The following is a 56,279-nucleotide window of genomic DNA, read 5'->3' as shown; positions in this document are numbered from 1 at the left end:
CCTGGTGCTGGCGGTCCTGCTGGTGCAGGTCGCCTCGGGCGTGGCGGTGGCGATCGGCTACCGCTGGGGCTCGAGCTGGTACGCCTCCGCCCTGGTGCCTTATCTGCGGGGCCTCTTCACGCTCAACCCCAACGTCGAGTTCGTCGCGGGGATGCCGACCCTGGTCAAGGTCCACGTCTTCACCGCCTTTTTGATCGTCGCCATTTTGCCCTTCACCCGCCTGATCCACTTCCTGGTCGTGCCGGTCTCGTACCTGTGGCGTTCCTACCAGATCGTGGTTTGGAACTACGACCGGAAGAAGATTCGGCGGGCGGGCTAGGGGACAAATTTTTGGATGGAAATGGAGAGAGGATATGGAACGGTTTAAAGAATTTTGGAAATCCGGCCATCCCGGCACCTTGCTCACCGCCTTGTTGTATTTCGACTTCTGCTTCGCCGTGTGGGTGCTGAACGGCGCCATGGCTCCTTTTATCAGCGAAGAGTTCGGCCTTTCGCCCGCGCAGAAGGGCTTCATGGTCTCCGTGCCCGTCATGGCCGGCGCCCTGATGCGCTTTCCGATGGGCCTGCTTTCCCAATACATCGGGCGCAAGACCGCGGCGCAGATCGAGATGGGCCTGATCATCGTGGGCCTAGGCATCGGATATTTTTTCACCGGCAGCTACGGTTCCGTGCTGGCCATGGGCGTCGTGTTGGGCGTGGCGGGGGCCAGCTTCGGCGTCGCCCTCTCGCTGGGCTCGGGCTGGTATCCGCCCAAGTTCAAGGGCCTCGCCATGGGTATCGCCGGCGCCGGCAACAGCGGTGCGGTGCTGGCGGTGCTCTTCGCTCCCCCTCTGGCCAAGGCCTTCGGCTGGCGGGCGGTCTACGGCCTGTCCATTTTTCCGATTTTGCTTGCGATGATCCTATTGGCCGTCTTCGCCAAGGAACCGCCGGATCAAAAACGGGAAAACCTGAAGGACTACCTGAAAATCCTCGTCGATCGCGATGCCTGGGTCTTCAACCTGCTCTACATCGTCACCTTCGGCGGCTACATCGGCCTGACCAGTTTCTTGCCGACTCTGTTCCACGACCAATACGGCATCGCCAAACAGAGCATCGGGAAATACAGCGCCGCCATCATCGTCGCGGCCAGCGTCCTGCGCATCGCGGGCGGCTGGATGGCCGACCATATGGGCGGGATCCGGATGTTGCGCACCGTCTTTGTCATCATTCTCGGCTCCACGGTGGCCGCGGCCTTCTTGCCCGCGAACCCTTGGGTGATGGTCGCCATCATGATCGTCTGCTTCTCGGCGATGGGCGCGGGCAACGGCGCGGTCTTCCAGCTGGTGCCCTTGCGTTTCGCCACCATGACGGCGGTGGCGGGCAGCCTGATCGGCGAGATCGGCGCCCTCGGCGGCGGATTTCTGCCCAATGCGATGGGCATCGGCAAGGAATATGTGGGCAGCTTCACGCCGGGTTTTCTCAGCGGGAGCCTGTTGGCGGTGATGGGCATCGCCGCCTTGGCCATCTTCAGTAAATCGTGGACCAAGACTTGGGTGGGAGAGGGCGGCAAGGCGCTGGATACTTCAGAGGCGAAGATCTCCTCCGGAGTTACGGAACTGAGGCGTGTGAATTCTTAAAGGAGCTTTATGACGTCTACCTCCATGAAATCATCGGCCGCAGTTCCCCCCGACGCGGGCCTCCCCGCGAACCGAGGCAAATCCTGGCTGAAGGAATGGAAGCCGGAAGACCTCGGTTTTTGGGAGGGTCAGGGCAAGGCCATCGCTTGGCGGACCCTTACCATTACCACGCTTTGTCTGGTTCTTTCCTTCGCCTCCTGGTTCATGATGAGCGCGATCGTGGTGCGAATGCCCAATATCGGGTTCAAGTTCGACACCATGCAGCTCTTCTGGCTGGCCGCGATGCCGGGCTTGGCGGGAGGGACGCTGCGCATCCTCCACACCTTCCTCATTCCCATCTTCGGCACGCGAGCGGTGGTTACCGTCTCGACATTTCTGAAGTTGATTCCCTGCGTGGGGATCGGTCTTGCCGTCATGAATCCAGAGACTCCGTTCTGGATTTTCATGGTCCTCGCCTTCTCGGCGGGCTTCGGCGGGGGGGACTTTTCCTCCTACATGCCCAGCACCAGCCTCTTCTTCCCCAAGCGCCTTCAGGGCACGGCGCTCGGCATCCAGGCGGGGATCGGCAATTTCGGCGTCAGCCTCACCCAGTTTGTCACCCCCTGGATCATCGGCTTCGCGGCCCTGGGCGCTTTGGGCGGCGATCCGCAGACCTTCACCAAGGGCGCGGTGACCAAGCCGATTTGGCTGCAGAATGCGGCCTTCTGGTACGTTCCCTTGTTGGTGGTCCTCGGATTCCTGGCCTGGTTCCTACTGCGCAGCGTTCCGGTGCGCGCCTCCGTCCGGGAGCAGTCCGACATCTTCAAGGACAAACATACCTGGTTGATGACTTCGCTCTACGTCATGACCTTCGGTTCCTTCTCGGGTTTTTCCGCGGCCTTTCCGCTCCTGATCAAGTCGGTCTACGGGAATTTTCCGGATTCCCCGGATCCCTTGAAGTACGCCTTCCTCGGCCCCCTGATCGGATCGACGATCCGCATCGTGATGGGGCCGCCCAGCGATAAGTGGGGCGGTGCGATCTTCACGCAGCTCAGCGGCATCGGATTGCTCGCCTTTTCCATCGCGGTCACCTTTTTCACCCAGCCTACCTCGATGGCGCAGTTTCCGTGGTTCGTCTTCTGCATGCTGGGGATCTTCCTTTTCTCGGGGATCGGGAACGCCTCGACCTTCCGGCAGATTCCGGTGATCTTTCCGCCGCGCCAGGCGGGCGGGGTGTTGGGCTGGACGGCGGCGGTGGCCGCGTATGGCCCCTTCCTCTTTTCGCTGTTGATCGGGAAGGTCCTGACGAAAACGGGTTCGGTGAACGGATTCTTCTACGGCGTCGCGGTCTTCTATCTGCTGAACATCGCCATCAACTGGTGGTTCTACCGACGGAAAGGCTGCGAGAAGCCCTGTTAAGCACCATGAGAGAGCACGATCAAAAATCAAAGGCCAGCCCGGCCGCCAAGCTCGCCGCAGTCCTATTGCTGGTCGGCGTCGCGACGCTCGTCGCTTGGCTGATCCGCGCCGGGATGCGGGTGGGCGTGAACCAGGGCTACGAGCCCGATCAGCCGATCGCCTTCTCCCACAAGATCCACGTCGGCGAGAACAAGATCGACTGCCGCTACTGTCACTTCGGAGCCGAGCAGGGCCGGCACGCGGGCATCCCGCCGGCCAATGTCTGCCTGAACTGCCACAACAAGATCAAAAAGGATTCGCCCGAGATCCAGAAGATCGCCAAGGCGGTGGCCGAGAACAAGCCCATCGAGTGGGTGAAGGTCCACAACCTCCCGGACTTCGTCTACTTCAACCACAGCCAGCACGTGAACGCGGGCGTCGACTGCCGCAGCTGCCACGGCCCGGTCGAAACCATGGGGCGGATGCGCCAGGACCAGCCGCTGACGATGGGCTGGTGCATCGATTGCCACCGGCAGCAGGGCATTGCGCCGCCGCCCGGGCACGAAAAGGCCGCGGCGGCCGAATTCCTGAGCGAGAAGATGCCGAAGGCCTTCGTCGGCGGCATGGACTGCGCCAAGTGCCATTACTAAAGGATTTATGAACTCTGACTCGAAAAAACCGGTCCCGGAGAAGAAGGCCTGGAAAAGCCTCGAGGAGCTGCGCGAGGACCCGGCCTGGCGCGAGGAAAGCGCCGACGAATTTCCCGAGTGGAGCGCCTCGCGCCGCGACTTCTTGAAGCTCATGGGCTTCGGACTCGGCACCGTCGCGATGACGGCCTGCACCCGTTCCCCGGTTCACAAGGCGATCCCCTTTTTGCAAAAGCCCGAGGAGCTGACGCCGGGCGTGGCCAATTGGTACGCCACGACCTGCGCGGGCTGCAGCGCCGGGTGCGGCCTTTTGGTCAAGAGCCGGGACGGTCGCCCGATCAAGGTGGAGGGCAATCCCGAATCCCCGCTCAATCAGGGCGGCGTCTGCGCGGTGGGGCAGGCGAGCCTGCTCTCCCTCTACGACGGGGCGCGCCTGAAGGCCCCGCGCTGGGACGGAAACCCCATCGCCTGGGACGCCCTGGACGACAGGGTTCGCGCGGCCCTGGCCTCCGCCGGCGCGGAGGGGCGCAAGGCCGTCCTCCTGACAGGGACGATCAACGGTCCCTCCACCCTCGCGCTTATCGAGGAGTTTCTGAAGAAATTTCCGGGATCGAGTCACGTCGCCTACGACTCCGTCTCGGCCAAGGCGATTCGCGAGGCCAACCGCAAGAGCTTCGGCGCGGCGGTCCTGCCGACCTATCGCTTCGACCTGGCCGAGCGCGTCGTCGGCATCCAGGCGGACTTCCTGGGCGCCTGGCTCTCGCCGGTGGAGTTCACGCGGCAGTACGTCTCGCGCCGCAAGCTCAAGCCGGGCGTCGCGCCCTCCCGCCATGTGCAGATCGAGTCCGATTTCAGCCTGACCGGCAGCAACGCGGACCTGCGCCTCCCGATCGCGCCCGACCAAACGTCCTGGGCGACCTTGGCCCTCTTGGAGGCCGTTCAGGCCCTGGCCGGCGGCGCGGCCCTGCCGGAATTTCCCAAGCAGGGTTTGCCCCTGGAAAAAATCCAGGCAGTCGCCAAGGATCTGTGGGCCCATCGCGGGAAGTCTCTGGTGGTCAGCGGCTCCAACGAACCCCTGGTCCAGGCCGCGGTCAACGCGATCAACGCCCTGCTCGGCAATATCGGCAAGACCGTCGATTTGGACGGTGTCTCCCGCCAAAAGCAGGGCGACGAGGCCGGACTCGCCGAGTTGGTGGCGGCGATGCAGCGCGGGGAGGTCGCGGTTCTTCTGGTCGAGGGCGTGAACCCCGCCTACGACAATCCTTTGGCCGCGGAATTCCGCGAGGCCTTGAAGAAGGTCCCGCTCTCCCTCTCCTTCAGCCCCGCGCCCGACGAGACCGCCGCCCTGGTCCGCGCCCAGGCGCCGGGCCTGCACTTCCTCGAGGCCTGGAACGACGCCGAGCCCCGCGCGCGACTCTTCCATCTGACACAGCCCTTGATCGCGCCGCTCTTCGACAACCGCGGCTTCCAGGACAGCCTGCTGCGCTGGCTGGGCTTAGGTCCGGATTTCTACCGTTACCTCCAGGCCCATTGGGAAAAGACGCTCTATCCCCGACAGACAAAATTTCTCTCCTTCCGGGAGTTTTGGAACTTTTCTCTCCATGACGGGGTATTTCGCCTGCCGGGATCGGATCCCCAGGCGAAAGCCCTCGTGGAGAACCCCGTCGAGATCGCGCGCGCGGCCCTGGCGGATCCGCGGCTCCGCGCCGCCGGCGGCGAGGCCCTCCAAATGCAGGTCTACGAGTCCATTGCCCTGCGCGAGGGCGCGGCGGCCAACAACCCCTGGCTGCAGGAATTGCCCGACCCGGTGACGAAGGTGACCTGGGGCAACGTCCTGAAGATCGCGCCCGCCGAGGCGGCCCGGCGCGGCTGGAAGGACGGGGACGTCGTTCGGGTGGAAACCGAGCGGGGAAATTTGGAATTGCCCGTCTTCCTCCAGCCCGGCATGCCGGCCAAGACCCTCGGCGCGGCGCTGGGCTACGGGCGCAGCGCGGCGGGAAAGGTGGGGAAGGGCGTGGGTGCCGACGCCTACCCGGTCCTCGGCTATGCGGACGGGTATTTTCGCTACGCGATCTCGGGCGTCCGGCTCGCCGCTACGGGGCGCACGCAGCGCGTCGCGACGACGCAGACCCACGGCAGCATGGAGGGGCGCGCCATCGTCCGCCAGACCCGCTTCGACGAGTACAAGAGAAACCCGCGGGCCGGCAATGAGGATAGGCCCAAGCTGATCTCGCTGTGGCCCGCCTGGAAAGAGGGCGCCCACAGCTGGGGCATGGCCATCGACCTCAACGCCTGCACCGGCTGCTCCGGCTGCCTGATCGGCTGCCAGGTGGAGAACAACGTCCCGGTGGTCGGCGCAGAGGAGGTCTGGCGCCGGCGCGAGATGGGCTGGATCCGCATCGACCGCTATTACGTCGGCGATGCGGAAAATCCCGAGACCCTGCACCAGCCGATGATGTGCCAGCACTGCGGCAACGCCCCCTGCGAGACCGTCTGCCCCGTCCTGGCGACGGTGCACAGCTCCGACGGCCTCAACCAGCAGGTCTACAACCGCTGCGTCGGCACCCGCTACTGCGCCAACAACTGCCCCTACAAGGTGCGGCGCTTCAACTGGTTCGACTACGCCGACAACCCCGAGTTCGACTTCAACCTCAACGACCAGGTCGCCAAGCTGGCCTTAAATCCCGACATCACGGTGCGCTCGCGCGGCGTCATGGAGAAGTGCTCGATGTGCATCCAGCGCATCCAGGAGGGCAAGCTGCAGGCGAAGAACGAGGGGAGGGCGCTCCAGGACGGCGAGATCCAGATGGCCTGCCAGCAGTCCTGCCCCGGCAAGGCCATCGTGTTCGGCGACCTGAACGACCCGAACAGCGAGATCTCGAAGCTGCTCAAGGACGAGCGCTACTACGCGGTGTTGGAGGAATTGAACGTGCGCCCCGCGGTGGGATACCTCACCAAGGTGCGGAACAAGGAATAGGCTATGTCGCGATTGACCGTCTCAAGCCCGCTGCGTCCCCCGCAGGTCACCGGAGAGAAATCGATGGTGGACGTGACCGAAGACGTCTGTCGTCCGCTGGAGCGGAAGGCCGGCGCCGGGTGGAAGCTCCTCTTCCTGCTCTCCTTGCTGACCTTGCTGATGGGCGTCGCCTTGGTGGGCTACCAGATCAAGAAAGGGATCGGCGTCTGGGGCCTCAATAAGACGATCGGCTGGGCCTTCGACATCACCAACTTCGTCTTCTGGGTCGGCATCGGCCACGCGGGCACCTTGATCTCCGCCATCCTGCTGCTGTTCCGCCAGAAGTGGCGCACCTCGATCAACCGCGCGGCGGAGGCGATGACCATTTTTGCGGTGCTCTGCGCGGCGGTCTTCCCGGTCATCCACATGGGGCGGCCTTGGCTGGCCTTCTGGGTCTTTCCTTATCCCAATCTGCGCGGCTCGCTGTGGGTGAACTTCCGCTCCCCGCTGCTCTGGGACGTCTTCGCGATCAGCACCTATTTCATCGTCTCGGCGGTCTTCTGGTACATCGGGATGATCCCCGACCTCGCCACGCTGCGGGACCGGACGACGAACAAGGTCAAGAAGTGGCTCTTCTCGGTCTTCAGCCTCGGCTGGGACGGCTCGAGCCGGACCTGGGCGCGTTACGAGACGCTCACCCTCATCCTGGCCGGTCTCGCTACGCCGCTGGTTGTCTCGGTGCACACCATCGTCAGCATGGACTTCGCGACCTCGGTCATTCCCGGCTGGCACACGACGATCTTTCCGCCTTACTTCGTGGTCGGCGCGGTCTTCTCCGGCTTCGGGATGGTGCTGACCCTGTTGATCCTCACCCGCAGGGTGATGCACTGGGAGAACTACATCACGATGCACCACCTCGAGAACATGTGCAAAGTGATCCTCGCGACCGGCTCGATCGTCGGCTTCGCCTACATCACCGAATTCTTCATGGCCTGGTACAGCGGCAACGCGTACGAGATGTTCACTTTTAAAAACCGGGCCACCGGCCCCTACGCCTGGGCCTATTGGACGATGATGACCTGCAACCTGGTCGTCCCGCAGCTCTTTTGGTTCAAGAAGATCCGCACCAGCATCGTCCCCATGTTCATCCTCTCGATCTTGGTCAACGTCGGGATGTGGTTCGAGCGCTTCGTCATCATCGTCACCTCGCTGCATCGCGACTTCCTGCCCTCCAGCTGGGCCATGTACAAGCCCACCTTCGTCGAGGTCGGGACCTTCCTCGGGACCTTCGGGCTGTTCTTCACCTGTTTTCTCCTGTTCATCCGGTTTTTGCCGGGCATCGCGATCCACGAGGTGAAGATCGTCCTGTCCGCGCAGAACAAGCGGGAAGAGGTGATTCGGAATGTTTAAGAAGTACCTGGTGGGACATTTTCAGGAAGAGGACGCGTTGTTGGGCGCGGTGCGGGCGCTGCGCGAGCGCGGCTTCGCGATCGAGGACGTCTACTCCCCCTACGCCATCCACGGGATCGACGAGGCGATGGGGCTGAGGCGCTCGCGGCTGCCTTACGTGACCTTTGTCGCGGGCTTCGTGGGTCTCGCCCTCGCCATGGCCTTCCAGTATTGGACCTCGGTGGTGGACTGGCCGATCAACGTCGGCGGCAAGCCCGACAACTCCACCCTGGCCTGGCTCCCGGTGGCCTTCGAGATCACCGTCCTGTTAGGGGCCCTGAGCACCGTCTTTGCTTTTTTCCTCCGTTCCAGGCTGTTTCCCGGATCGAGGGCGAGGGTCTTTCACCCGCGCGTCACCAACGACACCTTCGCCCTCGTCTTGGAGCAGCGCGACGCCTCGCTGGATGAGCCGCAGGCCCGGCGCCTGCTGGGCGAGCTCGGCGCCTTCGCGGTGGAGAGCAAGGAGGTCCTGTGTTGAGGCGCGCCCTGATCCGCGGCTTTTTGGCTTCGGCCCTCCTGGCCTTGGCGGCCTGCGACTCGAGCCCCAAGCAGCCGGGCTACGAGTTCCTGCCCGAGATGGTGCGCTCGGTGCCCTACGACGCCTTCGCGCCGAACCCCAACTTCAAGGACGGCAAGACCCTGCAGGCGCCGCCGGCGGGCACCGTGCCGCGCGGCTTTATGCCCTATCCCTACGGCGCGACGCCGGAGGACGCCCAGCGGGCCGGGGTAGAGCTGAAGAATCCGGTCCCCTTCACGCCGGAGGCCCTGGCGCGCGGGGAGAAGGTGTATCGCAACTTTTGTCTGATCTGCCACGGCGAGACGGGGCAGGGGGACGGCCCGCTGATCCCGAAGTACCCGAACCCGCCGTCCCTGACCGGGAAGACCTTGATGCAGTATCCCGACGGGCGGCTCTTTCACATCGTCACCGTGGGGTCCGGCGAGATGGCCGCCTACGCGAGCCAGATTAGGCCGGAGGATCGCTGGAAGCTGGTCTTTTACCTGCGCAAGCTGCAGGGCCTGACACCCGGAGCGGAGACTAAGCCCGCGGCGGAATCCGCCCCGTCCGCGCCGGCCCCGTCCCCGGCCGCCGAATCGCTTCCCTCGGGAGGGAGGGCCCCATGAAGATCAAGCCGAGTTTCACCTTTGCGCCCGTTTACAAGCGTTGGAGCTATGTCCTGATGGCCGCGGGCTTCGCCGCCCTGGCCGCGGGCGCCTTCTTGGATCCGGCGCGGATGTGGGCGAACCTCCTGATCAACAATTTTTACTACACGTCGCTGGCCTTGGCGGCCGCCTTTTTCCTGGCCATCCTCTACGTGACCAACGCCGGCTGGGCCTCCAACTTCAAGCGCGTCCCCGAGGCGATGACGCGCTTTCTCCCGGTGGCCCTCCTACTCATGCTGACGCTGGTCTTCGGGATGCACTCGCTCTACCATTGGTCGCATCACGACGCCGTCTTGCACGACCCGCTCCTGCGACACAAAGAGCCCTACCTGAACGTGCCCTTCTTCTTCGGGCGCATGGTCGCGTATTTCGGCCTCTGGATCCTGCTGACCTATTTATTGCGCCGTTATTCCCTGCGGCAGGACGCGAACCCGGACCTCTCGCTCCACCGGCGCAGCATCCGCGTCTCGGCGCTCTTCATCTTGGTCTTCGCCTTGACCTTCGCGATGGCGAGCTACGACTGGCTGATGTCGCTGGAGCCGCACTGGTACAGCACGATCTACTCGGTCTATACCTTCTCCAGCCTCTTCCTGCACGGTTTGGCGGCGATTGCCTTCCTAGTCATCCTGCTCCAGGAGCGGGGCTATTTCGGTCGGTTGCTCAACGAGAACCACCTGCACGACTTGGGGAAGATGATCTTCGCCTTCAGCTGCTTCTGGGCCTACATCTGGGTCTCGCAATACCTGCTGATCTGGTATTCGAACATCCCCGAGGAGACGGCCTATTTCTGGGTGCGGACGGATCCCGATTGGCTCTGGCTCTTCGCCCTGAATTTCGCCCTCAACTGGCTGATCCCCTTCCTCATCCTGCTGCCGCGCGCCGCCAAGCGTAGCGCGGCGGTCCTGAAGCGGGTCTGCGTCGTCCTCCTCATCGGTTTTTGGCTGGATATTTTCCTCTTGGTCGCGCCTAATGTCCTCAAGGCCCGAAGCATCGGCTGGATGGAGATCCTCTCGGGTCTGGGCTTCGCCGCCTTGTTCGCCTTCGTTACCGGCAAGGCCTTGGAGCGGGCGCCCTTGATCCCGAGGAACGATCCCTATCTCCAAGAGAGCTTTCACCTGCACCAGTAGGAGCCTGTATGTCGCAAGAGCCCATCAAGCGTTTCGTCGAGCACGGCGTCGAGCAAAGCCCCTGCAGCCCCATGGAGCCGCCCGAGGCGCGCTCGAGCTCCGTCGAGCAGATCCCGGAGGAATCCCTGGTCGCGCCGCTCCGCGCCTTCGTCGCGGAGCATCGGGAATACGAAAAGGTCCTCAACGTCTTCGAGCAGTCCCTCCTGGCGCTGAAGCAAAACGAGTGGCGCTTCAACCCGGAGATCTCCGCCGGCCTGAAGCGCTTCTTCCAGTTTCAGGACGAGAGCGTCCTGGCGCATCACCGCAAGGAGGAGAAGTGCCTCTTCCCCTTCCTGCGAGAAAAATTCCTCGCGACGGGCGAGCACAGCCCCAGCGGCAAGCCCGTCACGCCCGTCGAGGTGATGGAGGACGATCACCTGAAGGTCGGCCAATCGACTTGCCTCGTCTTCAACCTGCTCGGCCTCGCCCCGCGCCTGGAGGATGCGAAGTCGCGGCAGGTCCTGCTCGAGCACGCCTTTCATCTCGGCCAAGAAATCGTGGAGACGATGCGTCTGCACATCTACAAGGAAAACACCGTGATCTTCCCGCTCGCCCAACAGCTGATCTCGGCGGACGAGTGGCGCGTCATCGCCCGGATGATGGAAGAAATCTAATAAAATTAAATAGTTAAGCGCCTGATCCAGATCATATGCCCTGCTGCCAGGGGTCATAGGGGGCTGCGCTCGTTTCCTCTATAAATATCTCAAGAGGATAAAAGTATGAGCCTCGGTCCCGGAGAAATTACAGCGCTGGTCTTGGTCGTCTTCCTGATCTTCGGTCCCTCGAAGCTGCCCGGCTTGGGCCGCGGCATCGGCGAGTTTTTCAAGAACTTCAGGAAAGAAGTGAAGGACGTCCAACGCGACGTCGAGGACGCCAAGCAACAGCTCAAGGGATGAAACAATTCCGATCCGTCGCGCCTAAGTCCTTCGGGATAAGGCGCCGCGGACAGGGTGGGGTTGGAAACGGCCCCGCCTCCCGAGGTCCCTCGACGGCGAGGGGCTGAATTGGAAAGGATACGAGACGTGAACCCCATCTATCCCGAAGTCACGGGGGTCCTGCTCGCGGGCGGGAGATCCCGGCGCTTCGGCCGCAACAAGGCCCTGGCGGAATTCCAAGACCAACGCCTGATCGAGCGAGTCCTGGCCGCGCTGCGCGCGGTCTTTCCCAAGATCCTGGTCGCCACCAATACGCCCGAGGAATACGAGTTCCTGCCCGCCGAGCTGCTGCGCGACGAGGCGCCTTACCTGGGGCCGCTGGGCGGGATCCTCAGCGCCCTGCAAAAGATCGAGACGCCCTACGCCTTCGTCGCCGCCTGCGACATGCCCCTGCTGAATCCCGAGGCGATCCGCGGCGTGGTCGCGGCGGGTCTCGGCCATGCCGCCGCCGTGCCCTTTCACCCGGGAGGGCGGGAATACCTGATGGCCCTCTACGCGAGGTCCCTGATCCCGCAAATCCGCGCGTCCTTGGAGCGCGGCGTCTTCGCGATGCGCGATTTTTGCGCCGGGCTCGAGGACCTGCGCTGGGTGCCCATGGCGGGCGAGAGCGCCGCCAACGTCAACACGCCCGAGGATCTGAGACGGCTGGAGGGGCGCCATGCTCTGTGACGGCTACCGGCGGAAGATCGAATACCTGCGCCTCTCGGTGACGGATCTCTGCAACCTGCGCTGCCGCTACTGCATGCCGCTCGAGGGCGCGGTGAAGCGGGAGCGCGCGGACATCCTCAGCTTCGAGGAGATCGCCCGGGTGGTCGCGGCCTTCGCCCGCCAAGGCGTCAAGGGCGTCCGCCTCACCGGCGGCGAGCCCTTGCTGCGCAAGGATCTCCCTCGCCTGATCGAAATGCTGCGCGCCGTCCCCGGCATCGAGGAGCTCTCCCTCACCACCAACGGCGTCCACCTGGCCGCCCAGGCGGCGGCGTTGCGGCGCGCCGGCTTAGATCGCGTCAACGTCCACCTTGACACCCTGGACCCCGAGAAATTCCGCCGGATCACCCGCTGGGGTCGCTTGGAGGAGGTCCTCGCGGGCCTGCGCGCCGCCAAGGAAGCGGGTTTTTCTCCGCTCAAGCTCAACGCCGTCCTCCTCAAGGGCTGGAACGACTCGGAGGTCGAGGCGATGCTGCGCTTCGCCGCCCAGGAAGGCTTGATCCTGCGTTGGATCGAGCTGATGCCGATCGGCCCGGGCCTGGAAATGTCCGATCGCTTCCTGCCCAGCTCCTGGGTTCGGGAGAGACTCGAGGAAAAATACCGCCTGCTTCCTTACGGCAAACGCCTCGGCCGCGGGCCGGCGGAGTACTACAAGGTCTTCGAGCTCAACGCGGTGGTGGGTTTCATCCACGCGGTCTCCGAGCCCTTCTGCGAAAAATGCAACCGCGTCCGGCTTTCGTCGGACGGGCGCCTACAAGATTGCCTGGCCTATGACGAATCCGAATCCCTGCTGGACCTGCTGCGGCGGCCCGGCGTCCGCGAGGCGGATCTCGAGGCCAAGATCCTCCGCATGATCCAAATCAAGCGCCCGGATCACGGCGGCTTCCGCCGGCCGGCATGCAACGCTACCGCCGGCATGTACGGGATCGGCGGCTAGGAAAGGAAAGAGCGATGATCGACATCTCCGAAAAGATCGAGACCCTGCGCAGCGCGATCGCGGCGACGGAAGTCCGCGCCAGGCAGGAAACCATCGAGCGGGCTTGGCGCGGCGAGACCCCGAAGGGCGAGGTCCTCGTCGTGGCGCGGGCCGCGGGCGTCCTTGCGGCCAAAAAGACGCCCGAATTGATCCCATACTGCCATCCCCTCGCCTTGGACAAGGTGGCGATCCATTTCGAAAAAGGGGAGGGCCGCATCGCCGTCCGCGCGGAGGTTGTGGCCATCGGCCGCACCGGCGTCGAGATGGAGGCCCTGACCGCCGCGGCCGTCGCGGCCCTGACGGTCTACGACATGGTCAAGGGCATCGACAAGGACGTCACGCTCGGCGAGACCCGCCTCTTGGAGAAGCGGGGCGGAAAGAGCGATTTCGTCGAGAGCTTCCCCGTCCCGCTGAAGGCCGCGGTCCTGGTGACCTCCGACAGCGTCTCCGCGGGCAAGAAGGGCGACAAGTCGGGCAAGCGGATCTGCGAGGCGATGGCGAAGTTTCCGGTCGAGGTCTTGAGCTACGAGGTGATCCCCGACGACCGGGACAAGATCCGGGCGAGGCTGTTGGAATACGTCGAGCGGGGGCTCGACCTGGTCTTAAGCACCGGCGGGACGGGCCTGGGGCCCCGCGACGTCACGGCGGAGGTGGTTCGGGAGATCGCCGAGCGCGAGATCCCCGGCATCGGCGAGGCGATGCGGGTCTACGGCCAGCGCCGTACGCCCTACGCCATGCTCTCCCGCGGCCTCGCCGCCCAGCGCGGCAAGACGCTGCTGCTGACGTTGCCCGGGTCGTCCAACGGCGTGAAGGAGTCGATCGCCGCGCTGTTTCCCAACGTCCTGCACGCCTTCAACATGATGCGCGGGGGAGGGCATTGATGGAGCTGCTCTCCTTTCTGTTGCCCCTGTTCTTCCTGACCGCCATGGTCTATGCCACGGCGGGCTTCGCGGGAGGCTCGACCTATCTGGCGCTCCTGGCCTTGTTCGCCTTTCCCTACGAGGCGATGCCGAAGGTGGCCTTGCTCTGCAACCTCGTGGTGGCGGGAGGTGGCTTTTGGGTCTTCCTGCGCGCCGGGTATTTTTCGCCGAAGAAGGTCCTGCCCTTCGTCCTCACCTCCATCCCCATGGCCTACCTCGGGGGGCGGATCCCCCTCGGCAAGACGCTCTTCCTTTGGCTCTTGGCCTTGAGCCTGCTCGCCGCGGGCCTGCGCATGCTGCTCTCCGAGCGCTCCTTCACCGTCCGGCGGGAGCCCTCTTGGGGAAGGGCCTGGGCCCTGGGGCTTCCGATCGGGGCCGCGCTGGGCCTGCTCTCGGGCCTGGTCGGGATCGGCGGCGGCATCTTTCTTTCTCCCGTCCTTTATTTCTTGGGCTGGAGCCACAGCCGCGAGGCGGCCGCGGCCGCCGCCTTCTTCATCCTGGTCAATTCGGTCTCCGGCCTCTTCGGACAGTTTGCCAAATCCGGCCAGGATTTAGATTGGGGCCTGGCCCTGCCCCTGATGGCCGCGGTGTTCCTGGGCGGACAGATCGGCAGCCGGCTCGGCGCCGGGAAGATTTCCAAACTCACCCTGCAGCGCGTGACCGCGGCCCTGATCCTCTCGGTCTCCGGTCGCCTCTTGTGGGGCCTATTCTGAAGGAGCCCGTCATGGAGGAACGCAACATCACCCAATTTTTCGAACGCGATCACGATCGCCTCGACGCCTTGTTCGGACAGTTCCAAACAGGCAAGCGATCGGATTTTCCGGCGGCCAAGCGGGCCTTCAAGGAATTCCTCACCGGCCTGCAGCGGCACATCGTCTGGGAGGAGGAGCTGCTGTTTCCCGCCTTCGAACAGGCCACCGGCATGCGGGACGTGGGGCCGACCGCCGTGATGCGGATGGAGCACCGGCAGATCCACCAGTGCCTGGAAGAGATCCACCAAAAGGTCCGCGTCCAGGACCCGAACAGCGATGCGGAGGAGGCGAGGCTGCTCTCGGTGCTGGGACAGCACAACGTGAAGGAAGAGCAGGTCCTGTATCCCGCGATCGACCGCATGGTCGCGCCGGAGGTTCGCGCGAGGATCCTTGCCGAGGTGCAGGCGGGGGCCTCGGCCCCGGCCCACGAGTGTTGCAGTTGCGGGTGAACCGCGATCGGAGCGAGGCATGATTTCCGTCCCTGAGGCCCAAGCGAGAATCGTCGAGGCAGTGAGCCCCTTTCCCGGCCAAGCGCTGGCGCTCGCCGAGGCCTGGGGGAGGGTCCTGACGAAACCCATAGACGCCTCGATCCCGAGTCCCGTCTTCGACAATTCCGCGATGGACGGCTATGCGCTGCGCGCCGCCGACACCGCGGCGGCGGGACCCGGGGCGCCGGTGTCCCTCTTCGTCGCGGCCACCGTTCCTGCGGGGATCTGTCTGAAAAGCCCGCTGAAGCCCGGCGAGGCGATGCGGATCTTCACCGGGGCCAAAATTCCGGAGGGCGCGGACGCGGTAGTCAAGCAGGAGGACGTCGAGCGCGCGGGCGAGGCGATTCGCCTGAGCCGGCCGGTTTCGGGGGGAGAGAACATCCGGCGCCGCGGCGAGGAGTTGGAGATCGGCGCCGAGATCCTCGGTCCCGGGCGGCCCCTGCAGGCGGCCGCGCTGGCCTTGCTGGCCGGCTTCGGCTTCGAGCGGGTCGAAGTGCACGCCGCGCCCCGCGTCGGGATCTTGGTCACGGGTTCGGAGCTGGTGCCGCCGGGGGTCCCCTTGGAGCCGGCCCAGATCTACGAGTCCAACTCCTTCGGCCTGAACGCGGCCCTCCAAGAGCTGGGGCTTGTGCCTGCCTTCGCCGAGCGCTGCCGCGACCGGCGGGAAGACCTCCAGTGGGCCCTCGCGGAGGGCCTGCAGCGCGCGGACTTCTTGATCGTGACGGGCGGCGTGTCGGTGGGTGACTTCGATTTCGTCAAGGAGGCGGCGGCCGACGCCGGGGTGCGAGAGGTCTTTTGGAAGGTCCGGCAGAAGCCCGGCAAACCCGTCTTCTTCGGAAAAAAGGAGGAAGGGAAATGTCTCTTCGGCCTGCCGGGAAACCCCGCCAGTGCCCTGGTGTGTTTCTACGAGTACGTCCGCCCGGCCCTGCTGCGCGCTTTGGGCGCGCGCGAGCTCTTCCTTCCCGCGCTGCGCCTGCCGCTTGCGCAAGGCCTGAAGAAGAAGCCCGGCCTGCGCCACTTCTTGAAGGCCCGCGCGGATCTCGGCGGGGCGGCGCCCAGCCTGCATATCCTGGAAGGACAGGGCTCCCACCTGATGCGCAGTTTCGCCGCGGCCAACGCCCTGGCCGTGCTTCCGGAGGAAGGGGAGTCCTGGGCGGCGGGCGACCTTGTGGAGGCGCATCTGCTGCCTTCGATCTTTCAGGCATGGAGAGGAGGTTGAGATGAGCGTGCGTCTCTTGTTCTTTTCGGTGTTGCGTGACCGCATGCGGCGGGGCGAGGCGGAGTGCGAGCTGCAGGAGGGCGAGAGCGTCCTCGACCTCGCCCGGCGCGTCCTCGAGCCGACGCTCGGTCCGCTGGAATGGGGGAAATTTCTCCGCTTCGCCGTCGGCGAGGAATACGTTCCGGCAAATTACCGTCCCCGGCACGGCGACGAGATCGCCCTGATCCCGCCCGTAGCCGGAGGCTGAAAGGCTTTATGCTGATAAGACTCATCCAAGAAGCCGTCGACAGCGGCGAGGCCCTCCAGGAGGTGCGACATCCTTCCTGCGGCGCCGTGGCCCTCTTCGAGGGAAATATCCGCGAACAGAACGAGGGCCGGCAGGTCCTGGCGCTGGAGTATGAAGTCTACGAGCGGCTCTTCCACGCCGAACTCCGCCGCATCTTCGCCGAGGCGAAGGAACGATGGAGCTTTTACAAGGCCGCCCTGATCCAACGGGTCGGTCGCCTCGAGATCGGCGAGACGGGGATCGTCCTGGCCGTCTCCGCCGCCCACCGCCGCGAGGCCCTGGAGGCCTGTGCCTACATCATCGAGGAGTTCAAGCGCCGCGCCCCGGTCTGGAAGCGCGAGCATTATCCCGAGGGCTCGGAGTGGGTCGCCTGCCACCATCATTGAGGCGGCCTCAGCCGGCGGCCTCGGGCGGCTTGGGTCGGAACAGGAAGGGGAGATAGCGCAGCGCCCAAACCCCAAAGGCCGCGCACCACAGGAGCCCCGCCCAATAATTTCTCAGCCAGAGGCTGCCCGTCCCCTCGAGGAAGACCGGCACGAAGACCCGCCAGAGGGCCGCGAGCTGCATCAGGAGCAGGGCGGCCAGGGTGAAGCGGTCCGCCACGATCGGCGCGCCGCCGTGGCCGCGTACCACGCGGGTGCTGATCGCCAGGACCAGCGTCCCGAAGGCCCCGATGTAGAGGGCGTGCAGGGCCGGCGTCCGCAGGACCGGGTAGACGCCCGCCTGGCGATGCGTCAGGTGATAGGCCAACTCGTAGCCAGAGAATCCCAAAAAGACCAAGATCCAGAAGAGCCCAAGGAAGAGGACGAAGAGGATCGGCGTCTCCTTGGCCTGCCAGGGCCGCCAGCGCAGCCACTCCGTCACCAAGACCGCCAGCAGGGCGAGGTTGATCGCCCAGGAGGCGTAGTGCTGGCGCGGGCCGTCGGCCCAAAGCGTGACGAGGAGGATGCGCAGCAGGATGAGCGCCGTCACGATCGCCAGGGTGTGGGCGCCGCGCCGGCCTTCATAGCCCTGGATCACCCGCCCCGCGAAGAAGGGGACGATGCGGTAGGTGATCCCGACGACTAGGAGGAAGAGGAAGCCGTAGGTGCCGAACTCGATGCTGAGGGTGTAGAAGGTGAAGCTGCCGTCGGCCGCGTAATAGACATAGGAGAGGAGGAGGCCGAGGGTCCCGAAGCCGAGGGCGAGCAGCAGGAAGCGCGGCTGCTTGTCCTCGCGCCACTTCCCGGAGCGCAGGTAGAGCCGGCCGAGGAAGAACAGCAGGCTCAAGTAGCTCAGCCCTTCCAGGACGCCTGCCAGGATCATCCACTTAGGCGAGCGGGTGGCCCCGAGGAAGAAAGCCGCTTGGCCCCCCGCCAGGCCCAGAAACCAGGCCGCCACGGCGCGGGGCGAGGGATGGGGCTGCCCCACGAAGCGCGGGAAGGCGGTGAGGATGAAGCCGAAGACATAGAAGCCCATCACCCCGAAGAGCATGACGTGGGAGTGGTACTGCGCCGGTCCCACGCGGAAGTCGAACCAGGAAATCTGGTGGTCCAGCAGGTGGAGCCAGGTGAACCAGAGGGCCACGGCCAGGACCGCGTAGAGGGAGCCGCCGGCGAAAAAGAGCCGGTAGGGTTCCAGGAACAGGTTTTTTATGGATTTTTCGTTCATAGTCCTTATTATCTAATAGGCGTTAGGTGGTTCCCGATATGATTCAGATCATATCGGGGCTTTGCGGGAAACCGTTACCATTTCTTTAAGGAGAAATGCATGAGCGTGGCCCGCGAGACCATCTTGACCGCCTTGGAGGCCTTGAAAAAACTCGAGGAGTTCGCGGTGTCGAATTTAGCCGAGGTGAAGCGCTACGACTTCTCGGGATTCAGTACGGGACAGCAAGCGAAGATCCGCCGGCTCCTGGAGAGGCTCTCCGGGGATACCTTCCGGCACGAGGACATGATCGATGCCATCGTGTCGAGGCTGCGACGATGAGCGAAACCGAAAAAACCCGGGGTCAGGCGATCCTCAAGGAGTTCCAGACCATCCTGGCCCTGGAAGAAGAGGCGGCCGCCGCCTACCTCCAGTTGGCCGAGGACTGCGACGACGCGGAGGCCTGCGAGATGCTCCGCCGCATCGCCCGGGAAGAGGTCGCCCACGTCGCCATCGCCAAGGAGTTGGTGAAGCTGGCCCAAGGGTGGAAAGCACCCGAATAAAAAGGAGGACTATGAAACGCAGCGCCTTTCTCCTCATGCCCCTCGCAACGCTCTGGAACCTCTCCTGCACCGGACCCGCCGAGATCGGACCCAAATACGGCGACGTCTACGGCGCCCCTCCGTCCCAGGTCGGGGACACGCTCCCGAAGGGGGATAAATTCTTCTCCGGCCCCGGAGTTGCGAAGCTACCCGAGGTGCCGAGGATCGACGCCTCGCCGGTCAAGGAGGTCCGCCTCGACGTCACGCACAAGGTGATCGAGCTGGACAGCGGCGTTAAGTTCCACGGCTGGACCTTCGGCGACGATATCCCCGGGCCTACCATCCGCGTTCGGCAGGGCGACCGGGTCAAGTTCACCCTCACCAACCGCAGCACCGAGACCGTGCAGGTCGTGCCGCCGATGCCGCATTCCATCGATTTCCACTCCGCCATGGTCTCGCCGCAAGACAAGTACCGCTCGATCGATCCCGGCCAGACGCTGACCTTCGAGTGGACCGCCAACTACCCCGGCGTCTTCATGTACCACTGCGCCACGCCGATGGTCCTGCAGCACTTGGCCGCCGGCATGTACGGCATGGTGATCGTCGACCCGAAGGGCGGCTGGCCCGGCAAAGTGGACCGCGAGTACGCCGTGGTGCAGAGCGAGTTCTACCTGCAGGACAAGCCCGGCGCCGACGGCGTCTACGAGATCGACATGGACAAGGTGGAGAAGAAGCAGCCGACCTACGTCACCTTCAACGGGAGGGTGAACCGCCACCTCACCGAGGGCCTGAAGGCGCGGCCCGGCGAGCGGGTGCGGATCTTCTTTCTCAACGCCGGCCCCGATGACACCTCGAGCTTTCACGTGATCGGCACCATCTTCGACAAGGTCTGGCTGGACGGAAATCCGGCGAACCAATTCCGCGGCCTCCAGACCATCCTGCTTGGGGCCTCCAACGGCGCCATCGTCGAGTTCGTGATCCCCGAGGCCGGGAAGTACGTCTTGGTGGACCACGAGTTCGCCGACGCCCATCACGGGGCCTTGGGGGCGGTCGACGCCACCGAGGGCAAGACCGGTCTTCCCGAAGAGCCGGCGCCCAAGCCTGCCGCGCCGCCTCCCGCGAAGGAGACGGCCCCCGCCGCCAGCCCGGCCGCCGAGGCCGCGGCGCCGCCGGCCGCCACCGGCCTGGCCGACATGCCCGGGGCCAAGCTGTTCAAGACCAAGACCTGTTACACCTGCCACAGCATCGGCAAGGGCAAGATGACCGGTCCCGACCTGAAGGGCATCTTCGCCCGCCGCGACGAGGCCTGGCTTCGAAAATACATCCTCGACCCCGTCACGATGACCAAGGAGGATCCCGTCGCGATCCAGCTGAAGGCGGAGTACAAGACTCAGATGCCCAAGGTCCCCTTGACGAACGAGGAGCTGGACCAGCTCCTCGCCTACCTGAAGGAGGCCACGAAATGAAATTAAGCGGTTGGTCCTTCGCGATCTTCCTGGCCCTGGGGCTGACGCTGGCGCCGCGCGCCGCGCGGCCCTGCGGCCTCTGCCATGAGGACGACCGCTCGGCGGTGTATTCCTACGAGGCGGTTCAAAAGGTGAAGGCCGATCCCGCGCGTCTGGAGTTCGCCGTCTTCAAGATCGTCGGGCCCCTGCCCAAGGCGACCGTCGACGGGCTGACGCAGTGGCTGAGTGCGCGACCGAGCGTCGATGCGGCCACGATCAAGATCTCGGCCACGCAGAAGTCGATGGGCTTCGTCTGGGAGCGGGCCGGCTCGAAGGCGGCCCTGATCGCCGACCTGACCAAGGCCTTTCCCGAGCTGAAGGTCCACGCCCTCGTCTACGACGATCCCAAATAAGCCTACGGCAAATCACCGCTTTTAGACCGCGAGCCCCCGCTCACGGCCTCCTCCCATTTCAATACCGGAAAGCGAACTGCGTGTAGAAGAAGTGCGAGGTGTCCGAGGGCCCCGTGTCCGAAAAGAAGGTCCCGGGGAAGAAGACCGAGTAGCCCACCAGCGCGTCGAAGTATTTCCAGGGCTTGAAGGTGAAGAGGAGGTCGAGCTCCTGGCCCGCGAAGTGCCCCGCCCCCGGCGCACCCGCCCGCCATTGCACGCCCGAGGCCAGGAAGGCCCCGTTGGCGGGGTCGGGCAGGAAGAAGGCGTGGTAGTCGAGCTTGGTCTTGAACCACTCGAGGGGCTGGGTGTCGAAGCTGAAGCGGATGTCGTGGAGGTTCTTCCACGAGAAGAGGTCCATATAGCCGTACTTGTCGTGGTTGGTCGGGAACAGGTTGTTGAAGGTCGTGACCTTGCCCGTGCCGGGGTTCTCGTCGCCCGAGGCGAAGTTGTACTCGAGGCCCAGCCGCGGCTTGAAGCCGAGGGGGAAGGTGTAGCCGAAGCGAACGTGCGTGGCGAAGGCGCTGACCGTGCTGCCGCCGGAGGTCCCGGTCTGATAAGCGCCTTCGAAGCCGTAGTCGTAGTTCTTCTTGAATTTGCCTTTTAGGCGGGAGCCGATCGTGACGATGCTCAGGCTGCCTCCGTTGAGGCCCGACTTGGAGCCGTGGAGGTAGAGGGCGTAGGCCTCCAGCTCGCCCTGCGGAAAGCCCTTCCAATGCCCGTAGGCCCCCGCGAATTGGTTCTCCTTGCCCGCCGGATGGATGCGGGTGCCGAAGAGGTCGAGCCAAAAATGCGCGTTCTCCAGGCGCACGACGGCGCCGTCGAAGCTGCGGCCGAGATTGCTCCAGTTGAAGGCGCCGATCAAACGCTCGTCGCCGTAGATCAACTCTTGGCGGCCCATCTTGAGGCTGGTGACCAGTGGCGCGTCATTTTTCAGGTAGAGGAAGGCTTGGTAGAGCTTGCGCCGGTCCGGCACCTTGAAGATGGAGGTGGCGTTTTGGCCCAGGGTCTCGGAGTCCTGGAACATCGCGAAGAGCCGGACGTAGCTCGTGGGATTCAGGTCGAGGTAGACGCGGGTGCGCAGCAGGACGAAGACGTCGTTGTCCGGTACGGCGCTGTTGAGGTCTTCGTTGGTCCTCAGCTCGACGCGGGTGCGGAACTCGCCGCCGACCTTCACTTGATCGGGCCACAGCTTGGGCTCGGGTTTGCCCGCGGCAGGCTCGGCCCGAAGGCCCAAGGGCCAGGCGAGGGCGGAGATGAGGATCAGGCTTCGCAATATGGGATAGAAGGATTTTTTCATGCTCCCACCTTAGCCCGGATCCGCGCCAGGCCCAATGATCCCCATCATCCGGTGGGGATGATCTAGATCATGAGGTTTGCGACCGAATTCTAGCTTCTTTCGGCGGTGGCGTCATCGCCTTTGAAAAACTTGCAGGTGGAGATGGGGCCCCTGGGCCGTCGGCAGGACGGCATTGGAGTCCAAAGGAAGGTTTGGGAGGGGGCCGTCGAAAATTTCGCGCCAATGCGAGGGGTCTAAACGGGGGAGGCTGGAGCGGATTGTCTCCGAGGGATGACGCGTTGGACGATGGTCTGTTTGAATCACCAGATAGCCTCCTGGCCGGACGTCTCTTCCCAAATATCCCTCGCTTCTCGAGGCGGCGAGTCGATGCAGGAACAAGGGTTCCGGGTTGGCCCAATAGGCGATGTCCGCGGCACCGGCCAAATCCAGCTCGTTCCGGGGGGTGATGGATATCCGTTCTTGGAGGGGCGTCGGAATATCGGTTTCCAAAATCGCCTGGTAAATCGTGCTGGAGAGGCCGTCGACATCCTTGACTCGGATGCGGCTTCCCAAAGAGGCCAGGGTGACGGCGATGTCCAACAGTACTCCCGGGCCGTTTTCGACGACTTCGAGGTCCTGCATATTTCGACCGGTCGCCAACAGCCTATGGAGGGCTTCCAGCCGGCGGTGGCGCCATTCACCGTTCGCCAAGGACTGGATACGGGAAGATCCTGCCGCGACCGCCGCGTACATGGAGCTGCGGGAATTCGGCAGCTCCCGAAGTAATTGCCGGATGGCAAGATCCAACGACGCCGCGGGGACGACGAAGCCCTCGCGCAAATTGCCCTCCAAAGAGCTCTCCGGTGCCGATTCTGCGGTTTTGCCCTGGAATTCGGGGGACGGGGTTTCCAGGAAGGCAGCGGCGGGTATTTCGAAGCGAAATCGGCTTCCTTCGCTGGGACGACTGCTTACCCAAAGAGGGCCCCAGCCTAGAGAGCGGAGGCCCGCGATGACGGAGGTCAAGCCTAGCCCTTGGGATCGGGCGATGTCCCTTCGCCCCTCGCGAAAACCGCTTTCGCCCAGCGTGGCGAGATGTTCCGGAAGGATCCCGATGCCGTCGTCTTGAACGGTGACCCTCAGGCCGCCGGAGCCGGAAGGTTCGGCGGTGATGCGAATGAGGGGTCGTTCGGAAGAGCGATAGCGCGCCGCATTGGCGACGAGGTTGGCGACGATGTCCCCGGCGATTTTTGTCGTATCGCGTCCCGCGGCGAAGCGAAGATCATCCAGGGAATCTCGATGCCATTCCCGTCCGATCCATTGAAAGACCTCGGGCGTATCCACGCTGGCTCTCGCGATTCCGTCCCGGATGGCCCCCGAGGCGGAAAAGCCGCTTCCGGGGGAAAACAAGTAGGCCTGTTGGTAGGGGCGAATCGGATTGCCGAGCAGAACGGTTTCGAGGGCCAGCTTGGCCATCGTCAAGGGTTCGGTCCGATATTGCAAATCGTGAAGGACCAGCCGCAATCTCTCTCGCGAGTTGTTATCTCTTGAGCCCAAGGGGTCGGAATGCCTCCGGCGACTTCGCAAGGTATCCCAATGGCCGTGGAAGGCCTCGAGTCTGGCCGTGACCGTCCGCAAAAATCCCCTCAATCGCCGATGTTCTTTCGAGATCAGGGTGGCGCCTCCGGAGATTTTTTCGTTCAAACGCCGGAGCTCCGGAAGAAAACGGCCGAGGACGGACCGGCTCTGCTCCATGAAGGCGTCACCCCACTCGGAGATCAGTTGCGGATATTCCTCCACAGAGGCGGTTTCGCTTGGTGGTTCGGTAAGGGGATTCGTCGCCTTGTCGGGAAGGGTTCGAATCGCCGCAAGCGGCGTAGGCTTTTCTCCCCCCGTTTCGTGGAGGGAGACAGGGGGTCTTTGCGGTTCTAGACGGGTCGAGGCCGCGACGGTGCCGGCCTCGGTGCCGCAGGCCGCGCCGGCGGGGAGGAGAGGGGGATCCGGAAATTTAACGGACATGAACAGGGCTTGCCGAGCGCCAAGGGACTCGCTTCTTGCCTCCAAAATATTTTGCCAGGCTCTCAAGCTGCCGAAGGTCCCGTTCATCAGGCGGCCTGCCACGTTGAAGTGCAGCAGGGTCGCCAGGGAGTCGATCCAGGGGTTCGAGTCGAGTGCCGGCCCTCTCAAACCGAAGTAGTTTTCCAATCCATGCCCGAGGCGGAGCCCCGAGAGCATGCCGCCCTGGAAAAATACCTGATAACCGAGGCCGCGCTGCGAAACTCCGCCCAGGGCGCGATGCAGGGCATGGCCGCCCGCGAGGCCCAATTTCAGGCCTCCGAGCGTCAGGTATGCGGAGGTTAGCTCCCGTGCCAGGCTGCGGGCATCCCATTCTTGCGGCCTGCCCAGGAGGGTGTTGCCGAGCCGCGCTGTCAGCGTGAAAGCGGGGGCCTCCAAGAGGAAGGCGCCGCTTGCCGCCACGGTTCGGCCCAGGAAGCCCCGGGTCCATGGAGCGGCTTCCGCACCGGCGAGCCGCGCCAGAAATCCCAAGCGCGCGGCGCCAAACACCATGCTAGCGGTGGTCATGGCCATGAGGGCGGCGGGATCCGCCGCGGTTTCCACGAAGTGGCGCAGCAGGTGCTCGGCTCGAGCCGAGGGCGAACCGCCCCCTTGGAGGACTTCCAGGCGTTCGCGGGCCCGGCGGCGCAGGCCGGCAGGGACCGCGGCGTTCTCCGATAATTCGAAATATACCGAAGTCGCGATTTCGAGATGGCCACTGGTTTCTTGGCGGGCGGCTAAGCCGAAGGCGCCCTCCCAATAAAGGATGGGATCGACCTCGGAATTCAGGGAATTCCACTCGCGGCGCGCGGAATCCAACAATGCTCTGGTATCAAGGCGCATGAAATTTCCTTAGGAGCGCCCTTCTTCGCCGTTATTTTCGTCTTGTTGTCAAGAAATTGTCCCTTCCTCTTTTCGCAAATATTAATTTAGCCTAACCGGGATCCCCGTCGGGCCGTAGAATCCCGTGATCCGGTCGGGGTGTTCCGGAGTTTGGGGCGGCGAGGGCAGGCGCGACAATTCCTATTTCGCGGTTTGATATAAATCATTATCATTTAGTGTATCCGGCCGTTTGGGGAATTGGGGGCAAGGGTGGGAAGCGATCCCGGCAAGATAGAGATAGCCGATTTCGATCTGCTGCGTCATAGCCTGAGTCAGCAGGACACGAAGGTCGTCCTGTCCCTGGGGGGAGGCGGGGTGAGGATGTTCGCCCACGCGGCGGTCTTCGATTTCCTCGGCAAACTGGGGGTGTCCGAGCGGATTTCGGAGGTCTGGGGTTCCAGCGGCGGCGCCATCATGGGCTCCTTGTTCGCGATGGGGATGAGTCCCGAGGAGATGAAGGGCATCGCCGGCGTCGCCTTCAAAGGCAAGATCGTCCGCCATCTTCCGGGCTACCTCTCCTTGGCGAAGCGGATGTTCCTGGACCTCTTGGGGCTTTCGAAGCAAAGCGCGAGCCTCCAGATATTCCGGGATTATCAGCGGCAGCTGGAGGACTTCTTGAGCAAGGTCCTCGAGGGGCGCCGCTTTCAGCGGAGGTTCTTTTGCACGGCTTTCAATTTGGAGACCCAGGAAAACGAGGTGCTGGGGAGCGAGCCGGCCCATGATTTCTACGGCGCCGACAAGGTTTACCGGACCGATGTCTTGGATGCGGTGATGGCCTCCAGCGCAATCCCGGTGCTCTTCGAGCCGCGAGTCATCCGGGGCGAAGGGGTCGAGCGCCGCTACATCGACGGCGCCCTGATCGAGGACGTTCCGACTCAATCGGTCTACAAGAAGTGGATCCGGGACAAGGAGTTCGGCGTGGAAAAATCGCGGCAGCTCCTGCTGATCACGGTCACGCTCCAGCCCTCCGCCTTCGTCTCCACAAACCTGCTGCAAAGCAGCCGGTTTCGCCGGCTGCCCGGTTTCGAGCATGTGGTGATGTCGCTCAACTGCGCGGAGTACATGCGCAAGGCGGCGACCAAGGCCAACAAGAAGATGCTCCGGCAGGACCCGAACGTGGAGCTTTGGGATCTCAATATCACCGTTCCGAACGGGGGCATGCTGAGCCTGGACCTGATTCCCGGCGTCATGGAGGCGGCGGAGGCCTCCGTGCCCATGGAATTCCGGCGCATCGGGGCGGAGATGATTTTTTAGCGATGGGGCGGTTCCTGCATGCGGCCTCCCCGGTCGAGGGCCTGCACCTCGATCTTCACGAACTGCCGCCGCCCGAAGGGGAAATATCCGCAACTGAACTCACTGCGTTTGCGGTCCCCCGCTTGGTCGACGATCTCGAAGACCCCCGTCGAGTCGAAATAACGGTGCTTCGCCCTCCGGATCGCGCGCAGCGCGCGTTCCCACCCCTCCGCATCGCAGAGCCCTTCGAGCCCCATCCGCTTCAGCTCCGCGAAGGAGCGGCCGGTCAAGTCTTCCGCCTTGAGATTGGCCGCGACGCAGCGGTCCAAGGCCTCGGTGAAGAAGAAGATCGCGCTTAGGCCCCGGTCGAAGAGGTTGCGAAACAGGTCGTAAGTGGTCATGGCCCGCGGCGCGGCGAAGCGCGTGCCTTGGAGCACCTTGCTTTGGAGGATGGTCGCGAAGCGATGGACGCTGACCGGGCCGGCGAAATAATCGTCGACGACCTGGCCGCTCACCAATTCCCCGTGGTCGCCGATCGTCTCGTGGGGATCGAAGAGGATCAGCTTCCCCTTGAAGCCCTCCACCAGCCAGGTCATGACGTGGTTCTCAAGCTCCGCGGTGCGGTCATCGGCGAACAGGACGACCATATTGGGACGCCCGGAGGAGACGGCTTCGTCGGCGGCGTCGAGGTCGGGGACGAGGTGGATGTCGTGGGAGCTGAGATCGACTTGGGAAATAGAGACCGGCGGATGGACTATCAGGATGCGGTGTTTCAGCGGCTCTGCCGGCCCGGACTCTTCCGGGCGCTCCGGTGTTTCCATGGACCTAACCCCCACTCCGGGGTTTATCTTACTCCGAAACGCCGTTTTCCACCAGCTGCGCCAAGACCTCGACGATATCCGGCGAAATCAGAGACGCGTCCCCCGGTTCCTCGTACATGATGGAGCCCGCGTTCTGGGTATGGTCGAAGCCCAGGCAGTGGCCGATCTCGTGGGCGATTACCGGGAAATCGGAGGCGACCTCCGTGGGCAGGTAGATCGCGCAGATCTGCCCCTCGGGGAAGCGCAGCGATCCAGCGCGGGCGTCCTCGAGCAGGTCCTCGTAGGGGCCGATGTAGACGAGGAAATTCGCGGTCGGGTCGCGGTCGATGACGAGCAGGCCCTCGTGGGCGTCGTTCCACATCTCGACGGCCAGGGCCAGGGCGTTGAAGTCCCCCTGCTGGGCGTCGATCTCGGTGGCGAAGGAGATGCGGTAGGGCGGGCTTAGGCTCTCGTAGACGTTCGGCTCGCGGAGGTAGGCGTCCCAGCCGCCGCAGGCGGAGAGGGAGGCGAGGATCCCGAAGGTGACGGCGATGCGGCGCATGTCCCGGCCTTAGCCGAGGCGGAGGGGGGAGTCTAGAGCGAATTGGAGCGAGAGGGCGTCGGACTTGGGGCTAGGCTCCGTGACCCGATCGCACTTGGTTTTTCCCGTCAAAGCCGGACAACCTTCTTCTGCGGAAGCCCCTTGGTCGCGTTCCGCGTGTCCACGATCAGCGGGGCCTGGGCGACGATCCGGCGGTAGTCGAAGTCCTGGTGGTCGGTGAGGATGACCGCGCAGTCGCAATTTTTAAGCGCAGCGGGGCTTAAGGGCTGCGAGCGGTAGCCGGCGCCCTCGGTCTTCCACTGCGGGACATGGGGGTCGGAATAGCTCACTTTGGCGCCGGCCTCCTCCAACAGCTTGGCCACCTCGTAGGCCGGCGACTCGCGGACGTCGGAGACGTTTTTCTTGTAGGCCACGCCCAGCAGCAGGATGCGCGCGCCCTTGAGGGCCCGCCTCCGCTCGTTCAACGCGGATTGGATTTTTTGGAAGACGTAGTGCGGCATCTCCTGGTTGATCTCGCTGGCCAGTTCGATGAAGCGCGTCGTGTAGTTCATGCTGCGCAGCTTCCAGGAGAGGTAATGCGGGTCGACGGGGATGCAATGCCCGCCCAGGCCCGGACCGGGATAGAAGGGCATGAAGCCGAAGGGTTTGGAGGCCGCCGCGTCGATCACCTCCCAGGTATTGATCTTGAGCTTGTCGCAGATCTGCGCGATCTCGTTGACCAGGCCGATGTTGACCGCGCGGAAGGTATTTTCGAGGAGCTTGACCATTTCCGCCGTTTGCGAGCTGCTTACAGTTATGACCTTATCGGCGACGTTGCGATACAACGCTGCGCCGGCCTGGGTGCAGGCCGCGGTGATGCCCCCGATGATCTTGGGGGTGTTTTTCAGGCCGAAGCGCGGGTTGCCCGGGTCGATGCGCTCGGGGGAGAAGGTGAGGAAGAAGTCCTTCCCGGCTCGGAATTTGGCGGACTGTAGTTGCGGCAGGACCAGCTCCTCGGTGGTGCCCGGATAGGTCGTGCTCTCCAGGACGATCAGCTGGCCGGCGCGCAAGGTCTTTTTCAGCTCTTCGGTCGCGTGGACAATGTAGGAGATATCGGGGTCCCGGGTCTTGCGCAGGGGTGTGGGGACGCAGATCGAGATGCAGTCCAGCTTCCGGGCGAGGCCGAAGTCCTGCGTGGCCTTGAGCTTGCCGGCCCGGACCAGGTCCCGGACCAGGCGGTCGGGGATGTCCGGGATGTAGTTGCGCCCCGCCTTCAGGGCGGCGACCTTGCCGCCGTCGACGTCGATCCCGGTCACCTCGAAACCCGCCTCGGCGAAGGCCACCGCCAGGGGCAGGCCTACGTAGCCCAGGCCGATGACGCCCACCCGGGCAGAACGCCGCTGAATCTTATCCATCAGGACATCCAGGCTGTTTTTTCGCAGAACTCGCATGCTTAGACCTTCGTTTTTTAGGTTTTGCCCGACAACTTTTCCGGGTGCGGGTCGATAAATTTAAATAGAAAGAAGTTTTTTCGGTTAATTTACTATCTAGCGGTTATCCTTTGCAATTTTTATTCCGTTCCGCAAAGGGTCCGCCGGGGCGTGCCCGAGAATGACACGTGGCGTTACCTCCAGCGTTGACGCTGGGGAGGGCTCTGTGATACAAGCCTCCGTCCCTGTCATTCAAAAACCGTTCCGATGCATACTCAGGAGGTTGGCTCCATGGCCAAGGGTCTAGCTAAGCAAGCATTTTCCGAACTTCCCTTCAAAGTTGGCGATAAGGCGGTCTACCCGGCCCATGGCGTCGGCGAGGTCAAGAGCATCGAGAGCAAGGAGATCATGGGGGCCAAGCAGACCTTCTACGTCCTCCAGATCCTCGACAGCGGCATGAAGATCATGGTCCCGACCGCCAACGTCAACGCGGTGGGCCTGCGCGAGGTCATCTCCGACCAAGAGGTCGATGACGTCTACGAGATCCTCAAGCAGCGCGACGTCCACATTGACAACCAAACCTGGAACCGCCGCTACCGCGAGTACATGGACAAGATCAAGACGGGATCGGTTTACGAAATTGCCGAGGTTTTGCGGGATCTTAGCCTGCTGAAGTTCAAGAAAGAACTCAGCTTCGGCGAGCGCAAGATGCTCGACACCGCCAAGTCCCTGCTCATCAAAGAGCTGGCGATCTGCGAGGCCCGCGAGGAAGACGAGATCGAGGAAGAGATCAACGAGATCTTCAAGTCGGCCTAAATTCCGTTGTTTTTTAAAAGACCCCCTTCGCGCTGCGGAGGGGGTTTTTTTATGCCTCGGCGGCCACCGAGAGGGGGAGCTCCGCCTTTCCGGTCCCGCCGCGCTTGCTTTCCAACTCGAATTCCACCTCCCAAAGGATGCCGTGCCTGGTTTGGGCTCGGCTGAGGACCAGCGAAGGCGGCGCCATCTCCCGCGCGGGATAGGGAAGCTCGGCTTGGAAACCGCCCGAGACCGAGGGGCGCAGCGGGACTTCCACGGAGGCGATGGGGTTGAATTTCGACAGGCTCGACTCGGAATAGACGAACTCCCGCGCCACCAAGCGCGCCCGACCCTCCCCGGTGACCTTGTCGCCTCGGCCGGAAACCCGCAGCCGGGCCTCGGCCCCCTCGCCGACCCGCTCGGCCCGCATCCGCAGTCCTCCCAGGCGCCGCCAGCGCCGCGCCCGCGGTATCGCGATCCAGGCCAGTGAGAAGGCGACGATGCCGGCGCCCACCGCCGCCTTGTGAAAGTCGGGATTCGAATTCCAGAACCCGAGAAAAATCAGCAACAGCGTCGCCGTCAGAAAAAAGCCGAAGAACCAGGGGGAGAGCGGAGGATTCAGAGAATGTTCGGCCGGCAGGCCGACCAAACGGTACTGGATGTCGCGGGGCGGCTGCATCCCTTCGAGCACCAGGCGGATGGTGGTTCCGTCTTGGGTTCTCGCGAGGACGGTGACGGCGATCTCGAGCCACTCGCCCGTGAAGGGCGTTATCCAAGGCGGGATGGGAAGCTCGAACTCGGCGCCGCCGTCGGGGCCGGGTTTTAGGACAACGCGGAGGGGAGGGGCCTCCTTTTCGCACATCCAGGGCTCCGGAATGGGAAAGGCCTTGTGCTTCTTGGAGATCATCCCCAGTCCCACGGTTACCGGGGTGTCCGAGGCTCCCTCGGTCAAATCCAGCCGACAGCGCAGGATCTTGTCTCCTGCTTGAGGAGGGTGGGCGGTCAGCGTGAGTCCTTTTTTGGTACAGGTCCAGGCGGTTCTCATCGAGGGCGGATAACAGCAAAAATGCTTCGGTTTGACAAATACCCCGCGGGTCGCTACATCCTTATCCCACGTTTCTCATCTTTGGCGGCGGTCCTGCGGGACCGTTGTTACGTCTCATAAAGCTTTAGTAATACCGGGTTAAGGGGTTGATTTTCATGAATTCCGTGTGGGCGATTCTGGTGGCGGGGGGGACGGGTACCCGCTTCGGGGCCCAGGTGCCGAAGCAGTTCCTGCCGCTGGCGGGACGCCAAGTCCTCGAATACGCCTTGGAGCTCTTCGCCGCGAGTCCCCTCTTCGAAGGGGTGGTCTTGGTGCTTCCCCAGGACTTCGTTTCCGAGTGGAAGGCCCGGCTGCAACAGGGACCCTGGTCCCGGGTCCGGGTGACTGCGGGCGGGCTGACCCGGCAGAAATCGGTTCAGAAGGGCCTGCAGCTGGTCGACGGTCAGGCCGAATGGATCCTCATCCACGACGTCGCCCGGCCGCTCGTCACCGAGGAGATCCTGCGCCGCACCCTGGCCGGGGTCCAAGAGACCGGCGCCGCCGTGACCGCCGTGCCGGTGGCCGACACGCTCAAGAAGAGCGACGAGCGGCAATACGTGCAAAAGACGGTCTCGCGGGACCGCCTCTATCAAATTCAGACCCCCCAGGCCTTTTCCAAAAGCCTCCTCGACGAGGCCCTGGAGTGGGCCGAGGCCAAGGGTATGGACGCCACCGACGAGGCGGGGCTGGTCGAGGGCATGGGCCACAAGGTGCGCCTGGTCGAGGGCTCGGTCGCCAACTTCAAGATCACCCGGGCCGAGGACCTCGAGATGGCCGCGGCCCTGCTGGAGAAAAGAAAGTCCGTTATGAGCCAAGAATTCCGCATCGGCGAGGGCTATGACGTCCACGCCTTCGTCCCGGGCCGCGACCTGATTTTGGGCGGCGTCAAGGTCCCCTTCGAGCAGGGCCTGCAGGGCCATTCTGACGCCGACGCCCTGCTGCACGCGATCTGCGACGCGATGCTGGGCGCGGCCGCCGAGGGCGATCTGGGCAAGCACTTCCCCGACACCGACCCGCAATTCAAGGGCGTCTCCAGCCGCGTCCTGCTGGCCGAGGTGACACGCCGGGTGCAAAATAAGGGTTTTACCGTCGCCAACGTCGATGCTACGGTGGTCTGTCAACGGCCCAAGCTGGCCCCCCACATCCCCCAGATGCGGGAGATCATCGCGGCCGCCTTGGGCGTCCCGGTCGACCGGGTCAGCGTCAAGGCGACGACCGAGGAGGGCCTGGGATTCACCGGTACCATGCAGGGCCTCGCGGCGCGCGCCGTGGTCCTGTTGCAGAAGAGAGGGAGTCCACCATGATCCGAGTCCGTTTCGCCCCCAGTCCCACGGGGCTGCTCCATCAGGGGAACGTCCGCACCGCCCTGTTCAATTTCCTCTTCGCCCGGCGCCAGGGCGGCAAGCTGATCCTGCGCATCGAAGATACGGACCAAGAGCGCTCCCAAGAGAATTACGAGGCCGCCATCCTCGAAGACCTGAAGTGGCTGGGCCTGAGCTACGACGAGGGTCCCGACCGCGGCGGCGATTTCGGCCCCTACCGGCAGAGCGAGCGCCTCAACATCTACAAGAAATACCTGCAGCAGCTCGAGGCCCAGGGCCAGGTCTATCCCTGCTTCTGCACCCAGGAAGACCTCGAGGCCGAGCGCCGCAAGGCCATGGCCAGCGGCAAGCCCTACCGCTACAGCGGGAAGTGCCGCGAGCTCTCCGCCGAGGACCGCAAGGCCAAGCTTGAGGCCGGCACCGCGCATACCTATCGATTCAAGGTCGAGCGCGAGATCGTCAAGTTCACCGACCTGGTCTACGGCGAGAAGGTCTTCGACACCCTGACCATCGGCGACTTCGTCATCGCGCGCTCCAACGAACTGCCGCTCTACCTCTTCGCCTGCGCGATCGACGATTGCCTGATGCAGATCAGCCACGTGATCCGCGGCGAGGACGGCATGTCCAACGCGCCCCGGCAGATTCTTTTGCAGAGGGCCCTTGGCTTCACTCCGCCGCAATTCGCCCATCTCCCGCTCATCCTCGGGCCCGACCACACGTTGCTCTCCAAGCGCAACGGCAGCACCTCGGTGGGCGAGCTGAAAGCGAAGGGCTATCTGCCGCCGGCCATCCTCAACTACCTGGCCCTGCTTGGCTGGGCGCCGCCCGAAGGCAAGGACATCGTTCCGCCCGAGAAGCTCGTCGAGAGCTTCGACTTAGGCCGCGTCTCGCGCAGCAGCGCGATCTTCGACTGGGCCAAGCTCGACCACATCAACCAGGTCTACATGATGCAGCTCAGCGAGGAGGACTACCTCGCGAAGGCCCGCGAAGCCTTGGCCGCGGCGAATTTCGCCCCGGGACAGACCCCCGAGGAAAATCTCCGCAAGGTCCTGCTCGCCCTGCGTCCCAACGTAAAGAATTTTTCGGAAATCCCGGGATGGATGGGCCTGCTCCTCGGCCATCCTCAGCCGCAAAACGACGAGGCCCGCGAGGTCTTGAACGCCCCCGAGAGCCGCAAGGTCCTCGAGACCCTGGCCAAGCTCATCGAGGCCCGCGAGGACGAGATGAACGCGGCGAGCTACGAACAGATCCTCGAGGAGCTCAAGAAGAAGACCAAGATTAAGGGCAAGAAATTGTTCATGCCGGTCCGCGTGGCCCTGACGGGGGGGACGGAAGGTCCCGAGCTCGCCGCGCTGGTGACCGCGCTCGGCAAGACCCAAGTCCTAGAAAGAGTTCGCAGTGCCTTTGAGAATCTACAACACGAAAAGCCGCAATAAAGAAGACTTCCAACCCCTGAACCCGCCGCGCGTCGCGATGTACGTCTGCGGGATCACCGCCTACGACTACTGCCACCTGGGCCACGCCCGGGCCTCGGTCGTCTTCGACGTCATCTACCGCTACCTCAAGTTCAAGGGCTACGAGGTCCGCTACGTCCGCAACTTCACGGACATCGACGACAAGATCATCAAGCGCGCCCATGAGCGAGGCCAAGACTGGAAGCAGGTGGCCGAGTTCTTCATCCAGGCCTTTTTGGAAGACATGAAGGCCTTGGGCAATCAAGCGCCCGGCGACGAGCCCCGCGCGACCGACTACATCGCCGAGATGCAGGCGATCATCGCCAAGCTGGTCGAGAAGGGCATCGCCTATCCCGCCAAGGGCGACGTCTTTTACTCGGTGCGGAAGTTCCCGACCTACGGCGAGCTGGCGCAGAAGAACCTCGAGGAGCTCGAGGCCGGCGCCCGCGTCGAGGTGCAAGAGGCCAAGAAAGACCCGCTGGATTTCGCCCTCTGGAAGGCCGCCAAGCCCGGCGAGCCGGAGTGGGCCTCGCCCTGGGGGCAGGGCCGCCCCGGCTGGCACATCGAGTGCTCGGCGATGAGCACCAAGCTGCTCGGCCCCTCGCTCGACATCCACGGCGGCGGCCGCGACCTGATCTTTCCCCACCACGAGAACGAACGCGCCCAGTCCGAGGGCGCCTTCGAGAAACCCTTCGTCAAATATTGGCTGCACAACGGCTTCGTCAATCTCAACGCCGACAAGATGAGCAAGTCGACGGGAAATTTTTTGACCATCCGCGACGTTCTGGCCCAGTATCCGCACGAGGCGATCCGCTACTTCCTGCTTTCCGCGCATTACCGTTCGCCGCTGGACTTCAACGAGGGCAACATGAAGGAGGCCTTGGCGGCGGTCGACCGCGTCTACCAGACCTTGCAAAGGTTGGAGGAATGCGGCCCGGGCCGGGACGGGGCGGGGCCGGAATCGGCATGGTCTGCCGTGGAAGATTTTCCGGCCGCCTTCGAGGACGCGATGGACGACGACTTCAACAGCGCCCAGGTGCTGGGCGTTTGCTTCGAGCTGGTGCGCGAGATCAACAAGTTCCTCGACGCCGGCCCCTCGGCCTCCCACCTTGAAAAATACCGCGCCGAGGTCAAGAATGCCCTGGCGCGGGTCGGCGCCTGTCTGGGGCTTTTTGCCCAGTCGCCCCAAGCCTATTTCGAGACGCGCAAGCGCTTCACCTTAAGCCAAGGGGCCTTGAGCGAGGCCGAGATCCTGCAAAAGATCGCGGAGCGCAAGGAAGCCCGCCGCAACAAGGATTTCAAGATGTCCGACCGCATCCGAGACGAACTCTCCGCCCAAGGCATCCTCCTCGAGGACAAACCGGACGGGACGACCACCTGGAAGGCGAAATAGGTGGATTATGGGGAAGGACAGGATCGCCCGTTACGCGCAGAGGATCGCCGAGCACGCCGACGCCAAGTGGGTGGCGCCGGTTTTTTTCCTCCTGTTCTTCCTCGACAGCCTCTTCGTCTTTATTCCCTGCGACAGCCTCCTGGGTACCACCGTCGCGATCCGTCCGAGACACGTCGTGAAGTGGCTCATCGCCTCCGTCCTCGGCGTTGTGGCCGGATTGGGACTGGTGGTGTTAGCGAGTTACACCTTCCTGCACGGCTATCTCGACACCCTGGTGAACAACAATTCCCTGTATTCCGGCGTGAACGACATCGTGCAGCACGCCCAGGCTTACGGCTACCTCGAGCTGACGATCAGCGTCTTCACCGTCGTGCCCTGCGTGATCGGCGCCATCGCCGCCGCCATGATCGGGATGAATCCCTGGGCGGTCTACGGGATCGTCGTGGCGGCCAAGCTGCTGCGCGTGTTTTTGGCGGTCTGGATCATCCACTCGGGCGGAACCTTGCTTAAGCGCATCGTGCGGGTGTATTTGAAGATACCTGTATGAAGAAGTGTCGAAGTGCCTAAGTGTCTAAGTGTCAAAGTTGATCTGTGCCTAGAGGTTTAAATATAAAAAATTTGGCGAAAGAAACTTAGGCACTTAAGCACTTAGGCACTTGATTCTATGTTGATTCGCCCCTTCCAAATCGTCTCTGACCTCAAACCCCGCGGCGACCAGCCGGGGGCCATCGAGGCGCTGAGCGCTGAGTTCGCGTGCGGCAGCAAGCAGCAAACCCTGCTCGGTGTCACCGGCAGCGGCAAGACCTTCACCATGGCCAACGTCATCCAGCGGGTGCAGAAGCCCACCCTGGTGATGGCCCCCAACAAGACGCTGGCCGCCCAGCTCTACCGCGAGTTCAAGGACCTCTTTCCCGAGAACGCCGTCGAATACTTTGTCAGCTACTACGACTACTACCAGCCCGAGGCCTATGTCCCGGCCCAGGACCTCTTCATCGAGAAGGACTCCTCGATCAACGAGGAAATCGACAAGATGCGCCACGCCGCGACCCGCGCCCTGCTCGAGCGCAACGACGTCATCATCGTCGCCTCGGTGAGCTGCATTTACGGCCTGGGCTCGCCCGAGGCCTACCACGGCCTGCTCGTCTTCGTGGAGGCGGGGAGCTCGGTGAACCGCAACGAAATGCTCAAGGAGCTGACCAAGATCCAGTACACGCGCAACGACTTCGACTTCCACCGCGGGACCTTCCGCGTGCGCGGCGACGTGGTCGAGGTCTTTCCCGCCCACGAGGAGGACAAGGCGATCCGCATCGAGTTCTTCGGCGACGAGGTCGAGTCGATTCAGGAGGTCGACCCGCTGACCGGCAAGGCCCTCCAACAGCTGGAGAAGATTGCTATCTACCCGGCCAGCCACTACGTCACCTGGGACGACGCGATGAGGCGCGCGGTGGTTAACATTCGCGCCGAGCTGGAGGAGAGGATCAAGTTCTTCCACGAGCACAACAAGCTGCTCGAGATGCAGCGCATCGAGCAGCGCACCCGCTTCGACCTCGAGATGATGGAAGAGATCGGCTTCTGCAAGGGCATCGAAAACTACAGCCGCCACCTGACCGGCCGCAAGGCGGGACAGCCGCCGCCGACCCTGCTCGACTATTATCCGAAGGAATTCCTCTTGATCCTGGACGAGTCGCACATCACCGTCCCTCAGGTCCAGGGCATGTATAACGGGGACCGAGCGCGCAAGACCACGCTCGTCGAGTACGGCTTCCGGCTGCCCTCGGCCCTCGACAACCGGCCGCTGCGCTTCGACGAATTCATGGGCCTGACCGACCAGATCCTCTATGTCTCGGCGACGCCGGGGCCTTACGAGCTGGAACACAGCGGCGACGCCGTGGTCCGGCAGGTGATCCGACCCACCGGGCTTTTGGATCCGACCGTCGACGTCCGCCCGGTCAAGGACCAAGTGGACGACCTGATCGAGGAGATCCGCAAACGGATCGCCCGCGATGAGCGCGTGCTGGTGACGACCCTCACCAAGAAGATGGCCGAGGATTTGGCGAAATACTTCGGCGAGGTCGGCTTGAAGGTTCGCTATTTGCACTCCGACATCGAGACCATCGAGCGGGTGGCGATCATCCGCGACCTGCGCAAGGGGGAGTTCGACGTCCTGATCGGGATCAATCTGCTGCGCGAGGGACTCGACATGCCCGAGGTCTCGCTAGTGGCCATCCTCGACGCGGACAAAGAGGGCTTCCTGCGCTCGACGCGCTCCTTCATCCAGACCTTCGGGCGCGCGGCGCGCAACGTCAACGGACACGTCATCCTCTACGCCGACCACGTCACGCAGTCGATGGCCCAGGCTATTCAGGAGACGCGGCGCCGCCGGCAGCTGCAGGAGGCCTACAACCAAGAGCACGGCATCACGCCGCAGACGATTCGCAAGAATATCCAGGATATCCTGACCAGCGTCGAGGAGCAGGACTACTTCACCGTCCCCACCGAGGCCGAGGGCCTGCCGGAGGCGGTGGAGGTCGAGGCGATCCCGGCCATGATCGAGGCCCTGCGCAAGGAAATGAAAAAGGCGGCCGAGGCCCTGGATTTCGAGACGGCGGCGCAGAAGCGGGATCGGATCAAGGCCTTGGAACAAGTGGCGATGACGGTCGGGGTGAAGGTTTAATGCGCCGCATGGCTCGGCACCGGCGGGACCCCCGCCGGAAGGGCCGAATTTCCGGTATCCTCCGGCTTGTCCTTCTTTCCGGAGTAGCTGCTCACCAAGGCCGCGATCAGCGCGGCGAAATACGGAAAGGCCTGAATCACGAGCGCCGCGGCCCACAACACCGCCTGATGGTTGACCGTGCCGAAGACGTCCAGGATGCCCCACGATAGGGTCACCAAGGTGATCGACAGCAGCAGCTCGTCGTAGACGTTGGAGACGGCCTTCAGCAGCGGGGCCGAGGATTCCTTTTTGGGCGTACGGTAAAAGGGCTTCGAGCGCGTGGACAGGCCCTGCAGGACCGCCTTGGCGATCTTGTGGGTGAGCGAGCCGCCGGCGATCATTGCGAGCAGGGTGCGGCGCTTGCCGATCTTGACCCGCGTCGTGTAGGTCCAGAGCGTCCCGAAGATCCGCAGGACGACCAGCAGTAGCGCCGGATAGATGAAGATCGGTTCGGGGAAGTCCGTGTGCTTGGGATTGAGGATGAGTAAAAGGCTCCAGACGATCGCGGTGAAGGTGAAGAGCATGTGCAGCGCGTCGCCGATCCACGGCAGCCAACCCTTCACGAACTGATAGCGCTGGGCGAGCGTCAAATTGCCCTTCAGCCCGGCGAAGATCATCCAGTGCCGCTTCAAAATGCGCATCGCGCCGTAGGCCCAGCGGAAGCGCTGCTTGGCGTAGGCCTCGTAGGTCTGCGGCACCAAGCCGCGGCCGAAGGCGTGGTCGAGGTAGATCGACTTCTTGCGGTCGTTCAGGATGCGCAGGCCCAGCTCGGCGTCCTCGCAGATGCACCACTCGGCCCAACCCTTCAGCTTGAGCAGCTCGGCCTTGTCGATCAGCGTCATCGTGCCGTGCTGGATGATGGCGTTGTGCTCGTTGCGCTGGACCATCCCGATGCGGAAGAAGCCGCTGTACTCGTCGTTCTCCATGCGGGTGAAGATGTTGCGCTCCCAGTCGCGGTGCTCCTGCGGGGCCTGGACGAGGGCGACCTCGGGGTCCTGGAAGTAGGGCACGGTGGAGGCCAGCCAGTCGGGCTCGACGATGTAGTCCGCGTCGACGACGCCGACGATCTTGGCCGCCGGGTTGGTCTCTTTGAGCGCGAAGTTCAGGGCGCCCGCCTTGAAGCCCGGCCAAGAGCCCAGCGAGAAGAAGCGGAAGCGCGGGCCCAGCTCGCCGCAACGCTTTTCGATGGGCTTCCACATCTCGGGGTCGAGGGTGTTGTTGTCGACGACGATGACCTCGAAGTTGGGGTAGTCCAGGCGGGCGAGGCTGTCGATCGTGGCGATGACCATCTCCGGCGGTTCCTTGCAGCAGGCGAGGTGGATCGAGACCATCGGCAGGTCCTTGGCGGCGACCGGGTCGGGCTTGAGCGGGAGGTATTTCCGCTGCAGCGCCTTGGCGCCGACCACGTCGGCGATCTCCGCCGCGTCGGTCAGCAGGATGACGGCGAGCAGGACTTGGGCCGAGATCATCACCGACCAGAAGACGATGTCGCCTGGCGACATGTATTGGTCGCTGGCCTCGCGGGCCAGCTGGGTGGCCAGCGCGATGGCCGCCTGGAAGATCAGGACGGTGAAGACCTGGCCGCGGATCTTCAGGTCGGGCCGCCGATACAGGAAGAGGGCCGCGGAGAGAAAGCCGAGGACGGTCGAGCAGAGCGCCCACCACTTCCAGTTAGGGTCCTCCAACACCGGGCCCTGGATCGGAAACTTGTCGCGGCGGTCGGCGTCCATGACGCCCCAGTGCTCTCCCGCCCGCCCTTCGATGGCGGATTTCCAGGGTTGGTCGAAGGCCTCGATGATGTTGTAATCGATTTTTCGTTCCTTGGCCTTCGCCATGAATTCACGCACGAAGGTCGCCTGATTGGCGAGCGTCGCCTGGGCGGCGCCGCGCTGGGGGCCGTCGCTGGGCCAGCCGGTCTCGGCGATCATCACCATTTTTTTCGGGAAGGAGATCTTGACCGCCTCGTAGGCGCCCAGGACGTAGTCCACCGCCTGCGCGATCGGCTTCTCCGCCCAGTAGGGCAGGACGTGGATGGCGATGTAGTCGACCTCTTTGGCGAGCTCGGGGTGCATCAGCCAATAATCCCAGGGCTCGGCGGTGGAGACGGGGACCTTGTATTTTTTGAGCTTCTTGCGCGCCTGCGCTAGGTACTTGACCAGCTCCTCGCGCGGCACGGTGTTCTGCAGCTGGGTCTCGTTGCCGATGATGACGCGGAGGACGTTTTTGTTTTTTTGCGCCAGCTTGATGACCGCGTCGACCTCCTCCTGGTTGCGGTTGTTGACCGGATTTCCGTCGAGGTAGGCGGAGGCGATGACCTTGATGTTGTATTTCTTGGCGAGCTCCGGGACCTGCTCGAGCCCGCCGATGGAGCTGTAGAGACGGATCGTGTCGGTCTTCGAGGCCAGGATCTTGAGGTCGGCCTCCAGCTCCTCGGCGGTGAAGGGCTTGCCCTGGAAGGGGCTTTGGTTTTTCTTGTAAGGGTTTACCGAGAAGCTGTTGAGGGGATAGGAGCTCTCGACCATGTAGCGCGGCTTGTTGATCTGGGTCCAGATCAAGACGTTGACCGCGACGGTGGTCAGGAGGATCAATAGTGTCGAGAGGCGCATGAAAATTCTTCCTCAACCCGAGGCGCGCTGCCATTAGCACCGAATGATGAACAATTCCAGAGCTTTAAAACGCGCACGGCCCGTCCTATTATCTGAGGAAATCGTCCGGGGTTGCGTTTAAAAAACAAAATAATTTCAATAGGTTGAACTTATGACCTTCCAAGATCACTTCTCTTCGCTCGCCACGGATTATGCCCGCTACCGCCCGCGGTATCCAGAGGCCCTGTTTCGCTATCTTTCCGACATTGCCCCGGGGCGTCGCCTGGCCTGGGACTGCGCCACGGGCAGCGGGCAGGCGGCCGTCGGCCTGGCCGAATTTTTTAAGCGGGTGATCGCGACCGACGCCAGCGAGGCCCAGCTGGCCCAGGCCGAGTCCCACGCTCGGGTCGAGTACCGCGTCGCGCCGGCGGAGGCCTCCGGACTGCCCCCGGCCTCCGTCGATCTCGTCACGGTGGCCCAGGCCCTGCATTGGTTCGACCTGGAAAAATTCTACGCGGAGGTGCGGCGGGTCGCGCGACCGGGCGGGGTCTTGGCGGCCTGGACTTACGCCCTGTTTCGCTGCGATCCGGCGGTCGACGCGGTGATCGGGGATTTTTACGAGGGGATCTTGGGGAATTACTGGACGCCGGAGCGGCGCCTCGTCGAGCAGGGTTATCGGACGCTGCCCTTTCCTTTCCGGGAGGGGAAGCCCCCGGAATTCGCGATGGAGGCGCGGTGGGGCTTGGCTCAAGTGCTGGGCTATCTGGGCACCTGGTCGGCGCTGAAGCGCTACCGAGAGGCCCAGGGCAGAGACCCCTTGCCCGAATTGGCGGAGAAGCTCCGAGAGGCCTGGGGCAAGGAAGAGATCAGGACCCTGCGTTGGCCGATTTTTTTGAGATGGGGAGTCGTTCCGGGGTAAGGGCCTTTATATTTTCAAGACAACCTTTCCTTCGGTATGCCCTGCTTCGATCTTTTCGTGGGCCTTCTCAGCCTCCACTAAGGGAAAGACCGCGGCCAACTTCACCTTGAGCCGGCCCCCCTCGATCATGTCCTTGATTCGCGAGAGCTGGTCCGTGTCCGGCCTCACGAAGACGTAGGCCGGCTCGAGGCCGCGATGCCGGAAAAAATCCTCCTTGAGCGCCAAGATCGAGGTCAAGCGGCCACCGGGCTTGAGCAGCTCCGCGCTGTCCAGTTGGGTCTGCCCGCCCACCGTGTCGAAGACGGCGTCGAGGCCCTCCGGGTGGGCGCGGCGGACGGCCGCGACGAAGGGCGTTTGCGTGTAGTCGACGATCTCGTCGACGCCCAGGCCGCGCAAATAGTCGTGGTGCCGCGCGCTGGAGGTGGTGAGGACGTAGGCACCCGCGTCCTTCGCCATCTGGATCGCGAAGCCCCCGACGCCGCCGGCGCCGGCGTGGATCAGGACCTTGTCGCCCGCCTTGAGTTTGATCCCCTCGAAGAGCGCCTGGTAGGCGGTGAGCGCGGCCAAGGGGACGGCCGCGGCTTCTTCGAAGGAGAGGTTGCGCGGCTTGGGCGCGAGGTGCGGGTGGCGCAGGACGATGTATTCGGCGTAGGCGCCGTCCTGGATCACGTCTTTTCGGCAATAGGCGAAGACGGCGTCGCCCGGCCTGGCGTAATGCACCTTTTCCCCGACGGCCTCGACTACCCCCGCGGCGTCCCAGCCCAGGACGATGGGAAAGGCGTGGGGCAGGCGCCCCTCCAGCAGGCCTTCGCGGATCTTCCAATCCACGGGGTTGACGCCGGCGGCGTGGACCCTCACCAGGACCTCGTGAGGACCGGGCTGTGGCTTGGGAAGCTCAAGGATTTCCAAGACCTCCCGCCCGCCGAAACGTTGGATGCCGATCGCCTTCATGGCGCTACTTTGCTACTTTTCGCGATAGGATTAAACTCAAAAATACCCGTTTAACCCGAAGGAGGAAATATGCTCGCCTTCGTCTCCATCGCCCCCGAAGACCACTGGGAACACATGAGCGCCGAAATCGCCCCGCTCGTGAAAATGATCGAAAAGAGCGGCCTGGCCTATGAGCTGGGTCCCATTGGCACCACGGTCGAGGGCGAACCGGAGGCCGTCTTCGAGCTGCTGAAAGAGCTTCACCTTTTCATGCGTGGCCGCTCGAGGCGCGTCTCGACCCTGATCAAGATCGACGATCAGGTCGACCGGCCGCCGGGTCGGATCAAGGACAAGGTCGAATCGGTGCGGCGGAAGATGGTCGGTTAGGCTTTACGAAATCCTTCGATTAAACGCGGCGGCTGAGGTGCAAGGAGTAGGAGCCCAGGAATAGAATATTCGCGAGGAAGAGTAGGTAGTAGACGCCGCTTAAGCTCGACCAAATAAAATCTCCGGGAAAGCGGATCAAGGCGACGACTTGCAGGACGCCGATCGCGGTGAAGGTGAGCAGCGGCGGTCCGATGCGGTCAAAGTCGTTTTCCAGGGGGACTTGCAGCGCCGAAATCCCGATCCCGCAGAGCCAAGAGGCGACGGCACGGGCGGTCAGCGGGGTGAGCTTCCAAGGCCAATAGGGCGCCGCCTGGGCCGGTTCCCAAAACATCCAGGCGCCCAATCCCAACAGATAAAGCCCCTCCAAAAAGAGAACACCGCGGAGCCAAAAGGGCATCGGGCGAAGGCGCGGACCGATCTCGCCGGGACTTCGCCATTGCCGGATCAGCAGATAAAGCAGCAAAGGCGGCACCGCCACGTAGACGAGCAACCAGGCCCAGCCGAAGACGCTTCTCCAATGGAATTTATCGTAGTGCAGGAGGGTGGCGACCAATAACAGGGTGGTGAAGACCAAGACCGAGGGCAGGGTGGCGCGGGCCTGGGCCCAGGTCTGTTTTCGGGCGGAGAGAAAGGTCAGCAAGGCGCTCGCCAGGTAATTGGCGCCTAAAAAGGCGGCGGTGAGCGGGACCGCGATGGTCCAGGCGAAATAGCGGTCGGTCTGCTCGGTCAGGACGAAGAGCTGGATGCCGGCGATGAAGGTGAGGAGGCAGGCGAGGTAAAGCAAGCCGCGCATTCCGGGGAGGATGTTTTTGTATTGGGAATCGCTCTCTATCTCCATAAGCCCCTCGCTATGTGAGGAAATACCACGATCCACGCGCGGTCCAAATCCAAATTTTTAACTTTCCCGGGACTCCCGTTCTCTACGTTCCATCAACCTTCGCATTCCATAAAGGAGCTACCATGAAACGTAAGAGCATCGTTTTCTTGGCCCTGGCCGCCTTCGCCTTCGGCTTGGCCCAGGCGCCGCAGGTCGCCTTCGCCAAGGGCGAATGCAAGGCCGACGTCGAGAAATTCTGCAAGGACGTCCCCCACGGCAAGGGCGGCATCCGCCGCTGCCTCAAGCAAAACCAGGACCGCCTCTCCCAACCCTGCCAGGCCAAGCTGGAACGCGCCAAGCAGCGCAAGCTGGCCTGCAAGGCGGACAAAGAGAAGTTCTGCAAGGACGTGCAGCCCGGCGACGGCCGCATCAAGGCCTGCATGAAGGCGCACGAGAGCGAGCTCTCCCAGGCCTGTCGCGCCTATTTGTAATCAGATGTCCAGGTCCTCGACGAGGTATTCGCCCCGGGCGAAGCGCCCGCCCGAGAGCGGGGCGGCGTCGAGGCTCTCGAAGCGGCCCGTCGCGATCCGCTCGGCCATCAATTTCCCCAGCATATAAGACTGCATGACGCCGCGCCCGGTGGCGGCGCCCAGCTCGTAGAGATTCTCCGTCTCCGCCACCGGCCCCAGGATGGCCGATTTGTCCGGGCTCACGGCGTATAATCCGGCCCAGCCGCGCCGGTGGCGGATCGCCTCGAAGCGCCGCCGCGCACCGCGACGATAGAGCCGCAGCCAGATCTTTTTGTCGAAGAAGGGCTCGCCGTCGTAGCGGAAGGAGTAGCCCGGCTTCTCGTCGCGGTTCGAATAGCCTGCGAGCACCAAACCGCTGTGCTCTCCCTCCGCGTGCAGGTAGAGTCCCGAGCTGTCGACGATCATGCCGCGATCCGAAAAATCCTCCGCATGGCTCTCGAAGAGCGAGATCTGCCGGCGCACCGGCTGCACGGGGGAGGCGTAGCCCAGATGACGCGAGCTCACGGGGAGCCAGGCGCCCGTGCAGTTGAGCACCGCCTTCGGGCAGAAGACCTCTTTCTCCCAAAGCCCGCCTCGACCGACCTCGTGGCGGGTGTGGATTTCCTCCAAGTCCTCCTCCGACAGCGGCGAAGCGCCATGCAGGGTGTGCACGGTCTCTACCCGCCGCCCGCGCAGCTCCGCACCGGTGAAATAGAAACGGTCCAGGAATTTCACGCCGAGCGCCTTCGCCCGGGCGCGGTAGTATTCCTTCAAGAGATGCGGGTCGAGCAGTCCGTCCTTGGGCGAGAAGGTCGCTCCCGCCACGCCCTTCAGATTTTCGAACTCGGGGAGGCGTGCGCGGATCTCGTCGGGGGCGAGGTATTCGACCGGGATGCCCAGTCGATCGTACTGCGCCTTCTTTTCGCGGGCGACGGCCCAGCGGCGCGGCGAATAGAGAAAGAGATAACCCCGCTGGAAAAACTGAATCTCCGCCGCGATCCCTTCGTAAAACCGCAGCGAGCGCCAGGAGAGCTCGGCGTTGAGGGGGTGCCACCAGGTGGCGCGGCAGCCGCCGGCGTTGCGCTCGGAGGAGCTGAAGGTCCCCGCCAGGTCGAGATCGAGCACGGCGATGGAGCCCGCGCCCCGCTCCGCGAGCTGCCAGGCGGCCGAGGAGCCGAGGATGCCCGCGCCCAGGATCAGGATGTCCGGCCGGGTGAGGTCCATGGATGGATTTTATCACGACGGAGCCGAGAGGATAGCGCCCGGAAGCCGGCCGATGGCTCAACGGGTCAAGCGGCCCTTTTTCCCGAAGGCGCCCCCTCCCGGAGTCTCGACGCGGAGAGTTTCGCCCGCCTGGAAGACGCGCTCGAACTTGGAGGGGAGTTTGAATGTGAGGCGGGGCGGGTTCTTCGCGGGCTCGGCGTTGCCCAACCAATTGGCGCCGACCTGTCCCGGGCCGCCGCCCCGCAGGCCATAGGGCGCCAAGACGCGGCGCTCGCTCAGCATGGACACCTGCGTTTTTTCCAAAAACAGGTATTCGCGCTCCAGGCCCTCGCCGCCGGAGAATTTTCCGCGGCCGCCGGAGCCGCGGCGCAGCCGGTAGCCCTGGATGCGGATCGGCAGGGAATTCTCGAGAGCCTCGATCGGCGTGTTGAGGGTGTTGGTCATGTGGCTGTGGGTGCCGCTTAGGCCCGGGCCGCGGGGACCCGCGCCGCAGCCGCCAGCGAGGGTCTCGTAGTAGGAAAATCGCTCGTTGCCGAAGGCCACGTTGTTCATCGTGCCTTGGCTCGCCGCCGGGAAAAGGCCGGGCAAGGCCCGCGCCAGGGCCCCGAACAGGACGTCGACCAGGCGCTGGCTGGTCTCGACGTTGCCGCCGGCGACGGGCGCGGGATAGCGCGCGTCGACGACGCTGCCGGACCGGGTGCGGACGCGGATATCGCGTAGCGAGAGACAGTCCTCGCCGGTCAGGGCCAAGACGAGGCAGCGGAAGGCGTAGGCCACGGCGGAGAGCGTGATCGCGTAGGTGGCGTTGAGCGGTCCCGCGACCTGAGGGGCCGATTCGGAGAAATCGACGAGGACCCCGTCGCGGCCGGCCCGAATCGCGACGGCGATCTTGACGGGCTCGGGCGAGAAGCCATCGTCGTCCAAGTAGTCCGCGAAGCGATAGGAGCCGCGAGGGATCTTCCGCAGGGCCTCCCGGGTGATCCGCGACTCGTAGTCGCGCGTGGCGCGCAGGGCCGTCAGGACCTTGGGCGCGCCGTATTCGGCCACGAGCTCCAAAAGCCGCAGGCGACCGCTGCGGTTGGCGGAGAGCTGGGCTTGGAGGTCGGCGAGGCGCTCTTCGGGGTGGCGCACCTGTTTCAAAAAGGACTTCAGGAAGGCGGTGTTGCGCCGTCCGCTTCGCTCCAGCAGGGTCGGCGGGATGACGACGCCCTCGTCCTCGAGGCGCGAGGCCAGGGCCATCGAGCCGGGGGACCGGCCGCCGACGTCGCTGTGGTGCGCACGATTCGCGACGTAAAAGGTGGGGGACGCGCGTGAAGGCCCCCGGCGCGGGAGAAGGACCACCGGGGCGACCAGCGTGATGTCCGGCAGGTGCGTCCCCCCGGCGTAGGGGTCGTTGAGGATCGCCGTATCCCCCGGCCGCAGGCGGAATTTCCGCAAGGCGGCCCGAACGCTGAGCGCCATCGACCCCAGGTGCACGGGGATGTGCGCCGCCTGCGCGATCAGCTCGCCCCGGGCGTCGAAGATCGCGCAGGAATAATCGCGCCGTTCCTTGATGTTGGGCGAGAAGGCGCTGCGGCCCAAGTCGGCGCCCATCTCCTCGCAGATCGCGGCGAAGCGGTTGCGGAAGATCTCCAGCTCGATCGGACCGATGGCGGTGCTCTTAGGCACGAGACCTCCCGTCTCGCGTCAAGAGCAGGGCGCCGCCTGGGAGCCTCCGCAGCCGCCAGCCCGGCGGGACGAAGGTCGTCGCGCTGAACTCCGCCACCAAGGCGGGACCGGCAAGCGAGGCCCGGGCGGGTAGCGCGCCCCGGAGGTAGACCGGGGCCGCGAAGACATCTCCCCGCCAATAAAGGTTCGTCCGGTCCGCAGGCGCGGCGCGGCTTCCCCGTTGCGGCGCGGTCTCGGCGGGCTCGGGCCGTTTCTCCGGCGCCGTCACCTGCAGGCGGAGGTTCACCACCTCGATGGCCCGGCCGCGGTAGGCGTGGCCGTAGCGCCGGCGGTGGGCGGCGTCGAAGGCCTGGCGGAAGCCCGGTCGGTGGGCGAGGCCCAGCTCGAAGGACTGCCCGGCGTAGCGCAGGTCGAGGGTCTCGGCGAAGCGCAGCGCGCGCGGCGCGACCCGCTCGGCGCGGGCGTCACGCCGCGCCTGCGCCCTCAGCTCCTCGAAGATCCTCCTCAAGGCGGCGGGCGAGGCCTCTTCCTCCCGCCACAGGACCGTCCGCACGTAGTCGCGCCGCCACTCCGCGAAGGCCATGCCGTAGGCCGAGAGCAGGCCGGGATTTGGCGGGACGAGGACTTGCGGGATCTGCAGGGCCTCGGCCAGCTCGGCGGCGTGGAGGGCGCCGGCGCCGCCGAAGGGGAAGAGGGCGAAGCGCCGCGGGTCGTGGCCGCGCTGCAGCGAGAGGACGCGCAGCGACCGCGCCATGTTGGCGTTGGCCACGGCGATGATGCCCTCGGCGGCCTCCCGCGGGGAGAGGCCGAGGCGTTTCGCCAAGCGCCCGAGCGGGGCCTCGATCCGTTCGGGAAAAAGCCGCATCCGCCCGCCCAGGAAGTGCCGGGGCGGAATGCGTCCCAGGGCGACGTGGGCGTCGGTCACGGTGAGTTGCCTTCCGCCGCGGCCGTAGCAAATGGGCCCGGGATCGGCGCCGGCGCTCCGCGGCCCGACGCGCAGGGCGCCGCCCGCGTCGATCCAGGCCAGCGAGCCGCCGCCCGCGCCGATCGTGTCGATGCGGATCATCGGCGTCTTGACGGGGTAGTCGCCGAGTGCCGCCTCGCTGGTGAACTCGAGGGCGCCGTCGATCAGGCTCATGTCGGTGGAGGTCCCGCCCATGTCCAGGGTCAGGAGGCGGCGGAAGCCGGCGGCCTCGGCCGCTCGCAGGGCGCCCAGGGCGCCGCCCGCCGGGCCGGAGAGCAGGGTACGCACCGCCTGCCGCGAGGCCTCGGCGACGGAGAGGCCGCCGCCGTTGGACTGCAGGATGCGGACCGGGCGGCGCAGGCGTTTCTGCAGGCGGCGTAGGTAGCGCGCCATGACCGGCGCGACGTAGGCGTTGACGCAGACGGTGGAGCTTCTCTCGTACTCGCGAAATTCGGGGCAGATCTCCGAGGAGACCGACAGCGGTTTTCCCAGGGTTTTCAGGAATCGCGCCGCGAGCCGTTCGTGGGCGGGATTGGCGTAGGCATGCAGCAGGCAAAGCGCCAGGGACTCGACGCCCGCGCCGCGCAGGCGGCGCCGCAGGGCCTTCAGCTCCGCGGCCGAGGGACTTCGCAGGACCTTGCCTCCCGCGCCGATTCGCTCGGCTAGGCCGAAGCGCAGTCGGCGCGCGACCAGCGGCGGGGTTTTGCGCGGCTCCAGCGCGTAGAGGCAGGGGCGCTCCTGGCGTCCGATCTCGACGACGTCTTCGAAGCCCGCGGTGGTGACGAGCGCCACCCGCGCGCCTTTGCGTTCGAGCAGGGCGTTGGTCGCGACGGTGGAGCCGTGGACAAGGGAGTAGGCGCCCTTCAGCCCCAGCTCTTTCAAGCCCCGGGCGACGGCCCGGGAGGGGTCGCGGGGCGTCGACAGGACCTTGTGACTGCGGACGCCCTCCGGGGACAAGACGAAGAAGTCGGTGAAGGTGCCCCCCGTGTCGACGGCGACGATCGGAACGGCGGCTTTTCGGCGGCGGCCTTTCATGGCCGCGAAAAAATATCAGATCTTGGAAGGAAGGAAATCTCTTTGTTATGGTGGCCCTATGTCCGAGGCCAAGGCCGACATCAAGCTCGAAGAGCTTCCCAAATCCCCTGGCGTCTACCTGATGAAAAACGCCAAGGGCGAGGTGCTCTACGTGGGGAAGGCGAGCAACCTGCGCGCGCGGGTGGGGAGCTATTTCGGCAAGGAGGCCCATGACCGCTACCAGGTGCGTTTCCTGATCTCCAAGGTCGCCTCCGTCGAGACCGTCCTTACCGACAACGCCAAGGAGGCCCTGCTCCTCGAGAATACGCTCATCAAGAAGCACCGGCCGCGCTACAACATCGACCTGAAAGACGACAAGAGCTACGTCAGCCTCAAGCTTTCGGTGCGCGACGAGTTTCCGCGGATCTACGTCACCCGGAGGCTCAAGAAGGACGGCAGCCTCTACTTCGGCCCCTATTCCTCGGCCTGGGCCTGCCGGGAAGTGGCCGAGTTCATCGAGGCGCACTTCAAGCTGCGCACCTGCGGCGACCACGAGTTCCGCAACCGGGTGCGTCCCTGCCTTCAGTACCAGATCAAGCGCTGCGACGCGCCCTGCGTGGGTTATGTCGATGCCGAGGCCTACGGGAAGGTGGTGCGCCAGGTGCGGCTCTTCCTCGAGGGCAAGAGCGGCGAACTGAAGAAAATCGTCGGCGATCTAATGCAAGGCGCCGCCGAGCGCGAGGCCTACGAGGAGGCCGCCCGCTACCGCGACCTGCTGCGCGACATCGACCGGACCCTCGAGAAGCAGAAGGTGGTCAGCCACCGGGCCGTCACCCGCGACGTGCTGGGCATGCACCGCGAGGGCGAGGCGCTTTCCCTATATCTCATGATGGTGCGGGAGGGGAGCCTGCAGGAAAACCGCAGCTTCCACTTCAAGTCCCACGAGGAGGACGCGGAGGTTCTGGCCTCCTTCCTGCTGCAGTATTATGCGGAGGGGCGCTTCATCCCCGCCGAGATCCTATTGCCGGTCGAATTGCCGGAGGCCGCCAGCCTGGCCGAGATCCTGGGCGAGCGCGCCGGGCGCAAGGTCGAGCTCTTGCTCCCGCGTCGCGGCGAGAAGTCGGCCCTGTTGAAATTGGCCGGACAGAACGCCAAGCAGGCCTTCCTGAGCCGCGACCGCAAGCAAAAAGACACCGAGGAGGTGCTCGCCGACCTGCAGGCCCGCCTGGGGCTGCAAAAGCTGCCGCAGGCCATCGAGTGCTACGACATCAGCAATTTTCAGGGGCGCGAGTCGGTGGGCTCGATGGTGACCTTCCGCGAGGGCAAGCCCTACCGGCAGGGCTACCGCCACTTCAAGATCAAGACGGTGGAGGGGGCCAACGACTTCGCCTCGATGTACGAGGTCCTGACGCGGCGCCTGCGCCGCGCGGCGGAAGGCGAGGAGGCCTGGGCCTTGCCGGACCTGATCGTCATCGACGGCGGGAAGGGACAGCTGAACGCCGCCGCCCAGGCCCTGCGCGACCTCGAGATCGTCGGCGTCGACCTGATCGCGCTGGCGAAGAGCAAGCTCTTGGGCGAGACCTGGCGGGACGAGGCGCCGCCGGAGGCCCCGCGCTCGCGCAGCGAGGAGCGTGTCTTTCTGCCTAACCGCAAGAACCCGGTCTTCTTTCCGCCAAATTCCTCCGCGCTCTTCGTCCTGGTACAGATCCGCGACGAGGCGCATCGCTTCGGCATCGAGTTCCACCGCAAGCTGCGCAAGCGCCGCACCCTCGACTCGGCCCTCGAGCAGGTGCCGGGCATCGGCGAGGCGCGGCGGAAGAAGCTCCTGCATCACTTCGGCAGCCTGAAGCGCATCCGGGCGGCCTCCGCAGAGGAGATCGCGACCGCGATCGGCGTCTCGATGGAGCTGGCCCAGCGCCTCCAAGGCGCCCTCGGCGAAGAGGAAATCTAACGCGAGCGGTCGTCAAAGCATTGACGGAGGCCCTGATAAATTGACTAAAAAAATATTGACGATCAATAGTTTATGTACAGAGATTGCAAGACGGAGCAAGGCGTTAAACTTTCAACATCCTGAATTAATTCAATATTAATATGTACATATAATAATAAAACTTCTCCGAGGCTGTGGCACATCGATTGCTAATTCTCATGTTTAGGAATCCTTTGCAGTGAACCTAAGCATGGGGAGAAGCCATCATGATTCCGAAAGAAAGACCTGGAAGCGATTGCGGCAGCATCGTCGTCAACACCGAGAAGTCCCCCGATCAGCAGCTCTTGGAGGAGAAGGGCGAGATCCTCTCCTGCGGCGGGGTTTACCTCTCCCCGTCCTCGGCGCCCTCCTTCAAGAAGGAAGACACTTACCAACTCCTGTTCCTTCCGAACTACCGCCAGGGCGTGATCATGTATAAGAACCTCGAGGCCATGAGCTCGACCCAAGAAGACCTCTATCCCAGCGGCGGCTCGATTCGCGAGGCCGGCACCTCCCACGAGGCCCTGCGTCGCCTGTTCCGCGAGGGACTGAATTGAGCGGATCCAGGAATTCCCTCGACAATCCTTGGCCTTGATGCCAGCCTGACGGTTCCCGAATAAATCCTCTTTTCCAGCGGAGCCTTGTGCCGACCTACCAATCGATCTTTTCCCCCAGCGATTCCCGGCAGCGACAAGATAACTTTGAGGCCTATTGGGAGTTTTCCCAACGGCACAGCGGGAAAATTCTCGAAGACCAGAAAGACCTGACGACCAAGCGCGATCTCCTGGCCGGATTTCAGCGCGAGGCCGTGCGTTCGCGAAAACCGCTGGCGGATCCCGAAAAATTCTATCGCAACTACGTCAAAATGCGCGACGACCCGCGCAGTCTCGACCGCAAGACCTTGTTGCTGACTTGCATCTATAAATTCGCCAGGCACGAGTGGGTGGGAATTTCCGGCGCCTGGGATGCGATCCCTTCCATGGCCGAGGCCAAAAAGACCACCGAGCGGATCAGCCGCTACCACCTGTGCGAGGAATTCTGCCACGTGAGGCTCTTCCACGAGATGTTTCGGACCTTCCATTTGGACAAGGTCGAGTGGGTACCGCTGGGCCCTTGGATGCAGAGGGTTTATCGGATCTTTCCGAAGGTGCCCGAGAGCCTGATGAGCCCGCCCGCCTTCGTCTCGGAATTGATGGGGATGACTTTTTACCTGGAGCTCGACCGGCTCTTCGACGAGGTCTTCGCCGACGAGCCCGAGGCCCGAGACCGGCTCCGAGCCCTGTTGCACGAGATCATGGTCGACGAGCTGGCCCACATCGGCCAGCGCCGCAACTTCATCGGTGCCGTCGGTATCCGCGCCGCGCGCCGGATGGTGCGGCCGATGATCACGGCCTTCTTCAAGGACATCCCCGAGGCGAAATACCTGCTGGATATCCCGCGCATGGTCCGCGAGGGACTGGATTTCGACTACAGCGTGATGCGGCCGGAGTTGATCGAAAGAAGCTGGGTGCCGTCTTACTGCCGGACGGAGAGAGAGACGGCCTCGCCAAGGCTGGCGGGCGCCTAAGCTTCGACGCCGCTTGGATCCGGAGTGCCTACAGGAAGGCCAGCCACTCTCGGTGCTTGGAGCTCTTGCCCCGCACCAAATCGTGAAAATCCTTCTGCACCTGCTGCGTGATCGGGCCCGGTTTGCCCGAGCCGATCTTGCGATGGTCCAGCTCGCGCACCGGGGTGATCTCGGCGGCGGTGCCGGTGAGGAAGATCTCGTCGGCGATATAGAGCTCGTCGCGGGAGAAGTGGGTCTCTTTGACCGCGATGCCGCGGTCTTTGAGCAGCTCGATCACGGTGTCGCGGGTGATGCCCTGTAGGGCGCTGGTGGTCAGCGGCGTGACGACCTTGCCGTTCTTCACCATGAAGAGATTTTCGCCGCTGGCCTCGGAGACGTAGCCCTCGGGGTCGAGCATCACGGTTTCTTCGTAGCCGGCCAGCATGGCCTCGCGCTTGGCGAGGATGGAGTTGACGTAGTTGGCCACCGCCTTGCTTTTGGTCATCGTGGCGTTGATGTGGTGGCGGGTGTAGCTGGAGACCTTGGCGCGGATGCCGTGCTTCACGCCCTCGTCACCCAGGTAGGTGCCCCAGGGCCAGGCGATGACGGCTACGCGGATCCGGTTGCTGGTGGCGTGCAAGCCCATCTCGCCGTCGCCGACGAAGACCAGGGGCCGCAGGTAGCCGGCCTTCAGCTTGTTGACGCGGAAGATCTCTTTGCAGGCCTCGAGGAGTTCGGCCTTGGGAAAGGGGATCTCCATCAACAGGATGTGGGCCGAGTCGTAGAGACGGTCGATGTGCTCTTGCAGGCGGAAGATCGCGCTTTTGCCGTCCTCGCCCTCGTAGCAGCGGATGCCCTCGAAGACGCCCAGTCCGTAGTGCAGGGTATGCGTCAGGACGTGCACGTTGGCTTCGTCCCAGGGGATCATTTTTCCGTCGAGCCAGATTTTTTCTACTTTTTGAACCATGGTTTTCCTCTGTCCGGGCACGGGGTGGCGATAATTTTTTTTCTCGCGGTAGAGGGCGAGGACGTTCCGCCTCTACGGTCGCTGCAAGACCTTTTTCAAATTTTCGGCATAAGGGGCCCGAGCGATGCCCTTCTCCGTCACGATGGCCTCTACCAGCTCATGGGGCGTGACGTCAAAGGCCGGGTTGAAGACCTTGATTCCCGCCGGCGCGCTGGGGGTGCCGAAGAAGGCGGTGACCTCCTCCTCGGGGCGCTGCTCGATCGGGATGTGCGAGCCGTCCGGAGTCTCGAAGTCGACCGTGGAGGAGGGCGCCACCACGTAGAGCGGGATGCCGTGGTGCCTGGCCAGGACCGCCACGCCGTAGGTGCCGATCTTGTTGGCGACGTCGCCGTTGGCGACGATGCGGTCGCTGCCGACCACCGCGCCGTGGATCTTGCCCAGCCGCATCAGGTGGCCGACCATGTTGTCGGTCACCAGCGTCACGTCGATGCCGTTTTTGCTCAGCTCCCAGGCGGTCAGCCGGGCGCCTTGCAAAAAAGGCCGGGTCTCGGAGGCGATCACCTTGAATTTCTTGCCGCGACGCTGCGCCTCGTAAAAGACCGAGAGGGCGGTGCCCTCGCCGGCCGTCGCCAGGGCGCCGGCGTTGCAGTGGGTGAGGTAGGTCTTGCCCTCCTCGATCAGGGGCGCGCCCTTTTCGCCCATCTGCCGGCACATGACGACGTCTTCCTCGAAGACGCGCAGGGCCTCCTCGAGGATCTTGTTCTGCAGGACCAGGAGGCTCGAGTCCTTTTCTTTCCGGTAGAAAGCTTGGATGCGCTTCACCGCCCAGGGTAGGTTGACCGCCGTGGGGCGCTGGCTGATGAGCAGGTCGGCGGCGCGGTCCATCTCGGCGAAGAACTCTTCGTGGTTTTTGGCCTTAGAATTATTGGCCGCCAAGGCCATCCCCAGCGCACCCGCCACGCCGATCGCCGGGGCGCCGCGCACCACCATCGTCTTGATCGCCTCCGCGACTTCCTCATGGGTGCGATAGGTGTTGTAGATCTCGTGGTTGGGCAGCTTGCGTTGGTCGATCATCACGACCGCGCCGTCTTGCCATTGTAGGGTGAAAAAATTCAAAGCTATCCCTTCAGTTTCTTGATCAAAATGTCGTTCACGACCTTCGGATTGGCCTTGCCGCCCAAGGCCTTCATCGTCTGCCCGACGAAGAACCCGAAGAGCTTGTCCTTGCCCGAGCGGTAATCGGCCAAGTTTTTCGGGTTGTCGGCCAGGACCTTGTCGACCACCGCCTCGATGGCGCCGGTGTCCGAGACCTGCTTCATGCCCTTCTCTTCGACGATGTCCGCGACGGCCTTGCCGCTGGCGGCGACCTCGTCGAGGATCTCTTTGGCCATGCCCAAGCTGATATCGCCCGCCTCGGTCATTTTCAAGACCTCGGCGACCGTCGCGGATTGAATCCGGTCGAAGGTCTCGGGGACGTCCTTCTGCAGCTTGAGCAGGTGGGTCATGTAGAGGTTGCTGAGCTTCTTGGGCTCGATCCCGGCGGCGAGCTTGACGGCCGCTTCCCAATGCTGGGCCACCGACTTCTCGGCGGTCAGGACCTCGGCGTCGTAAGCCGGAATGGCGTAGTCCCGCGCGAAGCGCTCGGCCTTCTCGAAGGCCAGCTCGGGTTGCTCCTTCCGCAGGCGCTCGACCCAGGCCTCCTCGACGATCAGGGGCAGCAGGTCGGGGTCGGGGAAATAGCGGTAGTCGTTGGCCTCTTCCTTGGAGCGCATCGATTCGGAGACGCCCTTGTCGGCGTTCCAGAGCCGCGTCTCCTGCACCACTTTTTTTCCGTCGAGGATCAGGGCCTCCTGACGCTTGACCTCGTACTCGATCGCGCGCTCGACGTTGCGGAAGCTGTTCATGTTTTTCAGCTCGCAGCGGGTGCCGAATTCTTTTTGCCCGACGGGCCGAATCGAGACGTTGGCGTCGCAGCGGAAGCTGCCTTCCTCCATGTTGCCGTCGCAGATCTCGAGGTAGACCAGGATGTCGCGCAGGCGCTTCAGGTAGGCGCTGGCCTCTTTGGGGCCGCGCATGTCGGGCTCGGAGACGATCTCGATGAGCGGCGTGCAGGCGCGGTTGAGGTCGACGTGGCTGACGTCGGAGGCGCCCAGATCGTGGACCAGCTTGCCGGCGTCTTCTTCCATATGGATGCGGGTCAGGCCGACGCGCTTCTTTTGGCCGTCGACCTCGATGTCGAGGTAGCCCTTGGAGCAGAGCGGCAGCTCGTACTGGCTGATCTGGTAGCCCTTGGGCAGGTCGGGGTAGAAATAGTTCTTTCGGGCGAAGACGCTCTTGCGCGCGATCGTGCAGTGCGTGGCCAGTCCGGCCTTGATGGCGAACTCGACCGCCTTGCGGTTGAGCACCGGCAGCACCCCGGGCAGGCCCAAGCAGACCTCGCAGGTGTTGGTATTGGGCGGTCTCCCAAATTCCGTCGAGCAAGAACAGAAAATCTTGGTGTTCGTCTTGAGCTGGGCGTGGACTTCCAATCCGATGACGGTCTCGAAGGTGGTCATAGCGGCGCCCTCATCTTGTGCCATTCGGTCGCCTGCTCGTAGGCGTAGCCGGCGTGGAGCAGCTTCTCTTCTTGGAAGGAGCCTGCGATCAGCTGCATGCCGATGGGGAGCTTGGAGGCGCTTTGGCCGCAGGGGAGGCTCATCCCGGGCAGACCGGCCAGGTTGACGTTGATCGTGAAGATGTCGCTCAAATACATCTGGATCGGGTCGTCGGTCTTCTCGCCCAGCTTGAAGGCGTGGGAAGGGGAGGTGGGCGTCACCAGGACGTCGACCTTCTGGAAGGCCGCCTCGAAGTCGCGGCGGATCAGCGTGCGCACCTTCTGCGCCTTCAAGGAATAGGCGTCGTAGTAGCCCGCGCTGAGCACGTAGGTGCCCAGCCTGATGCGCCGCTTGACCTCGGCGCCGAAGCCCTCGGAGCGGGAGCGGACGTACATCTCGAAGAGATCCTTTACGCCCGCGGCGCGGTGCCCGTAGCGGACGCCGTCGTAGCGCGCCAGGTTGCTGCTGGCCTCGGCGGGGGCCAGAATATAAT

At 64.0% G+C, this 56,279-nt stretch carries 52 protein-coding genes and 1 riboswitch (1 of these 53 running past the window's edge); of the genes, 35 read left to right on the top strand and 17 right to left on the bottom strand.

What is annotated here, in order from left to right; genetic code table 11:
* The 19 genes from narI to FBR05_01050 form a co-directional block, all read left to right on the top strand.
* Positions 1–319, top strand: partial view of a respiratory nitrate reductase subunit gamma gene (gene narI, locus FBR05_01140; protein MDL1870791.1) — the 3' end only. Its footprint begins 371 nt before the window's first position; the window shows 319 of its 690 coding nt (coding positions 372–690); its start codon lies beyond the left edge, outside the window; the stop codon is at positions 317–319.
* 34 nt (positions 320–353) lie between these two features.
* The gene (locus FBR05_01135; protein ID MDL1870790.1) at positions 354–1,616 is read left to right on the top strand and encodes a NarK/NasA family nitrate transporter; all 1,263 of its coding nucleotides are present in this window, start codon (positions 354–356) and stop codon (positions 1,614–1,616) included.
* Between the two features lie 24 nt (positions 1,617–1,640).
* A complete protein-coding gene (locus FBR05_01130; GenBank protein MDL1870789.1) occupies positions 1,641–3,014 on the top strand; it encodes a NarK/NasA family nitrate transporter in 1,374 nt (457 codons plus the stop codon).
* Positions 3,015–3,127: 113 nt separating this feature from the next.
* Positions 3,128–3,643 (top strand): cytochrome C, encoded by a 516-nt coding sequence (locus FBR05_01125; GenBank protein ID MDL1870788.1) that lies wholly within the window; start codon positions 3,128–3,130, stop codon positions 3,641–3,643.
* 7 nt (positions 3,644–3,650) lie between these two features.
* The gene (locus tag FBR05_01120; GenBank protein MDL1870787.1) at positions 3,651–6,617 is read left to right on the top strand and encodes a 4Fe-4S dicluster domain-containing protein; all 2,967 of its coding nucleotides are present in this window, start codon (positions 3,651–3,653) and stop codon (positions 6,615–6,617) included.
* Positions 6,618–6,620: 3 nt separating this feature from the next.
* The gene (locus FBR05_01115) at positions 6,621–8,006 is read left to right on the top strand and encodes a hydrogenase (protein ID MDL1870786.1); all 1,386 of its coding nucleotides are present in this window, start codon (positions 6,621–6,623) and stop codon (positions 8,004–8,006) included.
* Positions 7,999–8,523, top strand: a complete 525-nt coding sequence (locus FBR05_01110; protein MDL1870785.1) for a DUF3341 domain-containing protein — start codon at positions 7,999–8,001, stop codon at positions 8,521–8,523. The genes FBR05_01115 and FBR05_01110 overlap by 8 nt, the downstream gene beginning before the upstream one ends.
* A 98-nt stretch (positions 8,524–8,621) precedes the next feature.
* Positions 8,622–9,167 carry a cytochrome c gene (locus tag FBR05_01105; protein ID MDL1870784.1) on the top strand — a complete coding sequence of 182 codons (546 nt, stop codon included), beginning with the start codon at positions 8,622–8,624 and terminating at the stop codon, positions 9,165–9,167.
* On the top strand, positions 9,164–10,333 hold the full coding sequence (locus FBR05_01100) for a hypothetical protein (GenBank protein ID MDL1870783.1): 1,170 nt from the start codon (positions 9,164–9,166) through the stop codon (positions 10,331–10,333). Before FBR05_01105 ends, FBR05_01100 begins: the two co-directional genes overlap by 4 nt.
* An 8-nt stretch (positions 10,334–10,341) precedes the next feature.
* Entirely contained in the window at positions 10,342–10,986 is a 645-nt protein-coding gene (locus FBR05_01095; GenBank protein ID MDL1870782.1) for a hemerythrin domain-containing protein, read from the top strand.
* 105 nt (positions 10,987–11,091) lie between these two features.
* Positions 11,092–11,268 carry a twin-arginine translocase TatA/TatE family subunit gene (locus tag FBR05_01090; protein ID MDL1870781.1) on the top strand — a complete coding sequence of 59 codons (177 nt, stop codon included), beginning with the start codon at positions 11,092–11,094 and terminating at the stop codon, positions 11,266–11,268.
* Positions 11,262–11,403, top strand: a riboswitch (molybdenum cofactor riboswitch). It overlaps the preceding gene by 7 nt.
* Positions 11,395–11,976 carry a molybdenum cofactor guanylyltransferase gene (locus FBR05_01085; protein MDL1870780.1) on the top strand — a complete coding sequence of 194 codons (582 nt, stop codon included), beginning with the start codon at positions 11,395–11,397 and terminating at the stop codon, positions 11,974–11,976. Its footprint overlaps the riboswitch before it by 9 nt.
* On the top strand, positions 11,966–12,949 hold the full coding sequence (moaA, locus tag FBR05_01080) for a GTP 3',8-cyclase MoaA (GenBank protein ID MDL1870779.1): 984 nt from the start codon (positions 11,966–11,968) through the stop codon (positions 12,947–12,949). Before FBR05_01085 ends, moaA begins: the two co-directional genes overlap by 11 nt.
* Before the next feature lie 14 nt (positions 12,950–12,963).
* Positions 12,964–13,869, top strand: coding sequence for a bifunctional molybdenum cofactor biosynthesis protein MoaC/MoaB (locus tag FBR05_01075; protein ID MDL1870778.1), 906 nt, complete (start codon positions 12,964–12,966; stop codon positions 13,867–13,869).
* Positions 13,869–14,621: a sulfite exporter TauE/SafE family protein gene (locus tag FBR05_01070; GenBank protein MDL1870777.1), complete on the top strand. Its 753-nt coding sequence runs from the start codon at positions 13,869–13,871 to the stop codon at positions 14,619–14,621. Before FBR05_01075 ends, FBR05_01070 begins: the two co-directional genes overlap by 1 nt.
* An 11-nt stretch (positions 14,622–14,632) precedes the next feature.
* Positions 14,633–15,109, top strand: a complete 477-nt coding sequence (locus tag FBR05_01065; GenBank protein MDL1870776.1) for a hemerythrin domain-containing protein — start codon at positions 14,633–14,635, stop codon at positions 15,107–15,109.
* A gap of 19 nt (positions 15,110–15,128) precedes the next feature.
* The gene (locus tag FBR05_01060) at positions 15,129–16,367 is read left to right on the top strand and encodes a molybdopterin molybdotransferase MoeA (GenBank protein ID MDL1870775.1); all 1,239 of its coding nucleotides are present in this window, start codon (positions 15,129–15,131) and stop codon (positions 16,365–16,367) included.
* A 1-nt stretch (position 16,368) separates the two neighbouring features.
* Complete coding sequence (locus FBR05_01055; GenBank protein MDL1870774.1) at positions 16,369–16,614, top strand: MoaD/ThiS family protein; 246 nt, start codon at positions 16,369–16,371, stop codon at positions 16,612–16,614.
* Positions 16,506–17,039: a molybdenum cofactor biosynthesis protein MoaE gene (locus FBR05_01050; GenBank protein MDL1870773.1), complete on the top strand. Its 534-nt coding sequence runs from the start codon at positions 16,506–16,508 to the stop codon at positions 17,037–17,039. The genes FBR05_01055 and FBR05_01050 overlap by 109 nt, the downstream gene beginning before the upstream one ends.
* A 7-nt stretch (positions 17,040–17,046) precedes the next feature.
* Here the strand turns inward: FBR05_01050 and FBR05_01045 are convergent, their stop codons facing one another.
* A complete protein-coding gene (locus FBR05_01045) occupies positions 17,047–18,303 on the bottom strand; it encodes an NnrS family protein (GenBank protein MDL1870772.1) in 1,257 nt (418 codons plus the stop codon).
* A 99-nt stretch (positions 18,304–18,402) separates the two neighbouring features.
* Here FBR05_01045 and FBR05_01040 point away from each other — a divergent pair, with 99 nt between their 5' ends.
* Genes FBR05_01040 through FBR05_01030 form a run of 3 tightly spaced genes read left to right on the top strand, consistent with a single transcriptional unit; the run spans position 18,403 to position 20,679 of the window.
* Positions 18,403–18,621 (top strand): hypothetical protein, encoded by a 219-nt coding sequence (locus tag FBR05_01040; protein ID MDL1870771.1) that lies wholly within the window; start codon positions 18,403–18,405, stop codon positions 18,619–18,621.
* Positions 18,593–20,287: a c-type cytochrome gene (locus FBR05_01035; protein ID MDL1870770.1), complete on the top strand. Its 1,695-nt coding sequence runs from the start codon at positions 18,593–18,595 to the stop codon at positions 20,285–20,287. The genes FBR05_01040 and FBR05_01035 overlap by 29 nt, the downstream gene beginning before the upstream one ends.
* The gene (locus FBR05_01030) at positions 20,284–20,679 is read left to right on the top strand and encodes a hypothetical protein (protein MDL1870769.1); all 396 of its coding nucleotides are present in this window, start codon (positions 20,284–20,286) and stop codon (positions 20,677–20,679) included. Before FBR05_01035 ends, FBR05_01030 begins: the two co-directional genes overlap by 4 nt.
* A gap of 58 nt (positions 20,680–20,737) precedes the next feature.
* Here FBR05_01030 and FBR05_01025 read toward each other — a convergent pair whose 3' ends face one another.
* Together FBR05_01025 and FBR05_01020 are read right to left on the bottom strand one after the other, a co-directional pair.
* Entirely contained in the window at positions 20,738–22,015 is a 1,278-nt protein-coding gene (locus tag FBR05_01025; protein ID MDL1870768.1) for a hypothetical protein, read from the bottom strand.
* A gap of 111 nt (positions 22,016–22,126) precedes the next feature.
* Positions 22,127–24,889, bottom strand: coding sequence for an ATP-binding protein (locus tag FBR05_01020; GenBank protein ID MDL1870767.1), 2,763 nt, complete (start codon positions 24,887–24,889; stop codon positions 22,127–22,129).
* A 249-nt stretch (positions 24,890–25,138) separates the two neighbouring features.
* Here FBR05_01020 and FBR05_01015 point away from each other — a divergent pair, with 249 nt between their 5' ends.
* Complete coding sequence (locus tag FBR05_01015; GenBank protein MDL1870766.1) at positions 25,139–26,182, top strand: hypothetical protein; 1,044 nt, start codon at positions 25,139–25,141, stop codon at positions 26,180–26,182.
* Here FBR05_01015 and FBR05_01010 read toward each other — a convergent pair.
* The 3 genes from FBR05_01010 to FBR05_01000 all read right to left on the bottom strand — a co-directional run bounded on the left by FBR05_01010 (position 26,179) and on the right by FBR05_01000 (position 28,953).
* Positions 26,179–26,982 (bottom strand): hypothetical protein, encoded by an 804-nt coding sequence (locus FBR05_01010; protein MDL1870765.1) that lies wholly within the window; start codon positions 26,980–26,982, stop codon positions 26,179–26,181. The genes FBR05_01015 and FBR05_01010 overlap by 4 nt on opposite strands.
* Before the next feature lie 28 nt (positions 26,983–27,010).
* Entirely contained in the window at positions 27,011–27,523 is a 513-nt protein-coding gene (locus tag FBR05_01005) for a matrixin family metalloprotease (protein MDL1870764.1), read from the bottom strand.
* Between the two features lie 107 nt (positions 27,524–27,630).
* Positions 27,631–28,953, bottom strand: a complete 1,323-nt coding sequence (locus tag FBR05_01000; GenBank protein MDL1870763.1) for a nucleotide sugar dehydrogenase — start codon at positions 28,951–28,953, stop codon at positions 27,631–27,633.
* 270 nt (positions 28,954–29,223) lie between these two features.
* Between FBR05_01000 and FBR05_00995 the strand changes: the two genes are divergently transcribed.
* A complete protein-coding gene (locus tag FBR05_00995) occupies positions 29,224–29,748 on the top strand; it encodes a CarD family transcriptional regulator (protein MDL1870762.1) in 525 nt (174 codons plus the stop codon).
* 49 nt (positions 29,749–29,797) lie between these two features.
* Here FBR05_00995 and FBR05_00990 read toward each other — a convergent pair whose 3' ends face one another.
* On the bottom strand, positions 29,798–30,772 hold the full coding sequence (locus FBR05_00990; protein MDL1870761.1) for a hypothetical protein: 975 nt from the start codon (positions 30,770–30,772) through the stop codon (positions 29,798–29,800).
* A 155-nt stretch (positions 30,773–30,927) separates the two neighbouring features.
* Here FBR05_00990 and FBR05_00985 point away from each other — a divergent pair, with 155 nt between their 5' ends.
* The 5 genes from FBR05_00985 to uvrB all read left to right on the top strand — a co-directional run bounded on the left by FBR05_00985 (position 30,928) and on the right by uvrB (position 37,654).
* Complete coding sequence (locus FBR05_00985; GenBank protein MDL1870760.1) at positions 30,928–32,115, top strand: 2-C-methyl-D-erythritol 2,4-cyclodiphosphate synthase; 1,188 nt, start codon at positions 30,928–30,930, stop codon at positions 32,113–32,115.
* A complete protein-coding gene (locus tag FBR05_00980) occupies positions 32,112–33,569 on the top strand; it encodes a glutamate--tRNA ligase (GenBank protein ID MDL1870759.1) in 1,458 nt (485 codons plus the stop codon). Before FBR05_00985 ends, FBR05_00980 begins: the two co-directional genes overlap by 4 nt.
* Complete coding sequence (locus tag FBR05_00975; GenBank protein ID MDL1870758.1) at positions 33,532–34,980, top strand: cysteine--tRNA ligase; 1,449 nt, start codon at positions 33,532–33,534, stop codon at positions 34,978–34,980. Before FBR05_00980 ends, FBR05_00975 begins: the two co-directional genes overlap by 38 nt.
* A 7-nt stretch (positions 34,981–34,987) precedes the next feature.
* Positions 34,988–35,527: a hypothetical protein gene (locus FBR05_00970; protein MDL1870757.1), complete on the top strand. Its 540-nt coding sequence runs from the start codon at positions 34,988–34,990 to the stop codon at positions 35,525–35,527.
* 123 nt (positions 35,528–35,650) lie between these two features.
* On the top strand, positions 35,651–37,654 hold the full coding sequence (uvrB, locus tag FBR05_00965) for an excinuclease ABC subunit UvrB (protein ID MDL1870756.1): 2,004 nt from the start codon (positions 35,651–35,653) through the stop codon (positions 37,652–37,654).
* On the opposite strand, the gene FBR05_00960 is transcribed toward uvrB, so the two are convergent.
* Positions 37,651–40,299, bottom strand: a complete 2,649-nt coding sequence (locus tag FBR05_00960; GenBank protein MDL1870755.1) for a glycosyltransferase — start codon at positions 40,297–40,299, stop codon at positions 37,651–37,653. The genes uvrB and FBR05_00960 overlap by 4 nt on opposite strands.
* 151 nt (positions 40,300–40,450) lie before the next feature.
* Here FBR05_00960 and FBR05_00955 point away from each other — a divergent pair, with 151 nt between their 5' ends.
* Positions 40,451–41,197 (top strand): class I SAM-dependent methyltransferase, encoded by a 747-nt coding sequence (locus FBR05_00955; GenBank protein MDL1870754.1) that lies wholly within the window; start codon positions 40,451–40,453, stop codon positions 41,195–41,197.
* Positions 41,198–41,203: 6 nt separating this feature from the next.
* On the opposite strand, the gene FBR05_00950 is transcribed toward FBR05_00955, so the two are convergent.
* Positions 41,204–42,148 carry an NADP-dependent oxidoreductase gene (locus tag FBR05_00950; protein ID MDL1870753.1) on the bottom strand — a complete coding sequence of 315 codons (945 nt, stop codon included), beginning with the start codon at positions 42,146–42,148 and terminating at the stop codon, positions 41,204–41,206.
* A 69-nt stretch (positions 42,149–42,217) separates the two neighbouring features.
* On the opposite strand from FBR05_00950, the gene FBR05_00945 reads away from it, so the two are divergent.
* On the top strand, positions 42,218–42,514 hold the full coding sequence (locus FBR05_00945) for a thiamine-binding protein (GenBank protein MDL1870752.1): 297 nt from the start codon (positions 42,218–42,220) through the stop codon (positions 42,512–42,514).
* A 19-nt stretch (positions 42,515–42,533) separates the two neighbouring features.
* Here the strand turns inward: FBR05_00945 and FBR05_00940 are convergent, their stop codons facing one another.
* Complete coding sequence (locus FBR05_00940; protein MDL1870751.1) at positions 42,534–43,352, bottom strand: hypothetical protein; 819 nt, start codon at positions 43,350–43,352, stop codon at positions 42,534–42,536.
* 122 nt (positions 43,353–43,474) lie between these two features.
* Here FBR05_00940 and FBR05_00935 point away from each other — a divergent pair, with 122 nt between their 5' ends.
* A complete protein-coding gene (locus FBR05_00935) occupies positions 43,475–43,822 on the top strand; it encodes a hypothetical protein (protein ID MDL1870750.1) in 348 nt (115 codons plus the stop codon).
* Here the strand turns inward: FBR05_00935 and FBR05_00930 are convergent, their stop codons facing one another.
* Genes FBR05_00930 through FBR05_00920 form a run of 3 tightly spaced genes read right to left on the bottom strand, consistent with a single transcriptional unit; the run spans position 43,823 to position 48,731 of the window.
* Complete coding sequence (locus FBR05_00930) at positions 43,823–45,064, bottom strand: FAD-binding oxidoreductase (GenBank protein ID MDL1870749.1); 1,242 nt, start codon at positions 45,062–45,064, stop codon at positions 43,823–43,825.
* A 57-nt stretch (positions 45,065–45,121) separates the two neighbouring features.
* Complete coding sequence (locus tag FBR05_00925) at positions 45,122–46,714, bottom strand: hydantoinase B/oxoprolinase family protein (protein MDL1870748.1); 1,593 nt, start codon at positions 46,712–46,714, stop codon at positions 45,122–45,124.
* A gap of 10 nt (positions 46,715–46,724) precedes the next feature.
* Complete coding sequence (locus FBR05_00920) at positions 46,725–48,731, bottom strand: hydantoinase/oxoprolinase family protein (GenBank protein MDL1870747.1); 2,007 nt, start codon at positions 48,729–48,731, stop codon at positions 46,725–46,727.
* On the opposite strand from FBR05_00920, the gene uvrC reads away from it, so the two are divergent.
* The 3 genes from uvrC (at position 48,730) to FBR05_00905 (ending at position 52,246) form a co-directional block, all read left to right on the top strand.
* Positions 48,730–50,661, top strand: a complete 1,932-nt coding sequence (gene uvrC, locus FBR05_00915) for an excinuclease ABC subunit UvrC (protein ID MDL1870746.1) — start codon at positions 48,730–48,732, stop codon at positions 50,659–50,661. The genes FBR05_00920 and uvrC overlap by 2 nt on opposite strands.
* 245 nt (positions 50,662–50,906) lie before the next feature.
* The gene (locus tag FBR05_00910; protein ID MDL1870745.1) at positions 50,907–51,236 is read left to right on the top strand and encodes a hypothetical protein; all 330 of its coding nucleotides are present in this window, start codon (positions 50,907–50,909) and stop codon (positions 51,234–51,236) included.
* Between the two features lie 86 nt (positions 51,237–51,322).
* Positions 51,323–52,246, top strand: a complete 924-nt coding sequence (locus FBR05_00905) for a hypothetical protein (protein ID MDL1870744.1) — start codon at positions 51,323–51,325, stop codon at positions 52,244–52,246.
* 28 nt (positions 52,247–52,274) lie between these two features.
* On the opposite strand, the gene FBR05_00900 is transcribed toward FBR05_00905, so the two are convergent.
* The 4 genes from FBR05_00900 to FBR05_00885 form a co-directional block, all read right to left on the bottom strand.
* The gene (locus FBR05_00900; GenBank protein ID MDL1870743.1) at positions 52,275–53,192 is read right to left on the bottom strand and encodes a branched-chain amino acid transaminase; all 918 of its coding nucleotides are present in this window, start codon (positions 53,190–53,192) and stop codon (positions 52,275–52,277) included.
* A gap of 72 nt (positions 53,193–53,264) precedes the next feature.
* Entirely contained in the window at positions 53,265–54,308 is a 1,044-nt protein-coding gene (gene mtnA / locus FBR05_00895) for an S-methyl-5-thioribose-1-phosphate isomerase (protein ID MDL1870742.1), read from the bottom strand.
* Positions 54,309–54,310: 2 nt separating this feature from the next.
* The gene (gene gatB, locus FBR05_00890; protein ID MDL1870741.1) at positions 54,311–55,747 is read right to left on the bottom strand and encodes an Asp-tRNA(Asn)/Glu-tRNA(Gln) amidotransferase subunit GatB; all 1,437 of its coding nucleotides are present in this window, start codon (positions 55,745–55,747) and stop codon (positions 54,311–54,313) included.
* On the bottom strand, positions 55,744–56,279 hold a 536-nt coding region (locus tag FBR05_00885; GenBank protein ID MDL1870740.1), incomplete at its 5' end, for an Asp-tRNA(Asn)/Glu-tRNA(Gln) amidotransferase subunit GatA. The genes FBR05_00885 and gatB, both read right to left, overlap by 4 nt.

Source organism: Deltaproteobacteria bacterium PRO3 (assembly GCA_030263375.1).
Taxonomy (GTDB): Bacteria; UBA10199; UBA10199; order DSSB01; family DSSB01; genus DSSB01.
Note: the sequence above shows the minus strand (reverse complement) of the source record. Positions and strands in the feature narration are given on the sequence as shown.

What these genes read in the sequence shown, in the direction of transcription:
- FBR05_01135 (MDL1870790.1), top strand. Translation starts at nt 354, where the DNA reads ATGGAACGGTTTAAAGAATTTTGGAAATCCGGCCATCCCGGCACCTTG.
- FBR05_01130 (MDL1870789.1), top strand. Translation starts at nt 1,641, where the DNA reads ATGAAATCATCGGCCGCAGTTCCCCCCGACGCGGGCCTCCCCGCGAAC.
- FBR05_01125 (MDL1870788.1), top strand. Translation starts at nt 3,128, where the DNA reads ATGCGGGTGGGCGTGAACCAGGGCTACGAGCCCGATCAGCCGATCGCC.
- FBR05_01120 (MDL1870787.1), top strand. Translation starts at nt 3,651, where the DNA reads ATGAACTCTGACTCGAAAAAACCGGTCCCGGAGAAGAAGGCCTGGAAA.
- FBR05_01115 (MDL1870786.1), top strand. Translation starts at nt 6,621, where the DNA reads ATGTCGCGATTGACCGTCTCAAGCCCGCTGCGTCCCCCGCAGGTCACC.
- FBR05_01110 (MDL1870785.1), top strand. Translation starts at nt 7,999, where the DNA reads ATGTTTAAGAAGTACCTGGTGGGACATTTTCAGGAAGAGGACGCGTTG.
- FBR05_01105 (MDL1870784.1), top strand. Translation starts at nt 8,622, where the DNA reads ATGGTGCGCTCGGTGCCCTACGACGCCTTCGCGCCGAACCCCAACTTC.
- FBR05_01100 (MDL1870783.1), top strand. Translation starts at nt 9,164, where the DNA reads ATGAAGATCAAGCCGAGTTTCACCTTTGCGCCCGTTTACAAGCGTTGG.
- FBR05_01095 (MDL1870782.1), top strand. Translation starts at nt 10,342, where the DNA reads ATGTCGCAAGAGCCCATCAAGCGTTTCGTCGAGCACGGCGTCGAGCAA.
- FBR05_01090 (MDL1870781.1), top strand. Translation starts at nt 11,092, where the DNA reads ATGAGCCTCGGTCCCGGAGAAATTACAGCGCTGGTCTTGGTCGTCTTC.
- moaA (MDL1870779.1), top strand. Translation starts at nt 11,966, where the DNA reads ATGCTCTGTGACGGCTACCGGCGGAAGATCGAATACCTGCGCCTCTCG.
- FBR05_01075 (MDL1870778.1), top strand. Translation starts at nt 12,964, where the DNA reads ATGATCGACATCTCCGAAAAGATCGAGACCCTGCGCAGCGCGATCGCG.
- FBR05_01070 (MDL1870777.1), top strand. Translation starts at nt 13,869, where the DNA reads ATGGAGCTGCTCTCCTTTCTGTTGCCCCTGTTCTTCCTGACCGCCATG.
- FBR05_01065 (MDL1870776.1), top strand. Translation starts at nt 14,633, where the DNA reads ATGGAGGAACGCAACATCACCCAATTTTTCGAACGCGATCACGATCGC.
- FBR05_01060 (MDL1870775.1), top strand. Translation starts at nt 15,129, where the DNA reads ATGATTTCCGTCCCTGAGGCCCAAGCGAGAATCGTCGAGGCAGTGAGC.
- FBR05_01055 (MDL1870774.1), top strand. Translation starts at nt 16,369, where the DNA reads ATGAGCGTGCGTCTCTTGTTCTTTTCGGTGTTGCGTGACCGCATGCGG.
- FBR05_01050 (MDL1870773.1), top strand. Translation starts at nt 16,506, where the DNA reads ATGGGGGAAATTTCTCCGCTTCGCCGTCGGCGAGGAATACGTTCCGGC.
- FBR05_01045 (MDL1870772.1), bottom strand. Translation starts at nt 18,303, where the DNA reads ATGAACGAAAAATCCATAAAAAACCTGTTCCTGGAACCCTACCGGCTC.
- FBR05_01040 (MDL1870771.1), top strand. Translation starts at nt 18,403, where the DNA reads ATGAGCGTGGCCCGCGAGACCATCTTGACCGCCTTGGAGGCCTTGAAA.
- FBR05_01035 (MDL1870770.1), top strand. Translation starts at nt 18,593, where the DNA reads ATGCCATCGTGTCGAGGCTGCGACGATGAGCGAAACCGAAAAAACCCG.
- FBR05_01030 (MDL1870769.1), top strand. Translation starts at nt 20,284, where the DNA reads ATGAAATTAAGCGGTTGGTCCTTCGCGATCTTCCTGGCCCTGGGGCTG.
- FBR05_01025 (MDL1870768.1), bottom strand. Translation starts at nt 22,015, where the DNA reads ATGAAAAAATCCTTCTATCCCATATTGCGAAGCCTGATCCTCATCTCC.
- FBR05_01020 (MDL1870767.1), bottom strand. Translation starts at nt 24,889, where the DNA reads ATGCGCCTTGATACCAGAGCATTGTTGGATTCCGCGCGCCGCGAGTGG.
- FBR05_01010 (MDL1870765.1), bottom strand. Translation starts at nt 26,982, where the DNA reads ATGGAAACACCGGAGCGCCCGGAAGAGTCCGGGCCGGCAGAGCCGCTG.
- FBR05_01005 (MDL1870764.1), bottom strand. Translation starts at nt 27,523, where the DNA reads ATGCGCCGCATCGCCGTCACCTTCGGGATCCTCGCCTCCCTCTCCGCC.
- FBR05_01000 (MDL1870763.1), bottom strand. Translation starts at nt 28,953, where the DNA reads ATGCGAGTTCTGCGAAAAAACAGCCTGGATGTCCTGATGGATAAGATT.
- FBR05_00995 (MDL1870762.1), top strand. Translation starts at nt 29,224, where the DNA reads ATGGCCAAGGGTCTAGCTAAGCAAGCATTTTCCGAACTTCCCTTCAAA.
- FBR05_00990 (MDL1870761.1), bottom strand. Translation starts at nt 30,772, where the DNA reads ATGAGAACCGCCTGGACCTGTACCAAAAAAGGACTCACGCTGACCGCC.
- FBR05_00985 (MDL1870760.1), top strand. Translation starts at nt 30,928, where the DNA reads ATGAATTCCGTGTGGGCGATTCTGGTGGCGGGGGGGACGGGTACCCGC.
- FBR05_00980 (MDL1870759.1), top strand. Translation starts at nt 32,112, where the DNA reads ATGATCCGAGTCCGTTTCGCCCCCAGTCCCACGGGGCTGCTCCATCAG.
- FBR05_00970 (MDL1870757.1), top strand. Translation starts at nt 34,988, where the DNA reads ATGGGGAAGGACAGGATCGCCCGTTACGCGCAGAGGATCGCCGAGCAC.
- FBR05_00960 (MDL1870755.1), bottom strand. Translation starts at nt 40,299, where the DNA reads ATGCGCCTCTCGACACTATTGATCCTCCTGACCACCGTCGCGGTCAAC.
- FBR05_00955 (MDL1870754.1), top strand. Translation starts at nt 40,451, where the DNA reads ATGACCTTCCAAGATCACTTCTCTTCGCTCGCCACGGATTATGCCCGC.
- FBR05_00950 (MDL1870753.1), bottom strand. Translation starts at nt 42,148, where the DNA reads ATGAAGGCGATCGGCATCCAACGTTTCGGCGGGCGGGAGGTCTTGGAA.
- FBR05_00945 (MDL1870752.1), top strand. Translation starts at nt 42,218, where the DNA reads ATGCTCGCCTTCGTCTCCATCGCCCCCGAAGACCACTGGGAACACATG.
- FBR05_00940 (MDL1870751.1), bottom strand. Translation starts at nt 43,352, where the DNA reads ATGGAGATAGAGAGCGATTCCCAATACAAAAACATCCTCCCCGGAATG.
- FBR05_00935 (MDL1870750.1), top strand. Translation starts at nt 43,475, where the DNA reads ATGAAACGTAAGAGCATCGTTTTCTTGGCCCTGGCCGCCTTCGCCTTC.
- FBR05_00930 (MDL1870749.1), bottom strand. Translation starts at nt 45,064, where the DNA reads ATGGACCTCACCCGGCCGGACATCCTGATCCTGGGCGCGGGCATCCTC.
- uvrC (MDL1870746.1), top strand. Translation starts at nt 48,730, where the DNA reads ATGGCCGCGAAAAAATATCAGATCTTGGAAGGAAGGAAATCTCTTTGT.
- FBR05_00920 (MDL1870747.1), bottom strand. Translation starts at nt 48,731, where the DNA reads ATGAAAGGCCGCCGCCGAAAAGCCGCCGTTCCGATCGTCGCCGTCGAC.
- FBR05_00910 (MDL1870745.1), top strand. Translation starts at nt 50,907, where the DNA reads ATGATTCCGAAAGAAAGACCTGGAAGCGATTGCGGCAGCATCGTCGTC.
- FBR05_00900 (MDL1870743.1), bottom strand. Translation starts at nt 53,192, where the DNA reads ATGGTTCAAAAAGTAGAAAAAATCTGGCTCGACGGAAAAATGATCCCC.
- gatB (MDL1870741.1), bottom strand. Translation starts at nt 55,747, where the DNA reads ATGACCACCTTCGAGACCGTCATCGGATTGGAAGTCCACGCCCAGCTC.